The organism is Allobosea psychrotolerans, from assembly GCF_002917105.1.
Classification (GTDB): domain Bacteria; phylum Pseudomonadota; class Alphaproteobacteria; order Rhizobiales; family Beijerinckiaceae; genus Allobosea; species Allobosea psychrotolerans.
In genome coordinates this window covers 335,721-391,817 of record NZ_PQFZ01000003.1, presented here as the reverse complement: position 1 = coordinate 391,817, position 56,097 = coordinate 335,721, and the positions used below count along the sequence as shown (strand labels likewise).

Below are 56,097 nucleotides of genomic sequence, written 5' to 3'. Positions count from 1 at the left end.
CTGCGCATCGCCTCCGCCCTGGAGCGCATCGCTCCCCCCTCCCGCAAGCCGGCTGATCTGACAGTGGCCGACGCTTTCGTCTGGCACCCGGCTGGGGCGGAGCTTGCGCCCGTCGCCAGGGTCAACCGGGTGGCGCTCTCGCTGTTGCGCGGCGTCGACCGCGTCCGCGACACTTTGGCCGAGAACACCGAGCGCTTCGCGCGCGGCCTGCCCGCCAACAACGTCCTGCTCTGGGGCGCGCGCGGCATGGGCAAGTCCTCCCTGGTCAAGTCGGTCCATGCCGACACCAACACGCGGCTCAAGGACAAGGCGCTGCCGCTGAAGCTGATCGAGATCCATCGCGAGGACATCGAGAGCCTGCCCGTGCTGATGGCGCTGCTGCGGGCGGACCGGCACCGCGCCATCGTGTTCTGCGACGATCTCTCCTTCGATGGCGACGACACCTCATACAAATCGCTGAAGGCGGCGCTGGACGGCGGCGTCGAGGGCCGGCCCGAGAACGTCGTATTCTACGCCACCTCGAATCGCCGGCATCTGATGCCCCGCGACATGATGGACAATGAGCGCTCGACCGCGATCAACCCCGGCGAAGCGATCGAGGAAAAGGTCTCGCTGTCGGACCGATTCGGCCTCTGGCTCGGCTTCCACAAATGCAGCCAGGACGAGTATCTGGCGATGATCGACGGCTATGTCGGCCATTTCGGCCTTAAGGTCGCGCCCGAGGACTTGCGTCGCGAGGCGCTGGAATGGGCGACGACGCGCGGCTCCCGCTCGGGCCGCACCGCCTGGCAATACATCCAGGACCTGGCCGGGCGGCTGGGGAAGAGGCTGGAGGGGTGAGGCGCGGCTGACAGCGTCATTCTCCGGCGCAGCTCCGAGGATCTCAGCCAGGATGAGGCGAGAATATGAGATGGCCGGGTCAAGCCCGGCCATGACGTCAGTGCTCAAAGCAATAGCGGGGCGGCCTTTCCTGGGACCGCCCCGCCTTGTTCCGATCGGTGGGGTCTCGCGGGTACCGATCGAATTCCGGGATCTGGAATTCCAGGATCTCGAATTTCCAGGATCGCTTAGTTGTTCAGGTAAGGCGTCGGATCGACCGGCGCGGAGCCCTTGCGCAGCTCGAAATGCAGCTGCGGCGAGGAGACGTTGCCGGACTGGCCGGAATTGGCGACGACCTGGCCTCGCTTGACCGTGTCGCCGCGCTTGACCTTCAGATCGCCGTTATGGGCATAGGCCGAGACATAGCCGTTGGGGTGGCGGATCAGCACCAGATTGCCGTAGCCCTTCAGCTCGCTGCCGGCGTAGGCGACGGTGCCGCCTTCGGCCGCCTTCACCGGCGTGCCTTCCGGCACGGCGATGTTGATGCCCTCATTGCCGCCCTTGCCGCTATAGCCGCTGATGACACGGCCACGCGCCGGCCAGCGGAAATCGGCCTTGTCGGAGGCAGCCTCCTCGGCGGGCTGCTTGGGCAGGCTTGCGGTAACAACGGGCTCAGGCGCTGCCTTCGGCACAGCAGTGACCTTGGGCTCGGCGGCAGGCGCGCTGGCGACCACCACTGGCTTCGCCTTCTCGGGCGCAGGCTTCTTCACCTCGGCAACGACCGGCTTGGCGACAGCCGCGACAGGAGCCGCCGCGACGGTCGTCTTACGCGCCTCGGCCTTCGCCTTGGCCTCGGCTGCGAATTTGGCGCGCGATTCGCGCATCGCCTGCGCGTCAGTTGCGGCTTTGGTCTTGGCCTGGGCAGCCTCGGTCGCCTTGGACTCGGCCGCAGCGCTCGCCTTGGCTTCGGCGACAGCCTTGGCCCTGGCGGTCGCGCTGGCCGGCATGGCGGGAGCCGCGATGCGGGCCGCAGGAGCTGTCGGCGTCGCGGCCGGCGGCGCGAGGTTGCGGGCAGGCTCCGGCCGGGCGTCGCTTTGAACCTGCGCGCTCTGGGCGAATTGCTGCCGCGCGGCCGGGGCCGAAGCTGCATTGGCGTTATAAACGGGAATGGTCAGGCGCGAGCCCGGCGCGATAGTGGGGCTCGAAAGCCCGTTCGCGGAGATCAGCGCGGCACGCGGCACGCCATAACGCGAGGAGATCATGTCGAGCGTCTCGCCCTGGGCGACGACGATCGGCGTGCCACCCTGCGCAGACCACCCCGAGGCGTTGCCGCCGGTGGGGGCCGGAGCCGTATTGCGCAGCGCCACGGCCGATTGCGGCGGCGGCAGCGGCTGCGAGCGGACCGAGGCTATGACCGGGGCGGATGGCGGGTTCAGCGGCGTGCTGGCGACGCGGCCGATCGAACCGGTGGTCGCAGGATCGCGCATGGGCGGGGCCGCCTGGGCGCTCTTGAAGGGGCTGGAGAAGGGCGCGTCAGAGAAGCGCATCGTCTCCGAGGAACAGGCGCTGACGCCCAGGGCAAGCAGGCAGACCGTCGACACGCGAAGGACGACGCTGGGCTGGCCCGATCCGACTAGAATACGCATGGCAACCTGGCTACGCATGGACTGGCACTCGCGAACAACGCAACTCGATGGGGAGCATTAAAGCCCCGTTCAGGTTACGAAAGCGTTTCGCCCTCTCCCGCCATGTTCGATTTTCTGCGCGGCTCCCGAACGTTTTCGCGCGAAGCCGATATCAGCTCGCGTGAAGAAAGCGCGCTAGAACAAAAGCCTAGAGCGCCCGCGCCAGGCCCGGCGCGAGCGGCGGCAGGCGCACCACCGGCCCCATGGCATGGTCGAAGCTGCCATCGGCAGCCTTCGTCACCACGACCCGGCGCGCGACACCCTCGACGCGCAGGGCCCCGACGAGCCGCCCGCCCGGCGAAAGCCGCATCAACAGCGCCTCGGGCACGGCATGGGCGACGCCATTGACCAGGATGCGGTCGAAGCGGCCGAGCGTCCGGTCCGGCTGGAACCCGTCGGCATGGCGCAGATCGACCGACTGGCCATAGCCATTGCCACTGACGCGCTCATGCGCGGCCAGCGCCAGCGTGCGGTAGCGCTCCAGCGAGACGACCTCGCCGCCCATCGCGGCCAGCAGCGCCGAAACATAGCCGGAGCCGGTGCCGACCTCGAGCACGCGGGCCGAGGGCTGCATCTCGAGTGCGGTCAGGAGGGCGGCGACCGTGTGCGGCGCCGTCATGGTCTGTCCGCAGGGCAGCGGCACCGAGACGTCCTGGCGCGCCAGGTCGGCAAAGCGCGACGGCGCGAAACGCTCGCGCGGCACTCTTTCCATGGCGCGCAGCACGGTGAGATCGCGCACGCCCTGCGCCCGCAGCGACAAAAGGAAGGCGACGGTGCGCTCGCCCTCGCTTGCGACCACCTCTTCGATCGGAACGTCTTCTCTCATCGCCGGCAATCCACCTCAGCCCTCATCCTGAGGAGCGGGCGTCAGCCCGCGTCTCGAAGGATGCTCCAGAGCGCGCTGGAACATCCTTCGAGACGCCGCTGCGCGGCTCCTCAGGATGAGGGCTGAGAACATCATGCCAAGAGGCTCAAGCGAACACCTGCGCGAAGCGCGTCAGCGTCGGCTCATGGGTCAGGTCGAGCTCCAGCGGCGTCACCGAGATCTTCTTCTCGAACAGCGCGCGCAGATCGGTGCCGTTGGCGGGCTCGGATTTGCTGCGCTGGAAGGCGATCCAGAAATACGGGTTGCCGCGCCCGTCCTGGCGCGGCTCCAGCTTCATCAATTCCTGGTCGCGCCGGCCCTGCACCGTGACCGCGACACCGGCGACCTCGCTCGGGGGGACATTCGGGAAGTTGAGGTTGAACAGCACATCCTTCGGAATGCCCTCGTCCAGCAGGCGCCGGACGATGCCGGGCGCATGGTGCTTGGCGCAGTCCCAATGAATCTGGTCACGCCCGGCCGGCCCATAGGCCTGGCTGACGGCGATCGAGGGAATGCCGAGCAGCGTGCCCTCCATCGCGGCCGCGATCGTGCCGGAATAGGTCACGTCCTCGGCAACGTTCTGGCCGCGATTGACGCCGGACAGCACGAGATCGGGCCGGTGGTCGATCATGATCGAGCGCGCCGCCATGATGACGCAGTCGGTCGGCGTGCCGGCGACCGCGTAGCGGCGCTTGTCGATCTGGCGCAGGCGCAGCGGATTGCTGAGCGACAGCGAATGCGCCACGCCCGACTGGTCGGTCTCGGGCGCGACGACCCAGACATCGTCGGAGAGCTGGGCGGCGATCGCCTCCAGCACGGCCAGCCCCTCGGCATGGATGCCGTCATCATTGGTGACGAGAATGCGCATGGGTCAGGCTTTCGGCAAACGGGGAAGCAAAAGGCGCGGGAAGCGCGGGGAACCCCTCTCCTGTAAGGAGAGGGGCAGGGGCGAGGTGTCGGCCGCTTGACACTGTGGCTGCGAGCCAACGGCGGCTATCTCGCAGGTTGCTGGTCGAGGGGCCGACCCCTCACCCTGCCCTCTCCCTACGGGAGAGGGTTCCCCGCGCCTTATTTCCCGAACGAGGTGCACTTACGCCTTCTCGATCCGCGTCACGCCGCGCATATAGGGCAGCAGCGCTTCGGGCACCGTGATCGAACCGTCGGCGTTCTGGTAGTTCTCCATCACTGCAATCAGCGCCCGGCCAACCGCCGTGCCCGAGCCATTCAGCGTGTGGACGAAGCGCGGCGCGCCGCCCTCGCCCGCACGGTAGCGCGCATTCATCCGCCGCGCCTGGAAATCGCCGCAGACCGAGCAGGACGAGATCTCGCGATAGGTCTTCTGTCCCGGCAGCCAGACCTCGATGTCGTAAGTCTTCTGCGAGGCAAAGCCCATGTCGCCCGTGCACAGCGTCATCACGCGATAATGCAGATCGAGCTTCTTCAGCACGGCCTCGGCGCAGGCCAGCATGCGCTCATGCTCCTCGCGCGACTTTTCGGGCGTGGTGATCGAAACCAGTTCGACCTTCTCGAACTGGTGCTGGCGCAGCATGCCGCGGGTATCGCGCCCGGCCGAGCCGGCCTCAGACCGGAAACAGGGCGTCAGCGCGGTATAGCGGCGCGGCAGCTCTTCCTCGGAGAGGATCGATTCGCGCACGAGGTTGGTGAGCGGGACTTCAGCTGTGGGGATGAGCCAGTGATCCTCGCCCGCCCTGAACTGATCCTCACGAAACTTCGGCAACTGCGCCGTACCGAACATCGCATCGTCCCGCACCATCAACGGCGGATTGACCTCGGTGTAGCCGTGCTGCTCCGTATGCATGTCGAGCATGAACTGCCCGATCGCCCGGTTGAGCCGCGCAAGCCGCTGATTCAGCACGACGAAACGCGAGCCGGAGAGCTTGGCGGCCGTCTCGAAATCCATCTGGCCGAGCGCCTCGCCGAGCTCGTAATGCTCCTTGACCTGGTTGAAGCCGAAGAGCCGCCTGCCGGCTTTCTCGGGCGCATCGCCATGCACCGACTTCACGACATTGCCGTGTTCATCGGCGCCCTCGGGCACGTCGTCATGGGGCAGGTTCGGGATCGCGGCAAGCTGCTCGTTCAGCGCCTCGACCGCCGCCTTTTCTTCGGCCTCCAGCGCCGGCTGCAATTCCTTCAGCGCTGCGACCTCGACCTTCAGGCTGTCGGCGAGCGCGACATCCTTGGCGCCCATCGCCTTGCCGATCTCCTTGGAGAGGGCGTTGCGGCGTTCCTGCGAGCCTTGCGCCTTGGCGATGGCCGAGCGCCGGGTATCGTCGAGTGCGAGCAGCGACGACGACAAAGGCTCGAGCCCCCGCCGCTTCAAGCCGGTATCGAACGCCTCGGCGTTCTCGCGAATCCATTTGATATCGTACATCGGTCTCAGGCCATGCCGTCGCTGCGGAATGCAGCGAGACATGCTCTAGACCGGGATGGCGAGCGATGGAACTGCCATCGTCGCCCGGCCCCCTTCAACATCCACTCACCGTCATTCCGGACAAGCGGCGAAGCCGCGCAGCTCCGGAATCCATCGAAGGGCTCACCGGGCGCAAATTGGCGGCGCGATGCAGCAAGGCAACCAGTTTGCCCTCCGATGGATTCCGGCGCTCCGCTTCGCTGCAGCCAGAATGACGCGGCGGGTTTGGAAAGAGCCTCAATCCAGATGGATCCTGTCGGAGAGATCGCGCCAGGTCGGATTGGCCGCTTCGATGAGCGCAACCTTGCGCTCGCGATGCCATTTCTTCATTCGCTTCTCTTGTGCGATCGCCTCGTCGGCACGGTCGTACCGTTCTGCATAGACCAGATGGCTCACGCCATATTGGCGAGCGAATTCTGAGCCTCGGCCTTCGCGATGTTCAGCGATCCGCCGGCTGAGGCTGTTGGTCACGCCGACATAGAGCGTGCCGTTCCAGCCGCTGGCCATGATGTAGACCCACACCGCTCCCATCTCCGCGTCGTCATTCCCGGCGCATCAAAGCGGCCGCCCGGAATCCATCGTAGCGCTTTCACTCTATGATGGATTCCGGAGCTGCGCGGCTTCGCCGCTTGTCCGGAATGACGGTGGAGGATCGGCAAGCGAGACAGCAGAGGATCAGTCCGCGGCGGCGTCCTCCGCAGCCTTCCTGGCTGCCCGCTTCTTCTCGACATAGCGCACCGAGAACACCGAGAGCTCGTAGAGCAGCAGCATCGGCACGGCGAGCATCAGCTGCGAGATCACGTCCGGCGGCGTCAGCACCGCGGCGATGACAAAGACGAAGACGATGGCGTAGCGGCGCTTGTCCTTCAGGAACTGCGAATCGATGATCCCCGCCTGCCCGAGCAGCGTCAGCACCACCGGCAATTGGAAGGCGACGCCGAAGGCGAAGATCAGCGTCATGATCAGCGAGAGATATTCGCTGACCTTGGGCAGAAGCGCGATGCCGGCCTGGGTCTCGGTCGCGGCCTGCTGCATGCCGAGCGAGAACTTCATCAGCACCGGCATGGCGAAGAAGAAGACCAGTGCGGCGCCAAGCGTGAAGAATATCGGCGTCGCCACGAGATAGGGCGCGAACGCCGCCTTCTCATTCTTATAGAGGCCCGGCGCGACGAATTTGTAGACCTGCGTCGCGATCACCGGGAAGGCGAAGAAGCCGGCTCCGAATGCCGCCACCTTGATATGGGTGAAGAGCAGCTCGAGCGGGCCTGTGTAGATGAGCTGCGCGTTCGCGGTGCTACCGGCCGCCCATACATATGGCTGCACCAGGATGTTGTAGATCTGCGTCGAGACCGCAAAGCAGATGAAGAACATCAGCAGGAAGGCGATCAGCGACTTGATCAGCCGGGCCCTGAGCTCGATGAGATGGTCGATCAGCGGCGCGCGCGAGGCCTCGATCTCGTCCTCGCCCTCCTTCGCATTGACGACGCTCATGCTGCGCTCCCGTCTTCGGGTTCGCTGACCTTGGCCTTGCGCTTGCGCGGGGCGGCCTTGGCAGGCTCGTCCGCCAGCGCCACTGCCGCGACCTCGGGCTCCGCCTTGGGCGCACGCTTGCGCTTGGGCTTCTCTTCGGTCGCAGCGTCCGCGATCGGCGCGGGCGCGATCTCGACGGGCGGCAAGGGCTCGGGCGCCGGAAGCGCCGCGAGCTTGGCCTCGGCTTCCTTGATCTGCGCGTCATCGAGGCCCGTCGAGACCGGCTCGCCGGGCATCTCTATGGGCTTGTAGTCGGAGTTCATGGCTGACGACACCGAGCCGCCGACATCCTCGACCTGCTTCTTCAGGTCGTGGAGTTCGGCCTCGCGCATCGCGTCATTGAACTGGCCCTGGAACTCGCTGGCCATGCGGCGCACCTTGCCGACCACCTGGCCGACAGTGCGCATGGCTTTGGGCAGATCCTTGGGGCCGATCACGACGAGCGCAACCGCCCCGATCAGCATCAATTCGCTCCAGGCGATGTCGAACATCGATGGCTCGTCCTCTCAACCGCTCGCCTTGAGGCAAGCGGCGCGCCATCAGGCCTTGTGCTCGGCCTTGGCCGCAGCGGGATTGCTCGTGGTCGCCTGGTCGATGACCCGGGGATCGGCCGGAGTTGCACTCGGCGGCGGCGTGGCCGGCTCGTCATCGTCGGCCATGCCCTTCTTGAAGGACTTGATGCCCTTGGCAACGTCGCCCATCAGCTCGGAAACCTTGCCGCGCCCGAACAGCAGCATCACGATGACGCCGACGACGATCCAGTGCCAGATACTGACGCCACCCATGGCGAACTCCTCCGAATTACAGTGCGGCCGGGCGTTGAGCCTCGGCCAACTTCTTGTGGCGGAACCTATGTGTCCCCCGCAGGGAACACAAGAACTTCATCCGTGGGAATATCGATGCCGACATCGTCGCCCTCGCGAACGCTCCCGGTGAGCGACACCCGCGCGAGCAGCGGCCGGTCGAAGCCCGAGACCGCGAGCAGGACGTGGTCGACCTCGCCGAGGAAGCGCCGCGTCACGACACGGCCAGGCAGGCAGAACCCCTCCGGCATCAATCGGATCGCTTGCGGCCGGATGCAGACCACGGCCTGCGCGCCTTCGCCAAGCTCGCCCGCCGGAAACCGTCCCACCGGCGTATCCACCGCGCCACGCAGGACACGGCCTTCTATCTCGGTAAAATCGCAGAAGAATCGGGCGGCAAAGAGGCTGTTGGGCTGACGGTAAAGCTGTTCGCCCGTGCCGATCTGGACGATCCTGCCCGCGCGCATCAGCACGATGCGGTCGGCCATGCGCATCGCATCCTCTGGATCATGCGTCACGATGATCGAGGTCGCGCCGGTTTCCTTGAGCAGTGCCGCCGTCTCGTCGCGCACCACATCGCGCAGGCGCCGGTCGAGATTGGAGAAGGGTTCGTCCATCAAGAGCACGCCGGGGCGCGGCGCTATGGCGCGGGCCAGCGCGACGCGCTGCTGCTCGCCGCCCGACAACATATGTGGATAAGCCTCGCTGAGATCGGCAAGACCGACGCGGGCGATGGCGCGCAGCGCGGTCGCCTCGGCGGATGCCTCGTCATAGCCGCGCAGGCCGAAGCGAACATTCTCGCGCACGCTCAGATGCGGGAACAGCGCATAGTCCTGGAAGACCAGCCCGACGCCGCGCTGCTCCGGCTCGACGAAGCCTTGCGGCGAGGACACATCGCTGCCCTCCAGCAGCACGCGCCCGGAGCTCGGCCGCTCGACGCCGGCTGCAAGCCTGAGCAGCGTCGTCTTGCCGCAGCCCGACTGGCCAAGCAGGGCCACGACCTCGCCGGGCTCGATGGACAGGCTGACCTCGCTCAAAGCCGTCACATCGCCGAAGCGCTGCGTCACCCGGTCGAATCCAAGCGCCATCGGGATCGCGGCGCCGGCCGTCCCTCGCCTGCCCCAGCTCAGCCAGCGCGCCTTGGTCTCATTCGACGCCAAAATCCGTTCCAGTTCATTCAGGAACCACACCCGTCATCCCGGACAGGCGGCGAAGCCGCGCCGATCCGGGGTCCATCGTAGAGCGTCATTCTCGGGCTTGCTCCGAGAATCTCATGACCAGAGTGCTCTGGTTTCCGAGATGGTCGGGTCAAGCCCGACCATGACGTGCTTCGGATCCCGGATCTCCGCGGGGTTCATCCTTGGGCCGATCGAAGATCAGACCCGAGGGCTGCGTCCGGGATGACGGGCGGGTGTGGTGATCGCCTGCAGTTTACTCATCCGCCGTGTGCGGCGGCCCTTCGCCGTCGTCAAGCGGCGTGAAGAGGTCGCCGAGCGGATCCTCGTCGGCGCGCAGATCCGGATCATCATCGGGAATCGGCACGGTGAGGTCCTTGGTCAGCCGCCCCTCGATGAAGCCCGAGCCCTTGAGCTCTTCGAGGCCGGGCAGGTCGTCGATGCGGTCGAGGCCGAAATGGTCGAGGAAACCCGGCGTCGTGCCATAGGTCACCGGCCGCCCGGGCGAGCGCCGGCGGCCACGCAGGCGCACCCAGCCTGCCTCCAGCAGGATGTCGAGCGTGCCCTTGGCGGTGGCGACGCCGCGAATCTCCTCGATCTCGGCCCGCGTCACCGGCTGGTGATAGGCGATGATCGAGAGCACCTCGAGCGCCGCCCGCGACAACTTGCGCGGCGGCTCGGCCTCGGCCGCCAGCAGATAGCCGAGATCGGGCGCGGTGCGGAAGGCGAAGCCGCCCGCGACCAGGCGCAGATTCACCCCGCGCGGCGCGTAGAGATCGATAAGATGCTCCAGCACCTGCGCGACATCGACGCCGGCCGGCACCGAGCGCGCCAGTTCCTCGGCGCTCAACGGCATGGCCGAGGCGAAGAGCAGCGCCTCGACAATGCGCGTCGCCAGGGCCAGCACTTCGGCCTCGCCGCCATCATCCTCCTCGTCGAAATGCTCGGTCATCGCCACCGTCATCGCCCGCTCACAACGGCAAGGTCGGCGGCCGTGCCGAGCGGCGGCGCAGATAGAGCGGCGCGAAGGCCTCGTCCTGGCGCAGATCGAGCGCGCCCTCCTTCACCATTTCCAGCATCGCCGACAGCGCCGAGGCCCTGACCGTCGCCGTCATCTCGCGCGCCGGCAGGCCATGCGAGGTCATGTAGCGCGCGAGATAAGGGTCGATCGCGGTCCAATCGCCCGCCTCGCCGACGAGACGCTGCAAGGCCTCGCGCGCCTCGACCAGCGACCAGACGATGCGGTGGCCGACGGAGATATGGCCCTGGACGCGCCTCTGGCGCTGCTGCGCATAGGCCGCGAGCAGATCGTAGAGCTCGGCTTCCCAGACCGGGCGCGCGCCCGCCACGATCGCCTCGGGCGCACCGCGCGCAAAAACATCCTGCCCCAGCCGTTCGCGCGAGGCGAGCCGGCGCGACGCCTCGCGGATCGCTTCCAGCCGGCGCAGGCGCAAGGCGAGCGCGGTGGCAAGGTCGGCCGCGCTCGGCTCCTCGCCCTTGGGCGGCTCGGGCAGCAGCAGGCGGGATTTGAGATAGGCCAGCCAGGCCGCCATCACGAGATAATCGGCCGCCAGTTCGAGCCTGAGCGCCCGCGCCTGCTCGACGAAGGCGAGATATTGCTCGGCCAGGGCCAGGATCGAGATGCGGTGCAGATCGACCTTCTGGCGCCGCGCCAGATCGAGCAGCAGGTCGAGCGGACCTTCATAGCCGTCGACATCGACGAGGAGCGCGGGCTCGTCCTCGCGGCGCGGGCCGTCATCCTCGAATGGCAGTTGCGCCGCCATAGCCGGCCGCCCCCTCTTTGATGGCGCCTGCCCACTCGCAGCCCTCATCCTGGGGAGCCGCGAAGCGGCGTCTCGAAGGATGCTTCAGCGCGCTCTGGAGCATCCGTCAAAACGCAGACGTCCGTCCGCTCTTCAGGATGAGGGCTACGGTGCCGGACAGGCCCCACCCCCACGAAGGCCGCAGGTTCGGCTGTTCAGGCGCTCAAGGCAAGCGCGCTTGCAAGCTGCGCCCTCGCTTCATTCACATCCAGAGGCTCGGGCTCGTGCCGGATGCGGGCGAGCGCCATGGCAGCGCGGCGGCCGCGCGCGCCTGTCATCTCCGGCACGGCGCCGGCGATCGCCACCATCTCCGCCATGATGCCGTGGCAATGCAGCACGACATCGACACCGGCGCGGATCGCCGCCCTGGCCTTCCCGGCGAAATCGCCCGCGAGCGCCTTCATCGAAATATCGTCGGTCATGATCAGACCGTCGAAGCCGAGTTCGCCGCGCATGATCTCGCGAACGATCGTCTTCGACACCGTCGCCGGATGCTTCGGGTCCAGCGCGGAGAAGACGACATGGGCCGTCATTGCCATCGGCATGTCGGCGAGATGCCGGAAGGGGCGGAAATCGCTCGCCCGCAACTCCGCCAGCGAGGCCTCGACCACCGGCAGGTCGTGATGACTGTCGGCCCTGGCGCGGCCATGGCCGGGCATGTGCTTGATCACCGGCAGCACGCCGCCCGCGATCAGCCCCTCGGCCGCCGCCCGGCCGAGCCGCGCGATCATGTCGGGTTCATGCGCATAGGCGCGGTTGCCGATGACGTCGTGGCTGCCGGCGACGGGAACGTCGAGCACCGGCAGGCAATCGACATCGATGCCGACGGATTTCAGGTCATGCGCCATCAGCCGCGCCGAAAGCCGTACGATTTCGCGCTGTCGCACGGGATCATTGATACCCAGGAACGCCCGTGCCGGCGGATAGGCCGGCCAATGCGGCGGCCCCATGCGCTGGACCCGCCCGCCCTCCTGGTCGATCAGGATCGGCGCGTGCCAGCCGACGGTCTCGCGCATCTGCGCCGTCAGGGCCGCGACCTGCTCAGGCGATTGCGTGTTGCGCTTGAACAGGATGAAGCCCCAGGGCCGCGCCTCCCTGAAGAAGGCGCGCTCGTCCTGGGTCAGGCTCGTGCCGAGGCAGCCGGCGATGAAGGCGCGTGAGGTCATGTGACTGGGGTAGGAACAGGCGCGGGCGCGGTCAAGCGCACCCGTCCTTGCGAGGAGCGCAAGCGACGAAGCAACCCAGAGGGACTTGGTGCAAACACACCCGGATTGCTTCGCTACGCACGCAATGACGGCCTGCAGGCCTTCTCAGCGCATCTGTGCCGACATCTGAGCGTTGAAGGCGTCGAAAGGCAGCTCGGCGATCCGGAACCAGAGCTGCTCCTTCTTCCAATAGGGCAGGAACGAATCATAGAAGGTCTTGAAGGCCGGGTTGCTCGCGGCGAGCTCGCCATAAAGCGCGAAGGCCTCCTTGAACGCCGCCTGCATCACCTCCTGCGGGAAGGGGCGCAATTCGGCTCCGGCGGCCGCCAGCCGCAACAAGGCGTCGGGATTGCCATGATCGTATTTGGCCACGCACAGGGCGTTGGCTTCCGAGCATGCGGCCTCGAGCGCGGCCTTGTAGGCCGGCGGCAGCTCGTTCCACTTGTCGAGGTTGGCGACGAAGCTGACATTGGCGCAGCCCTCCCAGAACCCCGGATAGTAGTAGTATTTCGCCACGCGCTGGAAACCGAGCTTTTCGTCGTCGAGCGGGCCGGAAAACTCGACAGCGTCGAGCGTGCCGCGCTCCAGAGCCGGATAGATGTCGCCGCCGGCGATCTGCTGCGGCACGACGCCGAGCCGCGCCATGATGCGCCCGCCGAGGCCCGCAATGCGGAACTTCAGCCCCTTCAGGTCTTCGAGCGTCTTGATCTCCTTGCGGAACCAGCCGCCCATCTGGGCGCCGGTGTTGCCCGACGGGATCGTGTAGCAGTTATAGCCCTTCATGAAGGCGCGGCACAGTTCGAGCCCACCGCCCTGGTAGAGCCAGGCGTTCTGCTGGCGCGTATTGAAGCCGAAGGGCAGCGAGGTCTCGAAGGCGAAGGCCGGGTCCTTGCCGATATAAAAGCTCGACAGCGTATGGCTGCACTCGACCGTGCCGTTCTGGACGGCGTCGAGCGCCTGCAGACCAGGCACGATCTCGCCGGGTGCGAAGACCTGGATCTGGAACTGGTTGTCGGTGAGCTCGCCGACGCGCTTGGCGACCTGCGTGCTGAGGCCATAGAGCGTGTCCAGGCTCTTGGGATAGCTCGAGGTTAGGCGCCAGCTGACCTTGGGCTGCGTCTGGGCGATGGAGGGTGCGGCGATGGCTGTGCCGCCGACGGCAGCGCCCGTGCCTGCCGCCTTGACGAATGTACGACGATCCATGGGTTTCCTCGGTTTCTTGTGTCTCTGGGAATTCTTGTCTCGCGCCCTGCCCTCGCCCTGACCGGGACTCGCTCCAGCCAGGACATGCGCAAGCTGGGCGGCGACGCTACCCGCACTGGGCCCGCGCTTGAACCCCAACCATGCGGTAGCGTCATGCGCCGCAGGCCGAACGGAAAAGCCGCCGGCAGCGACTGGGCGCTGCCGGCGGCCTTTTTATCGTAGGTCAGGCGCTATGCGACAGCTGACGCCTGCTCAGCTCTGGCTCGCTCAATTCTTGGCGATGAAGCACTGGCCGCCGGCCGTCTGCAGCTGCGTGCACACGGCCGTGGCGTCGTCGCGCGAATAAGGGCCGACGCGCAGGCGGTAGACGGTCTTGCCGCCGGCGAGTTCGGTCTTGCGCACGATCGGCGCCTGGCCGCCCAACTGATTGGGATATTTGCGTTGCAGCGCCGAGAAGGTGGCGCGCGCTTCCGCCTCGCTGCCGGGCGCGCCGAGCTGCACCGCGAAATCGCCAGTGCCGGCGCGGATCGCGGCCGTAGCCGGAGCGGCATTCGTCGTAGCCGGAGCGGCGCTGGCGACGCGCAGAGGCGGCGTGGTCGCGGGCGCAGGCGTCGCGACGCGCTCCTGCACTTTGGCGGCCTCGGGCGTCGTGGCAGGACGCGGGCGCGGCAAGCTGTTGGCCGCCGTCGCGTTCGGATTGCTCGCGGCAGGCGCGGTGAGCTTGGCGGGAGCCGAACCCGTGACCGACGGCGATACAGCGTTGACATTGCCGTTGCCGCTCGCGCCCGGAGGCGGCGCGGGCGTGCCGTCGGGCCGGATCGCGACGGTGCGCACGCGGCGCGGCTCGCCCAGACCCGGAACGGCGGGTCCCGGCATCAGGGCGGGCTCCGCCGGCATCGCACTGCGCTCGGGCACGGCGGGAGCGTTCGCCAGCGGGTTGGTCGTGCCGGAGGTGTCAGTACCGCCGGTGACCACGGAGGAACCGGGGCCAGGCAGAACGACACGCGCCGGCATGGTCCGCGCGGCCTGCTGGACGTCGACCGGCTGCTCCTCGCGGCTGACCACCTGGGTCTGGGTCGAGGGAGCCTGTCCGACCTTTTCGTAGATCTGCTTGTTCTGGTTTGGAATCTCGGTGCCGCCGGGATTGGTCGGCTCGACCTTGGTCGGGCCGCGATCGGCGTTGATCACCAGCGGCGATCCGTCCTTGTTGGCCACGCCCGACGAACGGAAGAACGACGCGCCGGCAACGCCGACGATGCCGACGACGGCGACGGAGGCCAGCAGCCACATGCCCTTGCGCGAACGGCGCGGCTCGAGATCGGGCGCATCGTCCTCCGCCATCATCGGCTGGTCGGCCGGCTCGGACATGGCCGGCTGGCTGTAGCCGCCGGACTGCTCATAGGCATAGGAATAGCCGCCGGCCTCCTGATCGAGGTCGCGCGGCGCATCGGCCACGCCTTGCACCGAAGCGGGTCGCTGATAGCTCTGCGGCTCCGGCAGGTGGAAGCCATGCTCCTCGGGCTCGTCATAATGCGCGTCGGGGGCGGGCGCGGGTGCCGGGCTCGTAGCCGGTCGAGCAACGTCGGTGCGCCGCAGCAGCGCCTCGAACTCGTCGAGCGCGCCGCGCAGCTCTGCCGGCGGCGCGGAGCTCTCCGGCTTCGGCGGAACCGGAGCGGGCGCGAAGGAGGGCTCCTGCCGCGGCGGCTGCCAGGACTGCGCCGGCTGTTGCCAGGACTGTACCGGCTGCGGCACTGCTGCCGGCTGACCACGATGGGCGAAGATATCCTTCAGCGGATCGTCCTGCCCGACGATGCGCGTCAGTTCCGCGAGCGGATCCGAGGCTTGGCCCGGCTTGGGGGCCTGGGCCGCGCCGCGAAGCTGACGCTCGAGATCTTCGAGGTCGAGGGCGAAACGGTTTCTAGCTGGCTCACTCATGGCATGATCCATTCCAGCGCGGGCCGAGGCGACGAATGGAACGCCGAACCTCGCGCGCGGTCAAATTGACCTTGTGCGCGCTGCCGGAAGGTTCCGTCAGCGCATCTCTTCCGGCGCCGCTACACCCGCGACTGCCAGACCGGAAGCAAGAACGCTGCGCACCGCATGCACGAACGCCAATCTCGCTTCCGTCGACTTTCGATCAGTTTGATTAACGAACCGTAATTGCGGCGAGTCTTTGCCCTTGTTCCAAAGCGAGTGGAAGGCGCTCGCCAACTCATGCACGAAAAAGGCCACCCGATGCGGCTCATGCGCCAGGGCTGCACCCTCGATCATCCTGGGATAGGCCGCGATCATCTTGACGATGCCGATCTCGGCCTCGTCGGTGAGCATGGCGAGATCCGCTTGAGCCAGCTTGACGGGCGACAGATCGAGATCGGGAAAGGCCTCCCGCGCCTGCCGGAAGATCGAGGCGCAGCGCGCATGCGCGTACTGGACATAGAAGACGGGGTTGTCCTTCGACTGCTCGACGACCTTGGCGAGATCGAAGTCGAGCGTCGCGTCGTTCTTGCGGAAGATCATCATGAAGCGCACCGCGTCGCGGCCGACCTCGTCGATCACCTCGCGCAGCGTGACGAAATCGCCCGAGCGCTTCGACATGCGCACCTGCTCGCCATTGCGCAGCAGCCGGACGAGCTGGCAGAGCTTGACGTCGAGCGCCCCTGCCCCGCCGGTCACCGCCTTCACAGCCGCCTGCATGCGCTTGACGTAGCCGCCATGGTCGGCGCCCCAGACGTCGATCATCTCGGTGAAGCCACGCGTGAACTTGGAGCGGTGATAGGCGATGTCGTTGGCGAAATAGGTGTAGCTGCCATCCGACTTCAAGATCGGCCGGTCGACATCGTCGCCGAACCGGGTGGCGCGGAACAGCGTCTGCTCGCGATCCTCCCAGTCCTCGTCCTTCTGGCCCTTGGGCGGCGGCAGGCGGCCCTCATAGATCAGGTCGCGGGCGCGCAGGTCCGCGATCGTCTCGGCCACCGCGTCGAGATTGCCGTCGACCTTCTGCAGCGAGCGCTCGGAGAAGAAGACGTCGTGGACGACGCCGAGCGCCGCAAGATCGTCGCGGATCATCGCCATCATGCCGTCGATCGCGACCGCGCGGACGAGCGGCAGCCACTCGGATTCGGGCTTTGCCAGCAAGGCGTCGCCATGCGCCTGGGCCAGCGTCTGCCCGACGGAGACGAGATAGTCGCCGGGATACAAGCCCTCGGGGATCTCGCCGATCGTCTCGCCCAGCGCCTCGCGATAGCGCAGGAAGGCGGAGCGGGCGAGCACGTCGACCTGCGCGCCGGCATCGTTGATGTAATATTCCCGCGCCACGTTGTGACCGGCGAAAGCCAGCACATTGGCGAGCGAATCGCCGAAGACAGCGCCGCGGCCATGGCCGACATGCATCGGCCCGGTCGGATTGGCCGAGACATATTCGACATTGATCTTCGGCTCGGGCTTGAATGCGCCCCGGCCGTAATCGAGCCCGGCCTCGACCGCGCTCTTCAGGATCGCGGTGAAGATCGCCGGCTGCAGCGTCAGGTTGATGAAGCCCGGCCCGGCGATCTCGGTCTTGACGATCGTCTCATCGCTGGCGAGTTCCTCGCAGATCAGTTGCGCCAGCGCACGCGGATTGGTGCCCGCCTCCTTGGCCAGCACCATCGCGGCATTGGTCGCGAGGTCGCCATGGGCGGCATCCTTGGTCGGCTCGACCACGACCCGGCGGAGATCGAGCCCGGCGGGAAGCGCACCACGCTCGGACAAGCGCGCCAGCGCGGCGTTGACGCGGGCGGAATAGGTCTCGAACAGGTTCATCGCGGTCATTCTTGGCGGTGGTTCGTGCTGGCAGGGAAGCGCCCGGCCCTATCGCAGCGAGGGGGTGGCGTCAAACAGGCGGCGGTGTTCGTCGAGCGCGTACCAGTCGGTCATGCCGGCGATATAGTCCGAAATCCGCCGCGCCCGGCGCTGCGGATCGAGCGCATCGCAGCCCTCGCCCCACTCCGCCGGCATCGCGCCGGGCTCGGCCAGGAAGCGCGAGAACAGGTCGCGCACCACATCGGCCGCCCTGCGCCGGATCTCGGCGATGCGCGGATGGCGATACATATTGGGGTAGAGGAAGGCCTTGATCTCGCTGTCGGCCGTCGTGATCGCCCCGGAGAAGGCAATCACGGGCGCGCCCGCCCGGCGGACCGCATCGGCGTCCTGCGGCTGCAGCGCCGCGATCCGGGTCTGCGACTCCGCGATCACATCCTCGACGAAGCGGGTGATGACGCGCCGGACGAGCTCATTGGTGGCGCGCGGCTTGGCGAGACCGGGATGCAGCCGCTCGATCTCGTCGAGCAATTCCGCCAGGAACGGCAGCTTGCGCAAATCGGCAAGCTCGAACAGCCCGGCACGCAAACCGTCGTCGAGATCATGGGCGTTGTAGGCGATGTCGTCGGCGAGCGCGGCAGCCTGCGCCTCCGCCGAGGCATGGCTGTCGAGCCAGAGATCCTGCACTGACTGGTATTCGAGGATCGCGGCGGGAATGCCGGTATCCGCATAGCGCGCGGTCGGCTGGCCATCGGCATCGAGCAGCGGGCCATTATGCTTGACCAGCCCCTCCAGCGTCTCCCAGCTCAGGTTCAGCCCGTCGAAGCCGGCATAGCGATGCTCCAGGCGGGTGACGATTCGCAGCGTCTGGGCATTGTGGTCGAAGCCGCCGAAGTCTTTCATGCATTCATCGAGCGCATCCTCGCCGGTATGACCGAAAGGCGTGTGGCCGAGATCATGCGCCAGCGCCAGCGCCTCGGCGAGATCCTCATCGAGCCCCAGCGCCCGGGCGAGCGCACGCGCGATCTGCGCCACCTCGATCGTATGCGTCAGTCGCGTGCGGTAATGGTCTCCCTCATGCGAAACAAAGACTTGCGTCTTGTGCTTGAGGCGCCGGAAGGCCGTGGAATGGATGATGCGGTCGCGGTCGCGCTGGAACTGGCTGCGCGTCGGCGAGCTCGGCTCATCGACCAGGCGACCGCGACTCAGGCTCGAGCGGCAGGCATAAACCGCCCGCCAGCGGTCGCCGGGTTCGGGTTCGAGGCTCTGTTGATGCGGCATGGCGGACCCGTCATCGCCCCCTGCTTGTAGAGGCGCGTGCCCGCAATTACCTTTGTGGGCAACCCGGGTGCAAGGAGCATCTGCCCAAGGAGCTCGCCATGTCGACCGATATCGAGGTCAATCCGCGCGGCGTCGCCGTCACCGGCAAGGCCGCGAGCCGCATTCTCTCCGTGATGGAAAAGGAGCCGCCCGGCTCGATGCTGCGCGTCAGCGTCGCCGGCGGCGGCTGTTCCGGCTTCCAGTACATCTTCGACGTCGACCGGGAAAAAGCGCCGGGTGACCTCGTGATCGAGCGCGATGGCGCAACCGTGCTGATCGACGAGACCTCGCTCGATCTGCTCGAAGGCTGCACGATCGATTTTGTCGACGACCTGGTGGGTCAGTCGTTCCGCATCACCAACCCGAACGCGACCAGCTCCTGCGGCTGCGGGACGTCGTTTGCGGTCTGAGGGATTCCGGGGCTTCGCCCTCGGGTCCGCTCATGGTCGGCCCCCGCGGATTGACCCCGCGAAGAACCCGGAACCGATAGCCGCCATCGACGCAGAACGAAGCTGCGTCGGAGGCCGCGTTCAGGAATTGCTCGCCTGACGGCGCGCCGCATTGGCCTCGGCCAATTGCAGCAGCCGGTCGAGATCGTTGCGCGCAATGTCGAACGAATCGCCCATTTGCGTCAGCGCCTCGTCGATATCCTCTGGATTGAAGGCGGCCGCCCCTTCCGAGAGAGCAGCCACTTTGGCCGCCGCAGCACGATGCGGGTAGGATCGGCGCGACAGCGCGTGGAACGCCATTCCCAGCATAACCAGGCACAGCGAATTCACCCCGATCGGCACCAGCGGAAACAGCACGCCCCATTTCGCGGCAATGGGGCCGCCGAGCGCAGCGGTCAATGCGACCGCGCCGCCGGGCGGATGAAGCGAGCGCGTCACTGACATGACTGCGATCGCCAGCGCAACGGCGCAGGCCGCCGCGATGGTGATGTCGGGAATAGCCCAGGCGACGCCGAGACCGACGAAGGCCGAGATGACGTTTCCGCCAACGACCGGCCAGGGCTGTGCCAGAGGGCTCGCTGGAACCGCGAAGATCAGCACCGCCGACGCGCCGATCGGCGCGACCACCAATGGCGAGTGAACCGGGAAGGCAAAGCCCGTCGCAGCCGTCAGCGCTACCGCGATGAAGGCGCCCGCACAGGCAATCGAGCGTTCCGAGATCGTCGCGCCGGCAAGAATGGGATCGAACAGCTTCACAGGCCGGCGCCAGCACTCATTGATGAAGCCTGCTTCTACAATGAGCATTATGCACAATTCAACGGCAAATAAGATCAATCCACAGATCAACATGTGAATTATCTGAAAGCCAAGAAGGAGCGCTGCCCGGCCGGCGCCGCCCATTGCGACTCGACAAAAAAGGGCGCCACAGGCGCCCTTTGTCACGGAACTCATGCTCGCAACGTCAGTGCGAACTGATCGCGCCGCCCTGCTCCAGCCGGATCTCGGCCGCCATCAGGCCTTTCGGCCCGGGGCCGTAGCGCACCAGCACGGCCTGGCCCGGGATCAACTCCACCAGGCCATAGCGCCGCAGCGTTTCCATATGGACGAAGATATCCGGCGCGCCCTCGCCAGCCGAGACGAAGCCGAAGCCACGCAGGCGGTTGAACCACTTCACCACCATGCGCTCGAGGCCGCTGGTCGGCGTGACCGAGACGTTGGTGCGCGCCATCGGCAATTCGGCGGGGTGGCGCCCGGCGCTGGTGTCGATCGACAGAACACGCACCGCCTGCCGGCCACGCGTCTTCTCGATCGCCTCGAGCACGATGCGCGCGCCCTCCGCAATGGCGTTGAAGCCGTCGCGCTTCAGGATGGTGACATGGACGAGTACGTCGGCGCCGCCATCCTCCGGGACGACGAAGCCATAGCCCTTGCTGACGTCGAACCATTTGACATAGCCGGCGAGTTCGACGCCGGCCTCATGCGACAGGCCATCGGACCCGTCGAGCCGCATCACGCGATTGAGCGACTGGATCGGCCCTACTGGTGGACGCCCGCTCTCACCGTACTCGTCGGACATGTGCCGCTCACCCCCGCGCGAATGGCTTGATTCGTGGTGTCACGATACCATTGCTGCCAAGGCGCGATACAGCCCGCAGAGCTTCATCCACATCAACGAGAGGGAAATATTCAATTGTAAGGAGCTTGGCCGCCCAAGGCTCAGTCGTCATCATCACGCGCGCCGCCATTTGATTCCGGAGAGGCCGATGCAAGACCTGCAGACCCTGGTTCTCTTTACGGCAGCTTGCGCGGTGCTGACCGCGACGCCCGGCCCCGACATGCTGCTGATCGCGTCGCGCAGCCTGAGCCAGGGCCGCGTCGCCGGCTTCCTGACCTATTCCGGCATCGCGGCGGGCAGCTATCTGCAGGCCTTCGCCGCCGCATTCGGGCTGTCGCAGCTCTTCATCCTGGTTCCGGCCGCCTACGACATCCTGCGCTGGGTCGGCGCGGCCTATCTCGCCTGGCTCGCCTGGACGACGCTGCGTTCGAGAACCCCGCTCTTCGCACCGGACGCCACGGCAAGCCCCGTCTCGATGCGCCGCATCTTCATGCAGGGCCTGCTGACCAACCTGCTCAACCCCAAGATGGCGTTGTTCATGCTCGCCTTGCTGCCGCAGTTCCTGAAGCCGGATGCCGGCTCGGTCGTGCTTCAGGTCATGGTGCTGGCGACGATCCTCAACCTGATGGGGCTGATCACGAATGGCATCGTGATCCTGACCGCGAGCCGGCTCGGCCACGCCCTCGCCAGCCGCCCGCATCTCGCGCGCCTGCCGCAGACGCTGATGGGTGCGGTCTTCGGTGCGCTGGCGATCAGGCTGGCGGTCTCGGCGCGCGAGTGAAGCGCCTGCGCCGCCTAAGGCGTTGCTGGTAGTCCTTCGACCAGGGACTCGATGAGCTTCCGATCGGCCGGCGTGGCCGGATTGTAGACGATCAGGCTCAGATCCGGCCGCGCATCCACCGCGAAGGCCGAGTACTCCAAGGTGATCGGTCCCAGCCGGGGATGACGCAGGCGCTTCACGCCGTCGCCATGCGTCTGGACATTGTTGTCGCGCCACATCGCTGCGAATTCGGGGCTTGCCTGGCTCAACTCGTCGACCAGCTTCGCGACCTCCGCGTCGGCGCCCGCGCGAGCGGCATCGATCCGGAAAGTGGCCACGACGAAGCGGGCAACGGATTCCCATTCCGACTGTGCGGCGCGGACGCGGGGGTCACAGAAGATCAGGCGCAGGACGTTGCGTTGGTCGGGCGGGAGCGCGCCATAATCGGTCAGCACGGCCGCTGCCGCGCGGTTCCAGGCGACGACGTCCCAGGTCGCCGTCCTGACGATCGCGGGGCTGTAGGTCAGCTCGTCGAGCAGGCGCTGCAATCGCGGCGTGATCGCGTCGCTGCCGCGATAACGGATCTCGGGCGGACGACCGAGGCCGACAAGGAACAGATGCTCTCGCTCGACATCCGTCAGCGTCAGCGCCCGTGCGATCCGGTCGAGCACATCCGCAGAGGGGCTGCCGCCGCGCCCCTGCTCCAGCCAGGTGTACCAGGTCGCGCTGATATTGGCGCGCTGCGCTACCTCCTCGCGGCGCAGCCCCGCAGTTCGCCGCCGGCCGCCGGCGAGGCCGAAGGACGCGGGATCGAGCTTCGTCCGCCGACTCCTGAGATAGACACCGAGCGGATTGCCATCGGACATCGCGCCTCATCCTGTCAGCAATTATACTGGGATAATCTCACTACTTTACCCGAATAATCCAGCTGCCCACAATCGCCAAAGTGAATGGTGAATTCTGGAGGCTGAGCGCATGCGTGTATTCGTGACGGGAGCCACCGGCTGGGTCGGCTCGGCGGTGGTCCAGGAGCTGGTCGGGGCCGGCCATAAAGTGACGGGCCTGGCCCGCTCCGACGAAAAGGCAGCCGCGCTAGCAGCCACTGGGGCCGATGTGCTGCGCGGCACGCTCGACGATCTCGACGCCTTGCGCGGCGCAGCCTCGGCAGCGGACGCTGTGGTCCACACCGCGTTCAACCATGATTTTTCCAGATTCGCCGAGAATGCCCAGCAGGACCGGCACGCCATCGAGGCGCTGGGAGGCGCGCTGGAGGGATCGGACCGTCCGCTGCTCGTCACTTCGGGCTTCGCGCGCCTCGCACCGGGCCGGGTCGCGACCGAGCTGGACGTGCCCTCCTCCGATCCATCCTTCCCACGTCGATCCGAGGCGGCGGCGCGAACGCTGGCGCAGCGCGGCGTGCGCGCGGCAACGATCCGGCTCGCGCCGTCGGTCCACGGCCTTGGCGACCACGGCTTCATCCCGATCCTGATTGCGATGGCGCGCGAGAAGGGCGTGTCGGCCTATATCGACGAGGGCCAGAACCGCTGGGCCGGCGTGCATCGACTGGACGCTGGACGCCTCTACCGGCTCGCACTCGAACAGGGCGCGACCGAGCCCGCCTATCACGCGGTCGCCGACGAAGGCACGCCGTTCAAGAAGATCGCCGAGGTGATCGGCCGCCGGCTCGGCTTGCCCATCGAATCGCGTGGCCGCGAGCATTTCGGCTGGTTCGCCGACTTTGCAGGCGCGGATATGGCGGCGTCGAGCGAACGCACGCGGTCGCTGCTCGGTTGGCGGCCGACCGGCCCGGACCTGCTCAGCGATATCGATCAGCCGGGCTACTATGCCGTTCGATGAGGAATTCGCTGCCCCGGCCGGCCGCCCCTAGAGCCGGACAATTTCAGAGGCAATCACAAGGTGATCCATCTGAAACCTGAATCCAGCTCTCATCTAAGAGTGAGAGCAGGATCGACGCGAAAAACCGGCACCCACTCTTTCGCATCCGGCTAGCGCAGCCAGGACGGGGCAACATAGCCGACGCAACGCAGCTCTCCGCGCTTCGGGTTCACCACCTCGAAGGCGGAGACCGGGCAGTTGTTCGCAGGCGCCGGCTCCTTGAGCTCGTTGATGGCGCCATTACCCGGACGAAGCTTGCGGAGCGTCCAGGTCGAGCCCCCAGAATAATATTGCGAGCTGAGCTGCCAACCCTGAGCCATGACCTCTTCGTTGAGCAGCGGGACCGACAGTGCGAAGACACAAGCTCCGCCGGTCAAGGCATTGGCGAGCCGTTTCAAGACCAGACGGGAGGATGCCAGAGCGGCATCTGCGTTCGCTTTCGGGGCGTTCTGTGTCATCGGGGGACATCCAAAATTGCGCTGCCCCCAAAGCTGCAATCATGACGCCGGGGCAGTTCTCCGGATGTTGGGCCTCCAAAACCGAGCCATCATTCCGAGTTGCCCCCTGGTCCTGGCGAAAGGTCGAAGGGCCGCGGCTGGCCTGCTCCGCCATGATTGCCGGCTGCGCCGTTGGCCGGGCCGAAACGATCGCCCGCAGCACAGCCCGGTGCTTCCCTGGGAAAAACGATGCGCCTATGGGCGGCCGCCGGCTCCCTGGCTATCGTCCTCGCCCGGCGGAATCGAATGTCGGCACGGCACTCTCGCACCGCTCGTGCGACCTAATCCTCAAAGCGGCTCGTGGCGTCACGATCACGCTCATATCGTCGCATGAGCGGAAACGGCGGCAGCCAGGCCTCTCGGCGGATGGTCCAGAGCTCGTAGGTCGGCATCAGCTGGTCAGGGGCATCCAGCGACCCCAGGTTCACTTCGATTTCGTCGCCGCTGCGTGCGAAAACGGGCGAGCCGCAGCGGGGACAGAAAAACCGCCCGGCATAGTCGCGCGTTTCGCCAGTGATCGTCACCGCATCCTGAGGGAACACCGCGGAAGCGTGGAAAAGCGCCCCGTGATGCTTGCGGCAGTCGAGACAGTGACAGAGGCCGACCCGGTATGGGCGCCCCGACGCCACAATCCGGACATCGCCGCACCGGCAACCGCCCGTGAACCCGTCCATGGCGCGTCTCCTCCGACATCCAGCGGTCGAAATGCTTACAGCGCCGCCTGTCGAGCGTCCATGAAGGGCAGCAGCCGTTTCGGCCGCCCTCTATCAGGCTTTCGATTTCTCTTCCGCATCACGCTGGTAGACCGCGAGGAAGGCCTTGCCCATCAGCGTGGACTCGCCGTCGATGCATCTCTGGAGAACGGCCGCGCGGGTCGCCTGGATGCGCACGTCCTCTGGAGCGGCCGCGCTGGCGAATTCGGCAAGCTGCGCCGCAAGCCGCGTCTGGCCTTCCCCGGACAGGATAGCGGCCCGCTCGGCAAGCTTGTCCGCGCCGCCCGCGAGCCGCGCCAGCTCCGATGCCAGATCGGCCGTCCGCGCTGGCTTCAGATGCGCCGGATCGCCATCGAACCAGCCGGCATAGAAATGGTAGATGGCCCGAACCAGGAATTCGGGATCGTCATATTTCGGCAGCAGATAAGGCTTCGTCAGGTAGCGCAGCGGAACCTTGACCGCGTGCAGCACCTCATCGAGCGTAGCGCCACGGTTGATCAACCGGAGCGTCTCGCTCGTCAGATATTCGAGCGCCTCCGCGCCGTCCCGCAGCACCTGCGCCGCCCGCTCCTTGCCGAAAATCACCGGCCCATGGCCCGGAATCAGGATCTCCGGCGCGAGCTCTTGCATGCGCCGCAATGCGACCGCCCAATCCGCAGCATAACGTTGGACCTTGCGCGGGTTGCCTGCATTGGGGAACACCCAGATCACGAAGTCGCCGGTCGCCAGGACGCACCGCCTCGGCAGCCAGACGAAGCTGGCGTCGTCGGTCTCGCCACGCCCGTGGAAGAGCGCGATCTCCTCGCCGCCGATCGTGAGCGACAAGCTGTCGTCATAAACCTCGTCTGGCTGCCGCTGGCCGATCGGATAGACATAGCCCGCCTTGTTGAATTGCTGGCCCTGGACCAGGCTGTTGAAGCCGTGCGACGCCTCATAGCGCTCCATGCGGCGCCGCACATTCCGATGGGCGACGATGCGCGGCCTGGGGCGGCCCCTCGCATCGGCTTCCTCATCGATGAGCGTGATGCCGCTGGTATGGTCGATATGGCCATGGGTGTAGATCACGGTGTGGATCGGGCTGTCGTCCCAGCTTCGCACGACAGCCAGGGTCCGGGCCGCGGTATCGGGCTTGGCCGTGTCGATCAGGACGAGCCCGGCATCGGTGCGGATAGCCGTGACGCTGCCGCAGAAATACGTCGTATGGACGGTGATGATGTCATCAGTGACCTGCGTGATCGCCCCCTCGGACACCGCCGCCGTCCACTCCTCCATCGGGGCAGCGCCGCTCCAGAGCCGCTCGAACAACGCGTCGTGAGCCATCCCGAAATCCCTCTGAACGGAGCCGAACGTCTTGCTCGGAGACTGCCTGAGCTTCCCCGCAGCCCTCATCCTGAGGAGCCATTCCCCTGGGAATAGCGTCTCGAAGGATGCTCGCAGAGGCCCTGGAACCTCTTGGAGCATCCTTCGAGACGCCGCTTCGCGGCTCCTCAGGATGAGGGCTCAACTCACAAGCTGTCTTTTAGCACCGCCGCCAGTGGAATGAAGCTCAGGCCGGCTGAATGCTGACAGGCCGCGTCAGCTATGGTGCGCATGACGCAAGCCCCCTACCCCGCCAATCGCCCCAGCGCCGGGCCGATTTCGGCCCGCACCACCAGATCGGCGATGGCGTCGAGCTCCGTCGGCTCGCGGTTGACGATGACGAGCTTGGCGCCATTGCGCTTGGCGATGACGGGGATCGTCGCGGCGGGAAAGACGACGAGCGAAGAGCCGACCACCAGGAAGAGATCGGCCTGCAGCGTCAGCGCGTGGGCTCGCTGCATCTGCAGCTGCGGCATGGCCTGACCAAACGAGATCGTCGCCGATTTGACGTCGCCGCCGCACACAATGCAGCTCGGCGGCTCGCCCGTCGCCTCGAAGGCCGGCCTGATCGCAGCGAGCTCATGGCGCCAGCCGCAAGTCAGGCACACGGCGTAGGTGCCGTTGCCGTGCAGTTCGACGATACGCTCATCGGGAATGCCCGAGGCCTGATGCAGGCCGTCAATGTTCTGGGTGATGATGCCGGGCGAGCGGCCTTCGCTCACCAAGCGGGCCAAAGCGCGATGGCCGCGATTGGGGCCGGCGCCGGCGAAATGGTCGTCCATCGCGAATTTGCGCCGCCAGGCCTCGATGCGCGCCTCGCGGCTGGCGGCGAAGGCGGCATACGGGATCGGCTTGTGGACCATCCAGGGCGAGCCCGGCGTGCGGAAATCCGGCACGCCGGATTCAGTCGAGATGCCGGCTCCGGTAAAGCCGACGACCACGGCTGCCCGGTCGAGCATGGCATGGAGTTCGTCGATGGCGTCGTTGGTCTCGTCCTGCATGCGCAATGATATGGGGTGATAACCCGCCCGCGTCCAAGTTGATTGACGAGGGCGCCGCCGCATCCCAAAGCTGCCTGCCATGTTGAAGACGCCGCAAGCCACCTTGAACCCCGACCTGCTCGACACCGGCACGCCTCCGATCCCGGAGGCCCAAGGCTGGGCGCGCTCCTATGACGGCCGCAACGGGCCGCTGATCGACCTGTCCCAGGCCGTGCCTGGTTCACCGCCGCCGCAGGAGTTGCTGCAGCGCCTCGGTGAGGCCGCCGGCGCGAGCGACAGCGCCCGCTATGGCGCGATCACCGGCGATCTCGCTCTGCGCGAGGCCTATGCGAAGGAGATCGGGAATATCTACGGCGCGCGTTTTTCGCCCGGTGAGATCGCGATCACCTCGGGCTGCAATCAGGCTTATGTCATCACGATGATGGCGCTGGCCCGGGCCGGCGACAATGTGCTCCTGCCGACGCCCTGGTATTTCAACCACGAGATGACGCTGACCATGCTCGGCGTCGAGCCGAGGCCTCTGCCCTGCGATCCCGCCGCCGGCTTCGTGCCGGATGTCGCGGACGCCGAGAAGCTGATCGACGCGCGCACCCGCGCCATCGTGCTGGTGACGCCCAACAACCCGACCGGCGCGGTCTATCCGGCGGCGACCATCGCCGCCTTTGCCGAGCTTTGTGCACGGCGCGGGCTCTGGCTCGTGCTCGACGAGACCTATCGCGATTTCCTGCCTGAAGGCGTTGCGAGGCCACATGAGGTCTTTGCCGCAAGCACTTGGCAAGACTCCGTCATCGGGCTCTACAGCTTCTCCAAGGCCTATGCCGTGCCGGGCTGGCGCCTGGGCGCGATCACGGCGGGCGAGACGGTCGTCGCGCAGATCGGCAAGGTGCTCGACTGCGTCCAGATCAGCCCCGTGCGCGCCGGCCAGGCGGCGATTACCTGGGGCATCAACGGCATCCGCGACTGGCGCGAGGCCAACCGCGTCGAGATCAATGCCCGCGCCGCCTTGTTCCGCGCCGCGATGGCCCCGCTGGACGGCTGGCGCGTGCTCGCGGCGGGCGCCTATTTCGCCTATGTCGCGCATCCCTACGCGGGCGTGCCGGCCGCTGAGGTCGCGCGTGCGCTTGTGCAGGAACGCGGCGTTCTGGCCCTGCCCGGCCCCTATTTCGGCCCGGAGCAGGAGCAGCATCTGCGCATCGCCATCGCCAATGTCGCAGCCGACCGGATCAGCGGGCTCGGCGAGAGGCTGACCGGGTTTTCGGTTTAGCCGCTCTACGTCATTGCGAGCGCAGCGAAGCAATCCAGAGGTCTTGCTCTGCCGCTCTGGATTGCTTCGCTACGCTCGCAATGACGGTCGAGCCTAACGGAACAGCGCCGCGTAGCGCTCGCGATAGGCCCAGACCAAGAGGCTCCCGAGCACCACCAGGATGATCGCCACAGGGATGCCCTGCGGGTTGATCACCAGGTGGAACAGCACGATCACCGTCATCACCGGAGCGAGCAGGGCCAATCCGAAGGCCGGCACGATGTTCAGGAGCAGGCTGAGCGCGCCCGCCAGATTGACCGTCTTCAACAGCGGCCAGAAGAAGCCGGCATTCTGCAGCGCGGTCTCGAAGGCGACGCCGCGCTCGCTCGTCGGCGGATGGATAAGGTGCACCCCGGTGGCAAGCCACCAGAAGCCGTCGACCGCGCTGACGAGGAAAAGCAGCCCGAGCAGCACGCGCGGAACCGTCACCAGAAGAATGTTACGCATGATCGCCCCCCGGCCGCGTTGAAGAAACCCGGTCGCGGCTATCATGCCAGGACGAGCCGCTGTCAATGCGCACGTTTCCCTTCTCCCCTCGGGGAAGAAGGTGGCGCGGCGGAACCGTGTCGGATGAGAGAAGTCTTCTGGCCGCAAGAAAAAGGGCCGCTAGCGCGACCCTTCTCTCATCCGTCGCCTGCGGCGACACCTTCTCCCAGCCATCTCGGGCTTGCCCGAGATGGGCAACCGAACTGTCAAAGTCGGCAACAGCCGACTTTGATGCGGGAGAAGGCCAAGCTCACATCGTCGCCCCGATCTGCCAGGGCACGAATTCGGCGTCGCCATAGCCCATCTCTTCGGACTTCGAATGCTCGCCCGAAGCGATGCGCAGCAGGTAGTCGAAGATCTCCTTGCCCTTCTCTTCCAGCGTCACGCCGTCGAGCACATCGCCGCAATTGATGTCCATGTCGTCGGTCTGCTTCAGATACATCGGCGTGTTGGTGGCGAGCTTCACCGAAGGCGTCGGCTTGCAGCCATAGGCCGAGCCGCGGCCCGTGGTGAAGGCGAGGATATTGGCGCCGCCGGCGACCTGCCCCGTGGCGGAGACCGGGTCGTAGCCGGGCGTGTCCATGTAGACGAAGCCCTTGGACTTCACCTGCTCGGCATAATGATAGACGGCGGCCAGCGTCTTCGTGCCGCCCTTGGCCGCCGCACCAAGCGACTTCTCCAGGATGGTGGTGAGCCCGCCGGCCTTGTTGCCGGGCGACGGGTTGTTGTTCATGTCCATCCGGGCGCGGGCGGTATAGTCCTCCCACCACTTGATGATCCCGACGAGCTTCTCTCCGACCTCGCGGGTGGCGGCGCGGCGGGTCAGCAGATGCTCGGCGCCGTAGATCTCCGGCGTCTCCGACAGGATCGCAGTGCCGCCATGCTCGACCAGGAGATCGACGGCCTTGCCCAAGGCCGGATTGGCGGTGATGCCGGAATAGCCGTCCGAGCCGCCGCATTGCAGCGCCAGCATCAGTTCCGAGGCCGGCACGGTCTCGCGCACGGCGCGGTTGGCGATCGGCAGCATCACCTTGAGCGCCTCGATGCCGGCGGCGACCGCCTTCTTCGTCCCGCCCGTCTCCTGGATCGTCAGCGTGCGGAAGACGTCGCTCTCCTCGACGCCATAGGCGTCCTTCATCCGCTTGATCTGGAAGCCTTCGCAGCCGAGGCCGACGACGAGGACGGCAGCCATGTTCGGATTGCAGGCATAGCCCCAGGTCGTGCGCTTCAGCACCTCGAAGCTCTCGCCATTATAGTCGATGCCGCAGCCGGTGCCGTGGGTCAGCGCGATCACCCCATCGACATTGGGATAATCGGCGAGCAGGCCCGAGCGCTTGACCTCCTCGGCCATGAAGCGCGCAGCTGAAGCCGAGCAGTTCACCGAAGTGAGGATGCCGACATAATTGCGCGTGCCGGCCTTGCCATTGGCGCGGCGGAAGCCCTCGAAGGTCGCCTGCTGCTCGACCGGCAGGACGAATTCGGGCTTGGCCTCGGCGCAGAAGGCATAGTCGCGCTCGAAGGCGTGGAAGCCGGTATTCTGCTCATGCACCCAGTCGCCGGGCGGAATATCGACCGTGGCGAAGCCGATGATCTGGCCGAACTTACGGATCGGCTCGCCGGTCGCGATCTTGCTCAGCGCCAGCTTGTGCCCGCGCGGAATCCGCTTCAGCGCCGTCACGCCGGCGGCGGTGACGCCGACATCGACAGGATCGACCGCGACCGCGACATTGTCGGCGGCGTTGAGCGTGAGCGTGCGTGGGGGAAGCGCTTTGTCGAGCATGTGCGAACCGCTGGCTGGGGCGCGCCGCGACCGGTGCGGCGACATACCCAACACATGCACCTGCACGGCTCAGTTTTCAATCGTTTGAAGAAGACAGGCGCGTTGAAGAAGATCGCCGCCTGGCGGCGCATGTCAGGCCTGGCCGCCCCCTGCCTTGACGAAATCGAGGAAGGCCCGCAGCGGCGCGGGAACCAGGCGCCTGCCGGGATAATACAGGAATGGTCCCGAAAAGCTCTGCCACCAGGATTCGAGAACCGGTTCGAGCGCGCCGCTGTCGAGATGCGGACGCAGCCAGCCCTCGAAAAGGGAGATGATCCCGCTGCCGGCGAGCGCGGCCTCAACGGCGAGATCGACCGCGCCTCCCACGCTGACGATGAGCGGGCCCGCGGGGTCGACGCGCACGACCTCGCCATCCCGCTCGAACTCCCATGGCGTCGTCAAGGCTCCGCTGGCAAAACGGCCGAGCAGGCAGGCATGGCCGAGCAGGTCGCGGGGATGCGCCGGCCGTCCGGCGCGATCGAGATAGGCCGGAGCCGCCGCAGCCGCAAAACGCTGAACGCGGGGACCGATCGGCACCGCGATCATGTCCTGCTCCAGGCGCTCGTCATAGCGGATGCCGGCATCGCAGCCGGCCGCGAGGACATCGACGAAACTTTCCTCGGCGACCACTTCCAGCCGGATCTCCGGATAGGCGGCCAGGAACGGCGGCACGATGGCGGGCAGGATGAGTCGCGACGCGCTGACCGGCACGTTCAGGCGCAGCGTTCCCGCGGGCCTGTCGCGAAAGCTGTTCACGACGTCGAGCGCCGTCTCCACTTCCAGGAGAGCCGGCCCGAGACGATCGAGCAGGCGTTGGCCAGCCTCGGTCACGGCCACGCTGCGTGTGGTGCGGTTGAGCAGCCTGACACCGAGCTGCGCCTCGAGCCGGCGAACCGCTTCGCTCAGCCCCGACGCGCTGCCGCCGCTGGCCCGTGCGCCGTCGCGAAAGCCCTTCGCGCGCGCGACCGCCACGAAGGCGTTGAGGTCGCTCAGATCGGCTTTCATTGTTTTAAATCCCGCACAGCCCGTGCCGATTATGACCGGTTATCGTGCGGACCGGCAATGGCTAGCTGACAGTCGTTCCCAGAGGAGATCATCCATGTCCACGATCGAACCATCCGGCGCATTCGTCCTCGGTGACCGTCCCGTAAAGCGCCTCGGCTATGGCGCCATGCAACTCGCAGGGCCCGGCGTCTTCGGCCCGCCCAGGGATCGCGACGCGGCGCTGGCCGTGCTGCGTGAGGCGGTGGCAGCCGGCGTGAACCACATCGACACCTCCGACTTCTATGGCCCTCACGTCACCAACCGGATCATCCGCGAAGCCCTGCATCCTTATGCCGACGACCTTGTCATCGTTACGAAGGTCGGCGCCCGGCGCGGTGCGGACGCATCCTGGATTCCGGCCTTCTCGGCCGACGAACTGACGCAGGCGGTCCACGATAATCTCGGCAATCTCGGCCTCGATATTTTGGACGTCGTCAACCTCCGCGCCATGTTCGATGTCCACGGCCCGGCGGAAGGATCGCTGGAGGCGCCGCTCGCCACGCTGGCCGAACTCCAGCGCAAGGGCCTCATCCGTCATATCGGGCTGAGCAATGTCACGCCGACGCAGATCGCGGATGCGCGCAGGATGGTCGAGGTCGTCTGCGTCCAGAACCAGTACAATCTGGCGCACCGGGCAGATGATGCCCTGATCGACGATCTCGCCCGCGACGGGCTCGCCTATGTGCCGTTCTTCCCGCTCGGCGGTTTCAACCCACTGCAGTCCTCGATCCTGTCGGATGTCGCCGCGCAGCTCGGCGCCACGCCGATGCAGGTCGCGCTCGCCTGGCTGCTTCACCGATCCCCCAACATCCTCCTGATCCCGGGAACCTCGTCCGTCGCGCATCTGCGGGACAATCTGGCTGCAGCGGATATCGTCTTGCCCGACCACGCGCTCACGGCCCTGGACGGAATAGCGGCGCCGGCAGCTCACGAATGAAGCGTCGACCCGGCTGAGGGAGCCATAGAAAAAGCCCGGCCTCGCGGCCGGGCTTCATATCGCGTCAGCGAGCCTGCGCCGCCAAAGGCGGCGTGGCGTCAGCTCACTTGGCGGCCGGAACGGCCTTGGCGACGATGCCTTCGAACGGCTTGTAGGCGTCCTTGGCGAGAGCGGTGTAGAGCTCGCCCATCTTGGTCAGCTGGGCGACGGCGCCTTCGAAAGCGGTCTTGACGTAGTCGGTCTGGATCTCGATCGCCTTGTCCAAGGTCTTCACGGCGGCGAGCTTCTCGATCGTCGCGGTGCCGGCCTCGAAGGACTTCTTGGCGTAGTCGGAAGCCTCGACGGCAATGGTCTGCACGCCCTTGGAAGTGGCGCCGAAAGCCTTCAGGGCCGCGTCGACGTTCTCTTTCGAAGCCTTCTGGATCGTCTCGAACTGCTGGATCATGTTTCTTCCCTCCGGCACAGGAGTGCCGCCTCTGCTGACGAGCCCTTGCGGACCCAGGTTTCTCGCCCCAAGGCCAGATGAAAAGGTTCACCACCGGGGACAGTCCACATATTGTGCAGTGCAACATGAATGTCAAGGACACACCGCAATGCACCAGGCGCAGACCGCCCGAAACAGATGCGTCGCTTTTTAACGGCTCCGTAACCGCATCCGCCTAACCTCCCTCACTGTGTCCTTATCGCCACGTTTGTTGACGTGGTGCGGGATCGGGACGTGAGTTCTGAGTTGAGGCGGGTTGCATGGCTTTTTGTTGCGTTGGTACCCGACGCGCGCGTCTTCGCGCGGTCGTCGGACTGATCGGTGTCGTCACGATTGCGGTCAGCATGGCCGCGTCTCCGGCCGAAGCCCGCAAGCGTCGCCACCATGGCGCCGGCGGCGGCTATACGCCGCCTTACGCGGCCATGGTCGTGGACGTGAAGAGCGGCCGCACCCTGCACGCCGTCAATGAGGATGCGCCGCGCATCCCCGCCTCCCTGACCAAGGTCATGACGCTCTATATGCTGTTCGAGCAGATGGAGCGCGGCCGCTTCAGCATGGATTCCGAGCTCAAGGTCTCGTCCTATGCCGCAGCCCAGCCGCCGACCAAGCTCGGCCTGCGCCCGGGCTCCACCATCGCGGTCGAGGACGCCATCAAGGGCATGATCACGCTCTCGGCCAACGACGCCTCGGTCGTGGTCGCCGAGAGCATTGCCGGCTCCGAGGACGCCTTCGCCGAGATGATGACGCGCAAGGCGCGTTCGCTCGGCATGAGCTCGACGCGCTTCTACAACCCGCACGGCCTGCCGCATTCCCCGCCGAACCTGACCACGGCGCGCGACCTCACCATCCTCGCTCGTGCAATCCAGGAGCGGTTCCCGCGCTATTTCCCGCTCTTCCAGACGCGCTCCTTCCAATATGGCGAGCGCACGATCCGGGGTCATAATCGCCTGCTCGGCCGCATCGAGGGCGTCGACGGCATCAAGACCGGCTACACCCGCGCCTCGGGCTTCAACCTGATGACCTCGGCCAAATCGGAAGGCCACCAGATCGTCTCGATCGTGCTCGGCGGCCGTTCCGGCGCCTCTCGCGACAAGATCATGGCCGACCTCGTGGTCGCCAACCTGCCTCGCGCCGCCACCAGCGGCCGCGCCTCGACCACGGTCGCCGAAGCACCCGAGCCGGAGGAGGCGCCGCGCCGCGCCGCGCCGGTTGCTGCCGCGCCGTCGCAGCCCGTCGCTGTCGCAGCCGTCGAGCCCATGCCGGTGCCGCGCCCGCGCATCCAGCAGGAAGCGCCGCTTCCCGCCGCCGCCCGCGCCTACACCGCCACCACCACGACGCCGATCGCGCCGCCGCGCCCGCTCAATGTCGGGGCCCAGCCGCTGCAGCTTTCGGGCATGCGCGCTGTGACCGCCACGACGACGCCTTCGGCGATGCGCTGGTCGATCGGCTCCCAGCCGGCCGACGCCAAGGTCCTGCGCCCGCCGGCGAATGTCGACGTCACCTCCTCGATCGCCAAGGTCTCCGAGCCCGACGAAGAGGCCCTCGCCAAGCTCGCCCAGAGCAAGCCGCAGGAGATCAAGCAGCAAGAAACGAAACAGGCCGAGCGCAAGATCGAACTGCGCCAGCCCGTCGCCGTGGCCGTCGCGGACAAGAAGTCCGAACCTGCCACCACCACCCTCGTCGCCAAGGCCGCGGCCGACACCAAGGCGAACGACGCCCGCCCGGTGGCGAGCGTCGCCAGCGGCAAATGGATCATCCAGCTCGGCGCCACCGATGACGAAGCCAAGGCCAAGGACATCCTCGTCCGCGCCCGCTCCAAGGCGGCAGGCCCGCTGGCCGATGCCTCAGGCTTCACCGAGAAGGTCGAGAAGGGCGGCGCCACCTTGTTCCGCGCCCGCTTCGCCGGCTTCGAGGACCCCAAGGACGCCCAGAACGCCTGCGCGAAGCTGAAGCGCGACGGTTTCGCCTGCTTCGCGACCCGCGGCTGACGGACAGGAAAGGATCTGAGACCGATGTCGTTCCAGCCCCACACCCTGCCGCCATTCGGCTCACTTCAGAAGGACGTCCTTGGCCTGGTTGACGCGAGCGGCAAGGCCGCTGCTGCCGCCGGCATCCGGATGAATCCGCTTCATCAGGCTCCGATGGGCCTCGCGGATCGCCTGCTCGCTCGCCCCCGGCTGAAGCCCCAGGATCTCGTAGGCCTCCTGCTGCGACATCGCGCCCGGGCCCGCCGCGCCGCCCTGCCCCGTGTCGCGGTGACGATCAGCGTCTTCACGCCAGCCGGGCGTCCGGCGGTCGAGATATGCCTCTAGCAGGCGGGCGCCGTCAGGATCGCTGGCGAGGCATTCGCGCATCAAGGCGCTGATCTCCGGCAAGCTCAAGCCATCGAGATCGCGCCCCGCGAAGGCCCCGGCGCGGACCTTGCCGGTCATGCCGCCGCTGTCATGGTCGAGTTCCATCTGCAGCAGCCTGGATTCGACCTTGGAGCGCGCGCCCGGCGTCGTGCCTGTTCCAGCCCCTCCGCCCCAGGGAAAGCGCATGCCGCCCGGCCCATAGGCGCTCCAGCCGAGCAGCCAGGCGCCGAGCCCGCCGACGAAGAGCGCCATGTCGAGCCGCCCGCGCAGCATCAGCAAGGCCGCGACGCCGAGCGAAAGCACGCCGCCTCCGGTCTTCGCGGCCTTGGCCAGGAGCTTCGGATTGGCGCCGGCGAACAGTTTCGACACCCACCAGAGCAGGATCAGCACGGCGACGCCGTAAAACAGACTCAAGCTCGGCCTCCATCCATGGCGCTCAAGAGCCCCTTGACCGCGGCGTTGCCGCCGGCGAGCCGCAGCAGCGCCTCGCGCCCGCCGCTGGCATAGGCGGCCGCTCCCCGCAGCAGGTCGAGCAGCGAGCCCGGCGCATTGACGTCGAAGCGCGCATGCGCGCCACCGGTCAGGCGCGCTATCGTCGCAAAAGCTGCGCTGGCGGCGGGGTCATGGCCTTCCTGGAAGAGGAAACCGCGAATCCCGCGCAAGCCGAGTTCGCCCGCGAGGGCGGCGAGCGCATCGACATCCTCCTCCATCGCATCGCCGACGAAGACGAAGGCGCGGATCGGCACGGTCTTCGCCTCATTGCGGACATGCTTGAGCACGCGATGGATCTGCGTCTGGCCGCCCTCGCAGGCGATCCGGCTCATCAGCCCGTTGAGGCGCTGCGGCTCGCCGACCCAGCCCGACGAGCGGCACTCCATCAGCCCGCGGAAATAGACGAGCTGGACCGCAAGCCCACCGCTCTTCGCCGCGACCTCGAACATCCGCGCCTGCAAGGAGCAGGCGAGATCCCAGGTCGGCTGGCGGCTCATCGTGGCGTCGAGCGCGAAGACGAGCCGGCCCGCCTGCCCCGTCGCCAGCGGCGCGAGCTGCTTGGCGGCCCCAAGGAAACGGTCGATCGCACCCGGCGTCGAGGCGCCTGCAGCCTTCGGCGTGGTGGTTTCGGCCTTGCCCAGGGCGCGGTCGGTCTTGTCGCTCATGGCGCTCCCGGTCGGACGGCGCTGCAAATCATACCTGACCTGATATTGGCCATCGCCCGTGCATTTGCTACCCGTCCGCAAAACAGAAGGACAGGCGCAGTGACGCAGATAGCGGTTTTCGAGACGGTCGCCGCCATGCGGGCAAAGGTCGCGGCCTGGCATGAAGCTGGCGAGAAGGTCGCGCTGGTGCCGACCATGGGCGCACTGCATCAGGGCCATATCGCCCTGGTGAAGGAAGCCCAGCGCCATGCGCGGCGCGTCATCACCTCGATCTTCGTCAACCCGACGCAGTTCGCCCCGCATGAGGACTTCAAGAAATATCCGCGCACCTTCGACCAGGACTGCGCGATGCTCGCCGAGGCTCAGGCCGACGCAGTCTTCTTCCCCCAGGTCGAGGAGATGTATCCGCCGGGCTTCGCCACCCGCATCCTGCTGCTCGGCCCCGCCGCGGTCGGCCTCGACGACCGCTTCCGGCCGACACATTTCGAAGGCGTTGCAACGGTTTGCTGCAAACTCTTTACCCAGAGTCAGGCCGATTGCGCCGTCTTCGGCGAGAAGGATTATCAGCAGCTCAAGGTGGTGACGCGGATGGCCGCCGATCTCGACCTCGGCATCGAGATCGTCCCGCTGGCGACCTTCCGCGAGCCCGACGGCCTCGCCATGTCCTCGCGCAACCGCTACCTCTCGGCCGAGCATCGCGCGCTCGCGCCGCTGCTGCACAAGGTCATGCAAGAGCTAGCCGCGCGCCTGCGCAATCGCGACGACCTGTTCAAGGCGGTGACCGAGGCGCAAGGCGAGATCATCTCGGCCGGCTTCGAGCTCGACTATCTGGAGGCCCGCCACGCCGAGTCGCTGGCTCCCGTGACGTCGCTGGCGGACGGGCCGATCCGCCTGCTGGTGGCGGCAAGAATCGGCGGAACGCGGCTGATCGACAATATCGCGGTGTGACCGGCGGTGCCGGCGCGGCTTCACCACTGGGTCGGAACCTGCCCGCTCTGCCGGCAGGGCCGTTTGATTCTCCTGCGCAACGACTCGTCGCTTGCGATCTACGCCCATTGCGAGGAATGCGAACAGGGCTATCAGGACCCGGCCAATATCGACACGGCGCGAAGCTTTCTGACGCTCGACCACGACTATGAGACCTCGGACCCGAGTCTCACCGAGATCGCGCGCTCGCAGTGGCATGGACGCGTGAGGGGCTCCTTCGGGCAATAGGGCGGGTCGCGGCTACAGCAACCCCAGTTCCGCCAGCTCCCGCCGCATCGCCTCCGGCATCACGCCGAGGTCGCCGCTACGGCCGTCGATGTCGCGCGGCTTGTCCTTGTCGGCGAGATAGCGCCAGCCCTGGAACGGCCGGCAAGGCCGCGGCTCGACCGGCACCACCACCGGCTCCATCACCAGATGGCAGCGGCCGATGCCGTCCGCATCGGTGAAGGGCCTGATCTCCGTCAGCCGCTGGCGAGCCGAGATCTGGCCCTTGATCACCCAATAGAGCGAGCCGCCATCGACGATCTCGCTGACGCGCTTGGGCACCATGCGGGTGGTATGGGTCTGTTCGTCGGGTCGGCCCATCCGCCGGCGCAGCAGCGACTGCTCCTCGATCCATTCCTCGAGATCGCTGATCGATTCGGCGCCGACGCAGAGTTTGAGCAGGTGAAGCGACATGGCCGGAACTTAAGCCCTGCAGGGCAACCCGACCAGCGCTTGCGGCATTTCTCCACAGATGCGCGAGGCCTGCTGCGTCATTCTCGGGCGAAGCGAAGCGCAGACCCGAGAATCTCTCGCCGCAAGAGGCAACCTTCCAGAGATGGCCGGCTCAAGGCCGACCATGACGGCGGGAGCTTCGCGCGCTAGTAAAGCGCACCAGAATGGAGACGCAACCATGCGCGGACTTGCAGGCAAGGCCATCCTCGTCACCGGCTCCTCGACCGGAATCGGCTACGCCATGGCACAGCGATTGGTGGCGGACGGCGCAAAAGTACTCGTCCATGGCCGCGACGAGGCCGAGGTCGAGGCCGCCTGCCGGCATCTCGGCGCCTCGGCGCAGGGCGCCACCGGCGACCTCGCCGATCCCGCCACTGCGCAAACGCTGGTCGACGCCACGGTGCAGGCCTTCGGGCGCATCGACGGACTCGTCAACAATGCCGGCATCTATCCGCGCGGCGTGCTCGGCGAGACCACGGCGACCTTCTTCGACCACATCTTCGCAATCAACACCCGCGCGCCGCTGCTTTGCGCCGAGGCCGCGATCAGCGCGTTCCGCCTGCAGAAATCCGGCGGCGCCATCGTCACCGTCGGCTCGATCAACGCCTATTGCGGGCTTTCCAACCTGACCGTCTATTCGATGTCGAAGGGTGCGCTGATGACGATGACGCGCAACCTCGCCAATGCGCTCGGACCCGAGCATATCCGGGTGAACCAGCTGAATGTCGGCTGGACGTTCACCGCCAATGAGGATGTGACGCAGCAGCGCGAGGGTCAGAAGCCCGGCTGGCAGGACAATGTCCCGCTCAAGCTCGCCCCGACCGGCAAGATCATGCAGCCCGAGGAGATCGCGGCCCATACCGCCTTCTGGCTCTCCGATGAAAGCGCCCCGGTCTCGGGCCAGCTCTACGAGGCCGAGCAATATCCGCTGATCGGGCGCGTCTGATCTGTGGATTCTGCTGCGCCTGCCGATTTCGAGCCTTGGCTGGATTTTGAGCCTTGGCCGTCGCGCTGGGCGCTCGACGTTTAGAGCATTTTTCGAGCGAAGCGGACACCGGTTCGCGTGAAGAAAACGCGTTAAAACAAGCCCCTTAGAGCCGAGCCATCCCGAAGCTGCGCGGCCCGCCCCAGTTCGCGCCAACGGCAGGCATTGAGAGATTGCCCCGAACCGGAGATTCGACCCACGCCGCTCCCATCGGGATCGAAATCGCGCTTCGCGCGTTGATCGGTCACACCGCCAATCAGGCGCGAGGAGCAGACCATGACGACGATCAGGCAAACGGCCGTTTCCGTAGCAGCTTTTCTCATGCTGGCTTCACCAGCCATGGCGCAGTCGCGCTCGCTCGGTCCGGCGACCGGCACCGTTCGCATCGAGCAGGTTCAGGCGGGCTTTGTCGCCTCCGGCGAGGTTGGCGGCGGTACGCTGCGTTACCAGGGCCGCTCTTATCCGATCACGGTCAGTGGCCTCGGCCTGGGTTCGATCGGCGCATCGCGCACCGTCGCCTCCGGGACTGTCTACGGGCTCAAGAACCGATCCGATTTCGCCGGCGCCTATGTCCAGCTGAAGGAAGGCTGGGCTGTAGGCAATCAGGGACGCGGCAACGTCTGGCTGAAGAACGACAAGGGAGTGACCCTGCGACTGGCTACGCGCAAGCAAGGGCTGCAGCTCTCTCTTGGCGCCGATGGCGTGCTGATCGGCTTCAAGCAGTAAGATGTGATTACGGGCTGAAAAATGCAGCCTGGAGCTGATTCTCAGCTTCAGTTCCGGGGTCCGAAATAATCACCTCCAGACTAGTCTACGTTTACGGGGCGGTGGGGCCGTGTCGGTTCCACCGCCTCCGACTGAACCCATTGGGCCGCAAGCGGATTCCACGATCACCGGGGACTGGCCGGCTCGACCGTTCGGTGGCAGGGTTGCGCCTCCTGGCAGGCCCCGATGGCAAAGCAATCCATACCGCACCCGGTCCTCTCGACCCCACGCCTGCGCCTGCGCCAGTTTCGCGTCGATGATGCGGAGGCGATGCATCAGTGCTTCGCCGACCCTGAGGCGATGCGCTTCTGGAACCATCCGGCCTATACGAGGCCCATCGAATCCGAGCGGGCCGTGCGCAATTTCATCGACTGCACGCCATCCTATTATCGCTTCTGGGCGGTGACTGAGGCCGGCAATGACCGCTGCCTCGGGCTGGTCAACTATCATGACGGCCATATCCGCAGCAGGCGCGCGAGCATCGGCTATATCATCAACCCGGCGCACCACCGGCAGGGTCTTGCGACGGAAGCCGTATCGGTGATGCTCGACTTCTGCTTTGCCGAACTCGGCCTTCATCGCCTCCAGGCCTTCATCCATCCCGACAACACCGCCTCGATCGGGCTGGTCGAGAAGCTCGGCTTCAGTCGGGAGGGCCTGTTGCGCGACAATCTGCGCGTCGGCGAGATCTGGCGCGACGATCTGCTCTACGCCCTGCTGGCGAAGGACTGGCGACGCCAGGGCTGACTTCACATCCTGCAGGGTGGTCGCCCATGCTCCACCTTCATCGCCTCGACGATGGTCAGCTGCTTTGGTTCCTGTTCGCCGCTCCCTGCCCAGTCGGGAACTTCACGCCCAAGTCGATATTACGCCGACTTGCTGTGACCATAGGCATGGTCATAGGCGATCGCGGCTTGGAAGCTGCCGATCCTCTCGATGATCATGTGGCGATAGAGTTCGGCTGGAATATCGCGATCGTCGACCCGGGTCAGTCCTCGCGAGACAGGAACGAGCAAATCGCCGGGGCGGACGCCACGCAGAGAGTGAATGCTGGCGATATCGCCGCCTTGAGCCCCAAGACCAGGCGCCAAGATGATGGAGTTGGGCAAGAGCTGGCGCAAACGCCGGCCTTCATTCGGGACTGTCGCCCCGACCACGGCGCCGATCGGGCTCAAGGAGCGTAAGTCCGCAGTTGCGAAGCTCCCGATCAGGTCAGCCACGCGATCGGAAATCAGCCGGTTGCCCGCCATCTTGTCCTGGAGCCAGCCTGCTCCCGGATTCGATGTCCGGCAGAGGACGAACAGGCCTTTTCCGAAGCGGTTGGCGCATTCCACGAAGGGCTCCAGCGTATCTGGGCCCATCAGAGGGTTGACGGTCAGGCAGTCGGCTTCGAAATCGCCGCTCCCGCCTTCCGAGGCTGGCGTCAGATAGGCGCGGGCATAGGCGGCAGCCGTAGCCCCGATATCCCCCCGCTTGGCATCGAGAATGACGCCCATGCCCGCCGCTTTTGCCCTTTTCATGCCGGAGGCAAGAGCTGCAAGTCCCGGCAGGCCGCAGGCTTCGAAATAGGCCGACTGAAACTTCACAAAGCCAACGCGGCCCTCGACTGCATCGAGGACGAAATTCACGAAACGGTCGACCCAGCCCCCGGCATCGTCGCGTTCAAAAAACCGAGGCACATCGCCAAGAGAGGGGTCGATGCCGGCGACAAGGTCGCCATATTGGCCGACATTGTCTTCTACGATTTCAATCCATGTTCGAGCGTTCATGTCTCCCCCATAATCTCGCCACTCAAGGTTAGAGTTCTGTGTCGAGGTTTTGCAACGTCGCTTGGCCAGTCTTTCGCAACGATCCGAAGGGCCGCTTCGAAAAGCTCGCCGAATCAGGAGTTTATGGACGCAACAGCGACTGCGGGTCGTTCGCCGCCCTCGGTCGAAGCCCCGGCAATACCTTATTGGCCCGTCATCAGCACGCTCGCCAGCATCGCAACGCCACGCCGCACCAGTTCGGTGTCGAGCGCGGCGTAGCCGAGAATGAACCCTGCCGTCTGGGGCTTGGACAGCTTCGGGTCGTATAAGGGCGAGACAGGATGAATGCCGAGCCCGATTGACCGGGCGGCCTCGACAATCCCGGCCTCGCTATCCGCGCCAACGCCGTTGATCCAGATGACGACATGTAGGCCCGTATCGGCTCCCTCGATGGATACGGCCGGCCCGCATTCGGCTGACAGGGCTTCGAGCAACACGGCGCGTCGCTCCGCGTTCTTCCGGCGAATGCTGCGGACGTGGCGTTCATAGGCACCGCTCGCCAGCAGCTCGGCCAGCGCCTCCTGTTCTAGGAGCGGGCTGTGCCGGTCGGTAAGGCGCTTGGCCTCGCTGAACGCCCGCGCCAGCCCGGCGGGGAGAACGAGATAGCCCAGTCGCAGCGTCGGCGAGAGCGTCTTGGAGAAGGTGCCGACATAGATCACCGATTGCGGGGCGAGCGTCTGCAAGGGTGGGATCGGGGCGATGTCGTGCCGATACTCGCCATCATAGTCATCCTCGATGACATAGGCGCCCGAAGCTGCAGCCCAGGCCAGGAGCGCGCGCCGGCGCCTCGCGGAGAGGACCCCGCCAAGCGGAAACTGGTGCGAGGGCGTGACATAGACGAGACGCCCCGGCTGCAGCTCGTCAACGCAGAGGCCCTCGCCGTCGACCGGGATCGGCACCGCAATTCCGCCAGCGGCGATGAAGGCGTGGCGGGCCAGGATGTATCCGGGATTCTCGATGAGAAAGGCATCGCCAGGATCGAGCAGCATCCGGGCGCAGAGATCGAGCCCCTGCTGCGAACCGTTGACGACGACGATGTCGTCCGGCGAACAACTGATGCCGCGCGCCCGCCAGAGATAACCTTGCAGCGCCAAGCGCAGATCGGCAGTGCCCTGGGGGTCGGCATAGCGCAGCCGCGCCTTGCGCCGAAGGCTGACCTTGGTCAGCGCGCGCCGCCAGGCCAGCACGGGAAAATCGTCACCGGCCAGGTCGCCATAGCGGAAATCCGCGACGTTGACCGCCTGAGATGGTGCCGGCGGCGGCAGGCCGAGCAGGCGTTGCGCAAAACCTGAGAGATGTCGCGCAGCCACCGTCGGCGCGGGCGCCGGTGCCGTCTTGGCCGCGAGGCCCTGCGCCACGATCGGACGTGCCCCGGCCCGCGTGACCAGATAGCCCTCCGCGATCAATTGACCATACGCCGCCGTCACCGTCGTGCGGGATGCGCCCCACTCTGCCGCGAAGGCGCGCGACGAGGGCAGACGATCACCCGGCCGATAGGCCCCGCTATGGATCTGCTCCTTGATCGCCGCGATGATCCTGCGCCCGACGCCTTCCAACTGGCCCACACCGATCCCTCGCAACTGGCTATTCCCAGCAAGCCAGATTGGCGGCATCTGTCCCGGCAACGCAAGGAGTTCGCAGATGTACACGCCTCCAGCCTTCCGCGACGACGACAGGGACAGCATTCACGCGACGATCCGGGCCGCGCGGCTCGCCAATTTCGTCACCGCTACGCCCGACGGCGTGTTGGCCACGCCGCTGCCGCTCTATCTCGACGAGAACGAGGGCGAGCATGGCGTGCTCTATGGCCATCTCGCCAAGGCCAACCCGCAATGGCGGACTCCGGCCATCGGCGACGGGCTGGCGATCTTCATGGGGCCGGACGCCTACATCACGCCGTCCTGGTACGCGACCAAGCAGGAGACCGGGAAGGTCGTCCCGACCTGGAACTACGTTGCGGTCCACGCCCATGGCCCGGTCGAGTTCTTCGATGATCCCGCCAGGCTGCTGGCGGCCGTGACCCGATTGACCAATATCCATGAGGGCGAGCGTGCGGCGCCCTGGGCCGTCTCCGATGCCCCTCCCGATTTCATCCAGGCGCAGCTGCGCGGGATCGTCGGCATCCGCATGCCGATCACGCGGCTGGAGGGCAAGCGCAAGATGAGCCAGAATCGACCGGAGGCCGACAGAGCCAATGTCGCAGCCGGCCTTGCCGCGAGCGATCGCCCGCTGGAGCGCGCAGCAGCCGCCCTGATCCCGTCCTGATGGAATGCTCGAGGTTTCCCTCAGCCCCCATCCAGTTGCCCTCTCTCTCGACGGGACCGATCCATGCCTGACGTCTCCCAGCTTGCCCTCTACCTCGCCGCGGCCTTCCTGCTGGCGATCACGCCCGGTCCCGGCATCTTCTATGTCGCGGCTCGCACGCTCGCAGGCGGTCGCGCCGAAGGCGTCGCTTCCAGCCTCGGCACCGGCCTGGGTGGAATTGTCCATGTCCTCGCCGGCAGCCTGGGCGTCTCCGCACTCGTGCTGGCGAGCGCCGAACTCTTCACCGCGCTCAAGCTGGTGGGAGCCGCCTATCTCGTCTGCCTCGGCATTCGCACCTTCCAGGCCGCCCGGCGCGACGCGGCGAATGCCCTGGCCGGCGGCACTGTCGAACCTCCCATCGGTCCTCGCCGGGCCTTTCGCGAGGGCGTGCTCGTCGAGGCACTGAACCCGAAGACGGCGGCGTTCTTCCTGGCCTTCATTCCGCAGTTCGTGGACATGGCGGGCAGCGTGGCGTTGCAGTTCATGGTGCTGGGCTTCATCTCCGTCCTGCTCAACACCCTGGCCGACATCGTGGTGGCTTTTGCGGCCAGCGGCATCCGGGACGGCGCGGCAGCACGGCCCGAGCTCATCAAGCGCCTGCGGGAAGCCTCGGGCGGCGCGATGATTGCGCTGGGCATCGGCCTTGCCCTGGCCAAGCGGCCTGCTTGATCCCAGACCGGCCGCTCGCACCTACCCCTGCATCCATGCCCTGAATGTGTCGGGCAGGACGTTGGAACCGCATATCACTGCGGCCACGCGCTTGCCGCGATAACGCGCCGGGTCTTCCAGGATTGCGGCGACCCCAAGCGCGGCCGAGGGTTCGGTGACGAGGGCAGCGTGCCGGTAGAACATCCGCATACCCTCGACGATGCTCGCTTCCTCGACCAGCGGGACGTGGTCAGCGGTGGCGAGCAGGTCGTCGAGAACCGCCGCGATCGGAAATCGGCCCGCGACGCCGTCGGCGATCGTATCGGTGCGGTCAGTGGTCGCAATCGATCGCGCCCGCCAGGACTGCGCCAGGGCCGGCGCACCTCTTGGCTGGATGCAGACGACATCCGTCGCCGGCGACAAGGTCTTGAAGACATGCCCCACGCCGGTGGCCAGGGCGCCCCCGCCGAGCGCGAGCAGAACCGTATCGATGCGATCGAGCCCCTCGACGAGTTCAAGCCCGATCGTGCCGGCGCCTTCGCAAGTGTCGAGATTTTCGCTGTCCTCCACGAGGAACGCATCACCGCGGGCTGCAATCTCCCGGGCACGCTCGCGTGCGTTCTCGATATCGCCATCGACCAATTCGACCGTACCGCCGAGCCGGTGGATTCGCTCGATCTTCGCGGCATTGGCGCCTTTGCCCGCAATCACGCTGACCGCGATACCGCGGGCCCGGCCGCTATAGGCGAGCGCTTGTCCGAGGTTGCCGGCGCTGGCGCAGACTGCGGCCATGGGACCCGAGCTGCTCGCAAGACGCGACATCGCGACCTCGGTCCCGCGCCCCTTGAAGCAGCCGATCGGGTTCGCGGTCTCGAGCTTGATGACGAGTTCGCAGCCCAGCACATCACCGAGCGTGGCAGAGAGGAACTGCGGCGTGTCGCGGAAAACCCGCGAAATCTCCTGCCGCGCTTGCCGGATGCGTTGAAGATCGAGCCTGGTGTTCGGCTGCGTGGCGCTGAAATCTGGCGCGGGACTTCCGCTGACGGGCTGCATGGTACAATCCCTCGGCCGGATGCTACGAACCGCAGATGCGCGCTTTCGTGCGCTTTAGCGCACGACCCGCCTGTGCGCAATAACGCACGCTCTGGAGATTGCCCAGCAATGAAGGCCATCAGCCCCGTCGACACGCCGAACCTGCTCAGGTCGATCAGGCGCGATCTTGGCTGGAGCCTCGATCAGACGGCAGCGCGGACCGGGGTCAGCAAGGCGATGCTGGGCCAGATCGAGCGCGGCGAATCCACGCCGACAGTCGCAACGCTTTGGAAGATCGCCACGGGTCTAGGAGTGCCCATGACCGCATTGCTGGAGGCGAATCGCGGGGACGGCGATGTCCTGCTGTTTCGCGACGCCAGCGAACTTCGCGTGCGCCCGGCGCAGGAAGGAATGCAGCGAGCCCTCCTGTTCCCATATGAGGCGCGATTTGGTTTCGAACTCTACGAACTCACCTTCGCGCCCGGCTTCGAGAGCATCTCCGAGCCGCACGAGATTGGCGTCGTGGAGCATGTCACCGTCCTGCACGGCGAAATCGAATTGCTGGTGGAGGAAGAGTGGAGGCCGCTCAAGCAGGGGCAATCGCTGAGGTTCCCCGCCGATCGCCGTCACGGTTATCGAAACCGGACAGGCAATGACGTCGTCGTCATGGACCTGATCCACTACCGGTTCGCACCGAGCTCCCAGCGCTGAAGCCGGCTCACTCCCCCAGCACCACGACCTTCGCGCCCTCGGCCACCTGCGCGCCCGCCTCGCCCGCGACCTCGGTGACGGTGCCGTCGCGCGGGGCCACCAGCACATGCTCCATCTTCATCGCCTCGACGATGGCGAGCCGTTGGCCCTTCACCACCGCCTCGCCGGCCGAGACGAAGAGTGCGATCAATTTGCCATGCATCGGCGCCTTGATGACGCCCCCAGTGCCTGCCGCCGCGTCGAGATCGACGCTGAAGGGGTCGAACAGCGCAACCGCCGTCTGGCGGCCACGATGCAGCGCCAGATAGGTTCCGCGCTCGGCCTGGGCCAGCGTGATCTCGTGCTCTCCCTCCCCGATCTCATGGGCGGGCAGGCTGACGCGCGCACCCTCCTCATGCCATTCGATCTGCGCCTCGACCCGCTCGCCATCGACCAGCAGGGCCAGGCCCAGCGCCGGCCGCGGCATCAATGAGAACCCGTCCGCGACGAGCCAGGGCGAGCGCGCCTCACGATCGGAACGCCCCGCGGCGGCCAGCAGCCCTTCCGCCTGCCGCTCCTCCTCCAATTGCAGCGCGGCGGCGGCCACGGCCGCGGCATCGAGCGGCTGCGGCTCGGCTCCGAGGCCTGAGATGTTGCGCTCGATGAAGCCGGTGTCGAACGGACCGTTGCGGAAGCCCTCGGCCTCCGTCAGCGCCTTCAGGAAGGCGAGATTGGTGCGCGGGCCGGCGACGATGGTCTCACTCAGCGCCGCCCCGAGCCTGTCCAGCGCCTCATCGCGCGTCGCGCCATGGGCGATCACCTTGGCAATCATCGGATCGTAGAACGGCGTCACCGTATCGCCGGCCTCGACGCCGGTATCGATGCGGATGCCCTCGCCTTCAGGGAAGCGCAGCGCCCAGAGCTTGCCGGTCGAGGGCAGGAACCCCTTTTCGGGGTCCTCGGCATAAAGCCTGGCCTCGACGGCATGGCCGGTGGCGGTGACATCGGCTTGGCCGAAGCCGAGCGGCTCGCCGGCCGCGACCTTGAGCTGCAGCTCGACCAGATCAAGCCCGGTGATCGCCTCGGTCACGGGATGCTCGACCTGGAGGCGCGTATTCATCTCCATGAAGTAGAACCTGTCGGCGCGCAGGCCCTCGCGGCCATCGGCAATGAACTCGACAGTGCCGGCCCCGACATAGCCGACGGCTTTGGCGGCCTCCGTCGCGGCCTTGCCCATGGCGGCGCGAACCTCGTCGGTCATGCCGGGCGCCGGCGCCTCCTCGATCACCTTCTGGTGGCGGCGCTGCAGCGAGCAGTCGCGCTCGTAGAGATGGACGACATTGCCGTGGCTGTCGCCGAAGACCTGGATTTCGACATGGCGCGGCGAGAGCACGTATTTCTCGACGAGCACGCGCGCGTCCCCAAAAGCGTTCTTGCCCTCGCGCTGGGCGCTGGCGAGCGCTTCGTCGAAATCCTCGGGCCGGTCGACCTTCTTCATGCCCTTGCCGCCGCCGCCCGCGACCGCCTTGATCAAGACGGGGTAGCCGATGCGCCGGGCTTCCGCCCGGAGGAAATCGGCGCCCTGCTCGGCGCCGTGATAGCCCGGCACCACCGGCACATTGGCCTTCTCGACCAATGCCTTGGCGGCGTCCTTCAGTCCCATGGCCCGGATGGCCGAGGCCGGCGGGCCGACGAAGACGATGCCGGCCTTGGCGCAGGCCTCGGCGAAATCGGCGTTCTCGGAGAGGAAGCCATAGCCTGGGTGGATGCAGGCCGCATTCGCCTGTTTCGCCACGGCCAGGATTGTCTCGGCGTCGAGATAGCTTTCGCGCGCCGGCGCGGGACCGATATGCCAGGCCTCGTCGGCCATCTCGACGAACAGCGCCTCGGCATCGGCATCGGAATAGACCGCGATGGTGCGCAGGCCCAGCCGCCGGGCGGTGCGGATGACGCGGCAGGCGATTTCGCCGCGATTGGCGATCAGGATGGAGGGCAGTCTGGCGGCGATCGACATGAGCGACATCCTCGAACGGGTGCCGCCTTTATAGCCGGGAGATCGCCCCTGTCGCCGCCTTGTTCTGCAAATCCGGCTTCGCGGCTTCGAGCCGGCGCACCGAGCGCCAGATCGCCCATGTCGCCTGGAAGCACAGGCCGGCGACGAAGAGATCGAACAGATATTCCGGCCAGCGGACGGGTGCCAATCGCGCAAGCAGCCCCATCAGGGCAAAGCCCGTGGTCGAGATCACGTCGTTGCGGGAGGACAGCCAGGTCGCCTTGATCACCGGGTTGTCCTCGCCCCGAAAGCGCCAGAGCAGGCCGACGATCAGCACGGCGACGACGACCGCGCTCGCGGCGGAGAATTCCAGGGCCCAGAGATCGATCGGGCGCGGGCGCGCGATCTTGTCCCAGAGGTCGTAGAGCGTGTGAAACCCTGCTACCGCCATCACCGCGCCGATAGCGAGTGCGGCGAGCTTCTCGGCACGCTCATCGCGGCCGAAGACCAGCGCGGCGACGCCATAGAGCGCGACGTCATAGGCCCAGTCGACGCCGTCCTTGAACAATTGCGCATTGCCGGCGGCCAGCGCCCAGGCGACGACGCCTGACGCGAACAGCAGGATGGCGAGCGCAATGCCCCAGATGGTGCGGGTATAGGCGCGGGCGATAGTAGCGGCTTCAGTTGGCTCCGGCATATCCACCCCTCGCCGTCATCCCGGACAAGCCGCGAAGCGGCGCCGATCCGGGATCCATCATAGAGCCCAACGCCCTACGATGGATTCCGGGTCTCCGCTTCGCTACGCCCGGAATGACGGCGTGGTTCGAACAGTAAATCCAGAACGCCTCACCCGCGCCCGACGAACGGCATCTTCGATGCCATCACTGTCATGAACTGCACATTCGCCTCGATCGGCAGGCTCGCCATGTGCAGCACCGAGGTCGCGACATGGTTCACGTCCATGACCTGCTCGATCTTGATCGAGCCGTCCGCCTGCGGCACGCCCTGCGTCATGCGCTGCGCCATCTCGGTCAGCGCATTGCCGATGTCGACCTGGCCGACGGCGATGTCGTATTTGCGCCCGTCGAGCGAGGAGGTCTTGGTCAGGCCGGTGATGGCGTGCTTGGTCGCGGTATAGGCGATCGAGTTCGGCCGCGGCGCATAGGCCGAGATCGAGCCGTTATTGATGATGCGTCCGCCCTTTGGCTCCTGCGCCTTCATCAGCTTGAAGGCCTCCTGCGTGCACAGGAACGGCCCGGTCAGATTGGTGTCGACGACCTTCTGCCAGTCCTCAAGCGAGAGGTCTTCCAGCAGGACGCCGCCGGGCGCATTGACGCCGGCATTGTTGAACAGCACGTCGAGGCGCCCGAACGCGGCCTTCGCCTTGGCGAAGAGATTCTGCACCGAAGCCTTGTCGGTCACGTCGGTGGGCACGGCGAGCGCCTGCGCGGCGGGTGCGCCCGAGAGCTTGATCGTCTCCTCCAGCGCGTCGGCCCGGCGCCCGGCCAGGACCGTGCGATAGCCGTCCTTCAGGAACGCCAGCGCGACCGCGCGCCCGACGCCCGAACCCGCTCCGGTGATGATGGCGACCTTGTTATGCCCAGACATGCGTATCCTCGCGTTTTTTCTCAGTTCAACCGTTTGAAGGCGGCCGCGACCATAGAGCAGGATGCGAAAAAGTGGGAACCGGTTTTTCGCATTGATCCTGCTCTAACTCTTTGATGAGAGACGGATTCAGATTCCAGATGGAATCACAAAGTGATCCCATCTGGAATCATCCGGCTCTAAGCGCATGCAGAATACGGAAGAGGCGGCGATGCAGGGCAACCGCGCATTCCACTATTGGCGGCAGCCGCCCGCTCATCGGCGGCGGTGCCTGGAGCGTGGTGCATGAGGCGATTGGACGTCGTCGCCCTCGCGCTCTCACCGTCATGCTCGGGCACGTCCCGAGCATCCACGGCTTGAGCCCCGCCCTCATCCGACTAAGGCGGGAGCGGCCGATGCCGGCCGGTCTGTGCGCAGGCCTCCTGCACGGTCAGTTCGCGGGGCCGAACGCCTCACGATCGGCAGCGCAGATCCTGCGTTCCCGGGCAGAAGCGAAGCGCGTTCGAGAGCGAGAACAGCACGGTCGCACCGCGGTCCCAGCGCAGCGGCGAGCTATAGGTCAGCGGCTTGGCAACGGCGACCCCGAGTTGCAGGTCGTCGCTGACGAACAGCCTGACACCTAAGCCGATCGAGGCCAGGCCCTGCACCAGATCCTTCGGCTGGCTGTAGCTGCGCGTGACGCCGCCCTCGGTGAAGCCATAGAGCTGGTAACCCTTGGCGAAGCTGAGGTTCAGCGGTTGGTCGAAGCGCAGTTCGGCCGAGCCCGCGACGGCGTTGTCGCCCGCCAGCCAACCACCCTCGAAGCCGCGCCCGAAGGACAGGCCACCGAGATAATATTGCTGGGAGGACAGGAGCGGTCCGGACGCGACCTGTCCTACGGCCGAGAGCTTCAGCGACCAGTTCTCGAAAAGGTTCTGGTAATGCGTGAACGAGGCGTTGAGCAGCGAGAAGCGGCTCGACGCACCGGAGCGGGAGAGCCAGTCCGCACTGTCGGCTTTCGCGTCGGCGAAGCCGAGGCCATGCCGGTAGGTCGCGGAGAGATAGCTCCAGCTACCCTCGGCCGCATGCAGCTTGTAATCGGCCGAGAGGCTGGCGAGGCGGATGCGGTCGCTGTAAAGGCGGCCATAGCTGTTCTGTTCGCTGACATCGCTCAGGCCAAACGAGCCGCTCAACCAGAGCGTATGAATCTGGCTCAGCACCGGCGCGAAGGCGATGCGGGCCTCATAGGTCTCGGCCTGGGAGACCGTGCGCAGCCAGCGCCGCTCGTCGCCCGGCCAGACCTCGCTGCGGGAGGCCGAGATGCCGGCGCGCAGACTCTCGACGCCCAGCGGCAGATCATAGCTCGCCCGGCCATAGCGCAGCTCGCGCGAAGCCCCTGGCGCAAAGGAGCCGGACATAGCGAGGCTGTCGCCGGGCACGACGAGCGAATTCAGCGCGGCGCTGGCAGAGGACTGCCAGGGTCCCACGGCGGCAGAGCCCATATTGTCGATGCCGACCGCTGTATAGACGCGCCAGGACTGGACTGAAACGGTCAGGCGAAAGCGGCCGCTTGCCGGCGCGATCTCGTCGAGCGCCGTGTCGGTGACGCGCAACCCGGGCCGGTCATTGGCCAGCAGGAGCTGCCGTTCGAGCGTGGCCAGCCGCGCCGGACGCTCGGCTGCAACAGGCGAAAGCAGCGACTTCACCCCGAAAGCCTCGGCCTGCTCGCCGTTGACGACGATCTCCTCGACCGCCCCTTCGATGACCTGGATACGCAATCGTCCGCGCTTGAGATCCTGCGGCGGCACGATCGCGCGGCTGAGATGGAAACCCGCCTTGCGATAGATCTCGCTGATCGCGGCAGCGATAGTGACGATATCGGGCTGGGATATCTCGCGCCCGAGATAGCCGGCATAGGCCGCGGCCAGCTCTCCAGCGGACAGCGCGGACATTCCGTCGAGGTCGACGGCCTGAAGCCGAAACAGCCGCCTGGTGTCGGCACTCGCCTGCTGGCTCACGACAGCGGCGGAGGGCAGCGGCGGCAGCGGTTTCAGGCGCTGCTCGGCCTCGCGCTGCTGGGCTTGTGTCCGCGCCACCGCCTCGATCGGCTGAATCGGCCTTGCAGGCGACTGCGCACCAGCCGATCCGGGCGTGATCGCATGAACCAGACAGATGACCCCAGCGGCAAAGACGATTCCTGACGAGCGGATTTTCGCTTCTTGTCGTTCGGCTTGACGCCGCATGCCCTGCCGCCTGTGAGAATTCGAGCCAGCCCCCCGGCCTCTCCCGACCGTAAAAAAACATGGTTAATGAAACGCTCTAGATTTGAGGATTTACAATCCAGGGCGCTAAGTCTCTCTTCACGCCTCGCTTTTATGTTCCTGGGTCAGCGGTTTGCGCCTGCGCAAAGTCCGCCTGCGACTCAAGGATTGAGACCCATGCTTCGGAAAGCGGCACGATTTGCCACCGGCCTCGCCTTGGCTGTGATCGTTGCGATCGGCGCAGTACCCGCGGCACAGGCTCAGGACAATCTCTGGCGGATCGCCAAAGTCTCGGGCGAGGCCTGGGTGTCCGGCAGCGGCGTCCAGCAGGCTTCTGCAGCGCAGCAGGCTGAACTCCGGCCGGGCGATTCGATCCGGACCGGGCGCAATGGACGCGTGCTGCTCGTCCGCGGCGCAGAAAGCATCCTGATCTCGGCCAATTCGGCGATCAGCCTTCCGGAAGCCGGTCGCCCCGGCATGTCGACGGTGATCCAGCAGGCGGGGTCGATCCTGCTCGACGTTGAAAAGCGCAATGTCCAGCATTTCGAGGTCGAGACCCCCTATCTCGCAGCGGTGGTGAAGGGCACGCGCTTCAGCGTTTCGCTCCAGCGCGGGCAGGCCAAGGTCGATGTCGTGCGCGGCCAGGTCCAGGTCTCGGACTTCCGTTCCGGGCAGTTCGCGCTCGTCATGCCGGGCCAGAGCGCACGGGCTTCCTCCGGCCAGGTTCCCGGACTGCAGCTCTCGGGCCAGGGCACGCTCGGTCGTGTCGAGCAGGGCACTCCGCAGGCGGCGCGTGTCGCTCCCCTTGCGGTTCCAGGCGGAGGCCTCAGGCCCGCGCCCGGCGCCACGCCGCTGCTGCGCGGCACCGCGCCCGTGCTCAACGAGGTTTCCGACCGCCGCCGGCCCGCTCCGTCAGGCATCGCGCGCGAGCCAAACGGCGCGCTGCGCATTTCCGCACCGCTGGGCGAGGTCAAGCTCGATATCCACAAGGTCACGCACGGCATGGCACGCAGCGAGGCGCAGGCGAACGGCCAGGCCCCTCGCCGCGCAACGGTGTGGAATACCGGCGAGCTCAACCCGGGCAATGGCGGCAACAAGAACAATACGGGCAATAGCGGCAGCGCGGTCGCCGCGACGGAAGCAGCCGGCGCCGGTGTGGCGAGCACGGCTTCCGGATCGGCGGGCACGAGTTCTGCGAGTGCAAACACTGCAAACGGCCAGGGCGTCGCGCAATCGGCGGGAAACCGAAGCAACAGCAACGTGGCAGGCAGCGCGAGCAGCGGCAATTCCTCCGGCAGCAATGCCGGCGGAAACGGCAACGGCAAATCAACCAGCAGCAACGCCGGCGGCAATGGCACCGGCAAATCCACCAGCAGCAACACCGGCGGAAACGCAAACGGCAATGCCTTCGGGCTCGCCAAGAACGGCAACGGCAATGGCAATGGCAAGAAGGACTGACCGCCGGATTGCAGACGCAGCGGTGCCTCGCACGTGAAGCGCCTGCGCACCCACCTGCTCGTCGGATTGCTGCTCTCGCTCCTGGTCCTGTCGGGGCTGCACCCGTGGTTGCGCGAAACCCTGCTCGATGCTCGCTTCAAGCTGCTGACACGGCAGGCCACAGGCGACATCGTCCTGGTCGAGATCGATCCGCGCTCGATCGAGGCGCTGGGGCGCTGGCCCTGGCTGCGAAGCGTCCATGCGGAGCTGGTGCAGCGGCTCGAACGCGCCGGCGCGACCGATATCGTGTTCGACGTCGATTTCAGCGCGCCGTCCACGGCCGATCAGGACGCAGCCTTTGCCGCAGCCCTGCAGGCAGCCGGTGGTTCGGTGGTTCTGCCGGCGTTCCGCCAGCTTGTCGCCGATCGCGGCGACGGTCACACGCTGCACATCAACCGCCCGATCCCGCTCTTCGCGCAGCAGGCCTGGCTCGCCCTCGTCAACGTCTTGCCCGAGCCGGATGGCGTCATTCGCCGCTACAGCCATGGCGCCGTGATCGAAGGCGACTTCATTCCCTCCGTCGGCGACATGCTCGCCGGCCGGCACGACCAGAACGCCCCGCCCTTCCGCATCGATTTCGGCATCCAGCCCGCCTCCGTGCCGAGCCTCTCCGCCATCGACGTCCTGCGTGGGACGCCTGCGGCGCTCGCCGCGCTGCGCGGCAAGAAAGCCATCATCGCGGGCACCGCCGCCGAACTGGGCGACCGCTTCACCGTGCCCAACGGCCGCATCATCCCAGGCTCGCTGGTGCAGGCGCTCGCCGCCGAGTCGATCATCCAGGGGCGGACACTCGCCACAACCTCGCCTGCGGTCTCGCTGGGCGGCGTCGCCGCGCTGGTCATCGCGATGGCCGCGATCTGGCGCCGGGTCCGAGCGGGTCGGCGGATTCTCGTGCTGGCTCTGCTCGCACTGGCGATCGAAGGCGCGGCGATCTGTGTCCAGGCCTTCCACCCGATCGCCTTCGACAGCTCGCTGCTGCTGTCCGCCGTCGCGGCCTACGCACTCGCCACCGCCATCGATGAGATCGATCTGCGCGGCCTCCTCAGGCTCGCCGCCGAACGGCGCTTCGAGCGCATCGCCATGTCCTTGAGCGACGGGCTGGTCTGCGTCGATCAAACCGGTCGGATCACGCTCTGGAACCCCGGTGCGAGCGCAATCTTCGGCCATTCCGAACAGGCGGCCATCGGCCAGCGCTTCGAATTCCTGCTGGCTCAGGGCGATGGCGGCGTGAGCGAAGCGCCGTTCATGCTGACTGCAGTGCCTCTGGCCCGGCTGCTGCAGCGCGGCGGGACGGTCGTCGAGCTCGTGGGCCTGCGCCGCTCGGGCGAGCACTTCGATCTGGAATGCAGCCTGTCCTGCTGGGATACCGCGACCGGCGTGCAATATGGCGTGGTGCTGCGCGACATCTCGCTGCGCAAGCGCCAGCAGGAGCATATCCGCTATCTCGCCGAATGCGACACCGTGACCGGCCTGCCCAACCGCAACGGTCTGATGGCACATCTCGAAGAGGCCATCTCGCGAAGGGAAGCGGGCAACGCCACGCTGCTGCTCGTCGGGGTGAACCGCTTCCAGCAGGTCAATAATCTCTACGGTCATTCCTTCGGTGACGCATTGGTCGTCGCCCTTGTCGAGCGCCTGCGGGCGGTCGCCGCGCAGGCGAGCCTGATCGCTCGTCTCAGCAGCGATGAATTCGCGATCCTGTTCGCAGGCGAGGCAGGCGAGGCCGCGGCACTGGGCGAGCGCATCGTCGCCGATTTCCAGTATCGGGCCGTGACCGTCGGAGAACGCCCGCATCGCATCACGGTCGCGGTCGGACTGGCTTCGACCAGCACCGCGCATCATGCCGAGATGCTGATCGGCAACGCGCATTTCGCGCTGGCCAGCGCCAAGGCGCAAACGAGCGCGGCTCCGGTTCCGTTCGATCCACTCATGCGCGGCGCCATCGAGCGGCGCGAGGCGCTGGAGGCCGAGCTGCGCGCGGCGCTGGCTGATAACGAGTTCGAGCTGTTCTATCAGCCGCAGATCGACCTGCGCACAGGAACTGTCCTCGGCGCCGAGGCGCTGATCCGCTGGCGCCATCGCGAACGTGGCTATGTCTCGCCGGCCGAATTCATGCCGGTGGTGAACACCACCTCGCTGTCGGAGGATGTCGCTGCCTGGGTTCTCGAAACCGCCTGCCGGCGGGCCGCCGACTGGCAGCGCCGCGGCTACGCCATCCGCATCGGCGTGAACCTGGCCCAGTCCCAGTTCGCGGCCGGTGATCTGGCCGCGGAGGTCGAAAGACGGCTCACCGAGAAT

The 56,097-nt window shown here is 66.6% G+C and carries 54 protein-coding genes (2 of these 54 running past the window's edge); 17 read left to right on the top strand and 37 right to left on the bottom strand.

What is annotated here, in order from left to right; translation table 11 throughout:
• Positions 1-840, top strand: partial view of an ATP-binding protein gene (locus CYD53_RS07575; protein WP_103717460.1) — the 3' portion only. Its footprint begins 39 nt before the window's first position; only the last 840 of its 879 coding nucleotides appear in the window; the start codon falls outside the window, past its left edge; its stop codon occupies positions 838-840.
• Positions 841-1,067: 227 nt separating this feature from the next.
• On the opposite strand, the gene CYD53_RS07570 is transcribed toward CYD53_RS07575, so the two are convergent.
• The 16 genes from CYD53_RS07570 to CYD53_RS07495 form a co-directional block, all read right to left on the bottom strand.
• Positions 1,068-2,465 (bottom strand): peptidoglycan DD-metalloendopeptidase family protein, encoded by a 1,398-nt coding sequence (locus CYD53_RS07570; RefSeq protein WP_103717459.1) that lies wholly within the window; start codon positions 2,463-2,465, stop codon positions 1,068-1,070.
• Positions 2,466-2,652: 187 nt separating this feature from the next.
• On the bottom strand, positions 2,653-3,330 hold the full coding sequence (locus CYD53_RS07565; protein ID WP_103717458.1) for a protein-L-isoaspartate O-methyltransferase family protein: 678 nt from the start codon (positions 3,328-3,330) through the stop codon (positions 2,653-2,655).
• Between the two features lie 145 nt (positions 3,331-3,475).
• Positions 3,476-4,237, bottom strand: a complete 762-nt coding sequence (surE, locus tag CYD53_RS07560) for a 5'/3'-nucleotidase SurE (RefSeq protein ID WP_103717457.1) — start codon at positions 4,235-4,237, stop codon at positions 3,476-3,478.
• 222 nt (positions 4,238-4,459) lie between these two features.
• On the bottom strand, positions 4,460-5,761 hold the full coding sequence (gene serS / locus CYD53_RS07555; RefSeq protein WP_103717456.1) for a serine--tRNA ligase: 1,302 nt from the start codon (positions 5,759-5,761) through the stop codon (positions 4,460-4,462).
• Positions 5,762-6,037: 276 nt separating this feature from the next.
• On the bottom strand, positions 6,038-6,307 hold the full coding sequence (locus CYD53_RS07550) for a GIY-YIG nuclease family protein (protein WP_245928128.1): 270 nt from the start codon (positions 6,305-6,307) through the stop codon (positions 6,038-6,040).
• Positions 6,308-6,475: 168 nt separating this feature from the next.
• Positions 6,476-7,291, bottom strand: coding sequence for a twin-arginine translocase subunit TatC (tatC, locus tag CYD53_RS07545; protein ID WP_103717454.1), 816 nt, complete (start codon positions 7,289-7,291; stop codon positions 6,476-6,478).
• Entirely contained in the window at positions 7,288-7,821 is a 534-nt protein-coding gene (gene tatB / locus CYD53_RS30495; RefSeq protein WP_210202299.1) for a Sec-independent protein translocase protein TatB, read from the bottom strand. The genes tatC and tatB overlap by 4 nt, the downstream gene beginning before the upstream one ends.
• A gap of 48 nt (positions 7,822-7,869) precedes the next feature.
• Positions 7,870-8,115 carry a twin-arginine translocase TatA/TatE family subunit gene (locus CYD53_RS07535; protein ID WP_069691983.1) on the bottom strand — a complete coding sequence of 82 codons (246 nt, stop codon included), beginning with the start codon at positions 8,113-8,115 and terminating at the stop codon, positions 7,870-7,872.
• Between the two features lie 65 nt (positions 8,116-8,180).
• Entirely contained in the window at positions 8,181-9,293 is a 1,113-nt protein-coding gene (locus tag CYD53_RS07530; RefSeq protein WP_245928127.1) for an ABC transporter ATP-binding protein, read from the bottom strand.
• 271 nt (positions 9,294-9,564) lie between these two features.
• On the bottom strand, positions 9,565-10,272 hold the full coding sequence (scpB, locus tag CYD53_RS07525; RefSeq protein WP_103717453.1) for an SMC-Scp complex subunit ScpB: 708 nt from the start codon (positions 10,270-10,272) through the stop codon (positions 9,565-9,567).
• A 7-nt stretch (positions 10,273-10,279) separates the two neighbouring features.
• Entirely contained in the window at positions 10,280-11,092 is an 813-nt protein-coding gene (locus CYD53_RS07520) for a segregation and condensation protein A (protein WP_103717452.1), read from the bottom strand.
• Positions 11,093-11,286: 194 nt separating this feature from the next.
• Complete coding sequence (nagZ, locus tag CYD53_RS07515; protein WP_103717451.1) at positions 11,287-12,297, bottom strand: beta-N-acetylhexosaminidase; 1,011 nt, start codon at positions 12,295-12,297, stop codon at positions 11,287-11,289.
• 144 nt (positions 12,298-12,441) lie between these two features.
• Positions 12,442-13,539 carry a TRAP transporter substrate-binding protein gene (locus CYD53_RS07510; RefSeq protein WP_103717450.1) on the bottom strand — a complete coding sequence of 366 codons (1,098 nt, stop codon included), beginning with the start codon at positions 13,537-13,539 and terminating at the stop codon, positions 12,442-12,444.
• Positions 13,540-13,806: 267 nt separating this feature from the next.
• The gene (locus CYD53_RS07505; RefSeq protein ID WP_103717449.1) at positions 13,807-15,474 is read right to left on the bottom strand and encodes an SPOR domain-containing protein; all 1,668 of its coding nucleotides are present in this window, start codon (positions 15,472-15,474) and stop codon (positions 13,807-13,809) included.
• 96 nt (positions 15,475-15,570) lie between these two features.
• Positions 15,571-17,337: an arginine--tRNA ligase gene (gene argS / locus CYD53_RS07500; RefSeq protein WP_103717563.1), complete on the bottom strand. Its 1,767-nt coding sequence runs from the start codon at positions 17,335-17,337 to the stop codon at positions 15,571-15,573.
• A 48-nt stretch (positions 17,338-17,385) separates the two neighbouring features.
• Complete coding sequence (locus tag CYD53_RS07495) at positions 17,386-18,615, bottom strand: deoxyguanosinetriphosphate triphosphohydrolase (RefSeq protein WP_103717448.1); 1,230 nt, start codon at positions 18,613-18,615, stop codon at positions 17,386-17,388.
• Between the two features lie 98 nt (positions 18,616-18,713).
• On the opposite strand from CYD53_RS07495, the gene CYD53_RS07490 reads away from it, so the two are divergent.
• Entirely contained in the window at positions 18,714-19,064 is a 351-nt protein-coding gene (locus CYD53_RS07490) for a HesB/IscA family protein (RefSeq protein ID WP_092177659.1), read from the top strand.
• Positions 19,065-19,184: 120 nt separating this feature from the next.
• Here the strand turns inward: CYD53_RS07490 and CYD53_RS07485 are convergent, their stop codons facing one another.
• Positions 19,185-20,003: an HPP family protein gene (locus CYD53_RS07485; RefSeq protein WP_245928126.1), complete on the bottom strand. Its 819-nt coding sequence runs from the start codon at positions 20,001-20,003 to the stop codon at positions 19,185-19,187.
• Positions 20,004-20,064: 61 nt separating this feature from the next.
• Positions 20,065-20,679, bottom strand: a complete 615-nt coding sequence (locus CYD53_RS07480) for a cold-shock protein (RefSeq protein ID WP_092177661.1) — start codon at positions 20,677-20,679, stop codon at positions 20,065-20,067.
• Between the two features lie 187 nt (positions 20,680-20,866).
• On the opposite strand from CYD53_RS07480, the gene CYD53_RS07475 reads away from it, so the two are divergent.
• Positions 20,867-21,499: a LysE family translocator gene (locus tag CYD53_RS07475; protein ID WP_103717446.1), complete on the top strand. Its 633-nt coding sequence runs from the start codon at positions 20,867-20,869 to the stop codon at positions 21,497-21,499.
• 14 nt (positions 21,500-21,513) lie between these two features.
• On the opposite strand, the gene CYD53_RS07470 is transcribed toward CYD53_RS07475, so the two are convergent.
• On the bottom strand, positions 21,514-22,344 hold the full coding sequence (locus CYD53_RS07470; RefSeq protein WP_103717445.1) for a helix-turn-helix transcriptional regulator: 831 nt from the start codon (positions 22,342-22,344) through the stop codon (positions 21,514-21,516).
• A 109-nt stretch (positions 22,345-22,453) separates the two neighbouring features.
• On the opposite strand from CYD53_RS07470, the gene CYD53_RS07465 reads away from it, so the two are divergent.
• Positions 22,454-23,335: an SDR family oxidoreductase gene (locus tag CYD53_RS07465; protein ID WP_103717444.1), complete on the top strand. Its 882-nt coding sequence runs from the start codon at positions 22,454-22,456 to the stop codon at positions 23,333-23,335.
• 149 nt (positions 23,336-23,484) lie between these two features.
• Here the strand turns inward: CYD53_RS07465 and CYD53_RS07460 are convergent, their stop codons facing one another.
• From CYD53_RS07460 to CYD53_RS07445, 4 genes are all read right to left on the bottom strand, one after another.
• Positions 23,485-23,832, bottom strand: a complete 348-nt coding sequence (locus CYD53_RS07460; RefSeq protein WP_103717443.1) for a hypothetical protein — start codon at positions 23,830-23,832, stop codon at positions 23,485-23,487.
• A gap of 320 nt (positions 23,833-24,152) precedes the next feature.
• The gene (locus CYD53_RS07455; protein ID WP_103717442.1) at positions 24,153-24,545 is read right to left on the bottom strand and encodes a GFA family protein; all 393 of its coding nucleotides are present in this window, start codon (positions 24,543-24,545) and stop codon (positions 24,153-24,155) included.
• A gap of 93 nt (positions 24,546-24,638) precedes the next feature.
• Positions 24,639-25,904, bottom strand: a complete 1,266-nt coding sequence (locus tag CYD53_RS07450) for an alkyl sulfatase dimerization domain-containing protein (RefSeq protein WP_181011747.1) — start codon at positions 25,902-25,904, stop codon at positions 24,639-24,641.
• A 284-nt stretch (positions 25,905-26,188) separates the two neighbouring features.
• A complete protein-coding gene (locus tag CYD53_RS07445) occupies positions 26,189-26,944 on the bottom strand; it encodes an SIR2 family NAD-dependent protein deacylase (protein WP_245928125.1) in 756 nt (251 codons plus the stop codon).
• 79 nt (positions 26,945-27,023) lie between these two features.
• Between CYD53_RS07445 and CYD53_RS07440 the strand changes: the two genes are divergently transcribed.
• Positions 27,024-28,208: an aminotransferase gene (locus CYD53_RS07440; RefSeq protein WP_103717440.1), complete on the top strand. Its 1,185-nt coding sequence runs from the start codon at positions 27,024-27,026 to the stop codon at positions 28,206-28,208.
• A gap of 93 nt (positions 28,209-28,301) precedes the next feature.
• Here CYD53_RS07440 and CYD53_RS07435 read toward each other — a convergent pair whose 3' ends face one another.
• From CYD53_RS07435 to CYD53_RS07425, 3 genes are all read right to left on the bottom strand, one after another.
• Entirely contained in the window at positions 28,302-28,694 is a 393-nt protein-coding gene (locus tag CYD53_RS07435) for a DoxX family protein (protein WP_146055842.1), read from the bottom strand.
• Positions 28,695-28,983: 289 nt separating this feature from the next.
• Positions 28,984-30,513, bottom strand: coding sequence for a UxaA family hydrolase (locus CYD53_RS07430; protein ID WP_103717561.1), 1,530 nt, complete (start codon positions 30,511-30,513; stop codon positions 28,984-28,986).
• A 132-nt stretch (positions 30,514-30,645) separates the two neighbouring features.
• Positions 30,646-31,557, bottom strand: a complete 912-nt coding sequence (locus CYD53_RS07425; protein WP_103717438.1) for a LysR family transcriptional regulator — start codon at positions 31,555-31,557, stop codon at positions 30,646-30,648.
• 94 nt (positions 31,558-31,651) lie between these two features.
• Here CYD53_RS07425 and CYD53_RS07420 point away from each other — a divergent pair, with 94 nt between their 5' ends.
• Entirely contained in the window at positions 31,652-32,533 is an 882-nt protein-coding gene (locus tag CYD53_RS07420) for an aldo/keto reductase family oxidoreductase (RefSeq protein ID WP_103717437.1), read from the top strand.
• 103 nt (positions 32,534-32,636) lie between these two features.
• On the opposite strand, the gene CYD53_RS07415 is transcribed toward CYD53_RS07420, so the two are convergent.
• A complete protein-coding gene (locus CYD53_RS07415; protein WP_069692005.1) occupies positions 32,637-32,978 on the bottom strand; it encodes a phasin family protein in 342 nt (113 codons plus the stop codon).
• Between the two features lie 383 nt (positions 32,979-33,361).
• Between CYD53_RS07415 and CYD53_RS30660 the strand changes: the two genes are divergently transcribed.
• Complete coding sequence (locus tag CYD53_RS30660) at positions 33,362-35,005, top strand: serine hydrolase (RefSeq protein ID WP_245928124.1); 1,644 nt, start codon at positions 33,362-33,364, stop codon at positions 35,003-35,005.
• Between the two features lie 60 nt (positions 35,006-35,065).
• On the opposite strand, the gene CYD53_RS07405 is transcribed toward CYD53_RS30660, so the two are convergent.
• Together CYD53_RS07405 and CYD53_RS07400 are read right to left on the bottom strand one after the other, a co-directional pair.
• Positions 35,066-35,785, bottom strand: a complete 720-nt coding sequence (locus CYD53_RS07405; protein ID WP_103717436.1) for a DnaJ domain-containing protein — start codon at positions 35,783-35,785, stop codon at positions 35,066-35,068.
• Positions 35,782-36,528: a hypothetical protein gene (locus tag CYD53_RS07400; RefSeq protein WP_103717435.1), complete on the bottom strand. Its 747-nt coding sequence runs from the start codon at positions 36,526-36,528 to the stop codon at positions 35,782-35,784. The genes CYD53_RS07405 and CYD53_RS07400 overlap by 4 nt, the downstream gene beginning before the upstream one ends.
• Before the next feature lie 99 nt (positions 36,529-36,627).
• On the opposite strand from CYD53_RS07400, the gene panC reads away from it, so the two are divergent.
• Both panC and CYD53_RS07390 read left to right on the top strand, forming a co-directional pair.
• Positions 36,628-37,476, top strand: coding sequence for a pantoate--beta-alanine ligase (gene panC, locus CYD53_RS07395; RefSeq protein ID WP_103717434.1), 849 nt, complete (start codon positions 36,628-36,630; stop codon positions 37,474-37,476).
• A 6-nt stretch (positions 37,477-37,482) separates the two neighbouring features.
• Positions 37,483-37,743 carry a hypothetical protein gene (locus CYD53_RS07390; protein ID WP_146055841.1) on the top strand — a complete coding sequence of 87 codons (261 nt, stop codon included), beginning with the start codon at positions 37,483-37,485 and terminating at the stop codon, positions 37,741-37,743.
• A 12-nt stretch (positions 37,744-37,755) separates the two neighbouring features.
• On the opposite strand, the gene CYD53_RS07385 is transcribed toward CYD53_RS07390, so the two are convergent.
• Positions 37,756-38,193 carry a DUF1489 family protein gene (locus CYD53_RS07385; RefSeq protein ID WP_069692010.1) on the bottom strand — a complete coding sequence of 146 codons (438 nt, stop codon included), beginning with the start codon at positions 38,191-38,193 and terminating at the stop codon, positions 37,756-37,758.
• Positions 38,194-38,410: 217 nt separating this feature from the next.
• On the opposite strand from CYD53_RS07385, the gene CYD53_RS07380 reads away from it, so the two are divergent.
• The 3 genes from CYD53_RS07380 to CYD53_RS07370 all read left to right on the top strand — a co-directional run bounded on the left by CYD53_RS07380 (position 38,411) and on the right by CYD53_RS07370 (position 40,729).
• Positions 38,411-39,178 carry an SDR family NAD(P)-dependent oxidoreductase gene (locus CYD53_RS07380; protein ID WP_103717432.1) on the top strand — a complete coding sequence of 256 codons (768 nt, stop codon included), beginning with the start codon at positions 38,411-38,413 and terminating at the stop codon, positions 39,176-39,178.
• Positions 39,179-39,493: 315 nt separating this feature from the next.
• Positions 39,494-39,943: a hypothetical protein gene (locus CYD53_RS07375; RefSeq protein ID WP_103717431.1), complete on the top strand. Its 450-nt coding sequence runs from the start codon at positions 39,494-39,496 to the stop codon at positions 39,941-39,943.
• Positions 39,944-40,168: 225 nt separating this feature from the next.
• A complete protein-coding gene (locus CYD53_RS07370; protein WP_103717430.1) occupies positions 40,169-40,729 on the top strand; it encodes a GNAT family N-acetyltransferase in 561 nt (186 codons plus the stop codon).
• Between the two features lie 119 nt (positions 40,730-40,848).
• Here the strand turns inward: CYD53_RS07370 and pyrF are convergent, their stop codons facing one another.
• Together pyrF and pdxR are read right to left on the bottom strand one after the other, a co-directional pair.
• Positions 40,849-41,751, bottom strand: a complete 903-nt coding sequence (pyrF, locus tag CYD53_RS07365) for an orotidine-5'-phosphate decarboxylase (RefSeq protein WP_103717429.1) — start codon at positions 41,749-41,751, stop codon at positions 40,849-40,851.
• A gap of 182 nt (positions 41,752-41,933) precedes the next feature.
• Positions 41,934-43,370 (bottom strand): MocR-like pyridoxine biosynthesis transcription factor PdxR, encoded by a 1,437-nt coding sequence (gene pdxR / locus CYD53_RS07360; RefSeq protein WP_245928123.1) that lies wholly within the window; start codon positions 43,368-43,370, stop codon positions 41,934-41,936.
• Between the two features lie 61 nt (positions 43,371-43,431).
• Between pdxR and CYD53_RS07355 the strand changes: the two genes are divergently transcribed.
• Positions 43,432-44,055 (top strand): FMN-binding negative transcriptional regulator, encoded by a 624-nt coding sequence (locus tag CYD53_RS07355; protein ID WP_103717427.1) that lies wholly within the window; start codon positions 43,432-43,434, stop codon positions 44,053-44,055.
• 63 nt (positions 44,056-44,118) lie between these two features.
• Complete coding sequence (locus tag CYD53_RS07350; protein WP_103717426.1) at positions 44,119-44,763, top strand: LysE family translocator; 645 nt, start codon at positions 44,119-44,121, stop codon at positions 44,761-44,763.
• 21 nt (positions 44,764-44,784) lie between these two features.
• Here the strand turns inward: CYD53_RS07350 and CYD53_RS07345 are convergent, their stop codons facing one another.
• Entirely contained in the window at positions 44,785-45,795 is a 1,011-nt protein-coding gene (locus CYD53_RS07345) for a threonine ammonia-lyase (protein ID WP_103717425.1), read from the bottom strand.
• Between the two features lie 108 nt (positions 45,796-45,903).
• On the opposite strand from CYD53_RS07345, the gene CYD53_RS07340 reads away from it, so the two are divergent.
• Positions 45,904-46,485 (top strand): helix-turn-helix domain-containing protein, encoded by a 582-nt coding sequence (locus tag CYD53_RS07340; RefSeq protein WP_103717424.1) that lies wholly within the window; start codon positions 45,904-45,906, stop codon positions 46,483-46,485.
• Positions 46,486-46,492: 7 nt separating this feature from the next.
• Here the strand turns inward: CYD53_RS07340 and CYD53_RS07335 are convergent, their stop codons facing one another.
• The 4 genes from CYD53_RS07335 to CYD53_RS07320 all read right to left on the bottom strand — a co-directional run bounded on the left by CYD53_RS07335 (position 46,493) and on the right by CYD53_RS07320 (position 52,137).
• A complete protein-coding gene (locus CYD53_RS07335; protein WP_103717423.1) occupies positions 46,493-48,478 on the bottom strand; it encodes an acetyl/propionyl/methylcrotonyl-CoA carboxylase subunit alpha in 1,986 nt (661 codons plus the stop codon).
• Between the two features lie 28 nt (positions 48,479-48,506).
• Positions 48,507-49,154: a cation efflux transmembrane domain-containing protein gene (locus CYD53_RS07330; RefSeq protein WP_103717422.1), complete on the bottom strand. Its 648-nt coding sequence runs from the start codon at positions 49,152-49,154 to the stop codon at positions 48,507-48,509.
• A gap of 149 nt (positions 49,155-49,303) precedes the next feature.
• Positions 49,304-50,065 (bottom strand): SDR family oxidoreductase, encoded by a 762-nt coding sequence (locus CYD53_RS07325; protein ID WP_103717421.1) that lies wholly within the window; start codon positions 50,063-50,065, stop codon positions 49,304-49,306.
• A gap of 449 nt (positions 50,066-50,514) precedes the next feature.
• Positions 50,515-52,137, bottom strand: a complete 1,623-nt coding sequence (locus tag CYD53_RS07320) for a ShlB/FhaC/HecB family hemolysin secretion/activation protein (protein WP_181011746.1) — start codon at positions 52,135-52,137, stop codon at positions 50,515-50,517.
• Between the two features lie 123 nt (positions 52,138-52,260).
• Between CYD53_RS07320 and CYD53_RS07315 the strand changes: the two genes are divergently transcribed.
• Entirely contained in the window at positions 52,261-53,760 is a 1,500-nt protein-coding gene (locus CYD53_RS07315; RefSeq protein WP_210202298.1) for a FecR domain-containing protein, read from the top strand.
• A 33-nt stretch (positions 53,761-53,793) separates the two neighbouring features.
• Positions 53,794-56,097, top strand: the 5' portion of a protein-coding gene (locus CYD53_RS07310) for an EAL domain-containing protein (protein WP_103717418.1). The gene runs 432 nt beyond the window's last position; only the first 2,304 of its 2,736 coding nucleotides appear in the window; its start codon is at positions 53,794-53,796; its stop codon lies beyond the right edge, outside the window.

Bases quoted from the DNA above. Each gene is read 5' to 3' on its own strand.
- CYD53_RS07570 (WP_103717459.1), bottom strand. From the start codon at position 2,465: ATGCGTATTCTAGTCGGATCGGGCCAGCCCAGCGTCGTCCTTCGCGTG.
- CYD53_RS07565 (WP_103717458.1), bottom strand. From the start codon at position 3,330: ATGAGAGAAGACGTTCCGATCGAAGAGGTGGTCGCAAGCGAGGGCGAG.
- surE (WP_103717457.1), bottom strand. From the start codon at position 4,237: ATGCGCATTCTCGTCACCAATGATGACGGCATCCATGCCGAGGGGCTG.
- serS (WP_103717456.1), bottom strand. From the start codon at position 5,761: ATGTACGATATCAAATGGATTCGCGAGAACGCCGAGGCGTTCGATACC.
- CYD53_RS07550 (WP_245928128.1), bottom strand. From the start codon at position 6,307: ATGGCCAGCGGCTGGAACGGCACGCTCTATGTCGGCGTGACCAACAGC.
- tatC (WP_103717454.1), bottom strand. From the start codon at position 7,291: ATGAGCGTCGTCAATGCGAAGGAGGGCGAGGACGAGATCGAGGCCTCG.
- tatB (WP_210202299.1), bottom strand. From the start codon at position 7,821: ATGTTCGACATCGCCTGGAGCGAATTGATGCTGATCGGGGCGGTTGCG.
- CYD53_RS07535 (WP_069691983.1), bottom strand. From the start codon at position 8,115: ATGGGTGGCGTCAGTATCTGGCACTGGATCGTCGTCGGCGTCATCGTG.
- scpB (WP_103717453.1), bottom strand. From the start codon at position 10,272: ATGACGGTGGCGATGACCGAGCATTTCGACGAGGAGGATGATGGCGGC.
- CYD53_RS07520 (WP_103717452.1), bottom strand. From the start codon at position 11,092: ATGGCGGCGCAACTGCCATTCGAGGATGACGGCCCGCGCCGCGAGGAC.
- nagZ (WP_103717451.1), bottom strand. From the start codon at position 12,297: ATGACCTCACGCGCCTTCATCGCCGGCTGCCTCGGCACGAGCCTGACC.
- CYD53_RS07510 (WP_103717450.1), bottom strand. From the start codon at position 13,539: ATGGATCGTCGTACATTCGTCAAGGCGGCAGGCACGGGCGCTGCCGTC.
- CYD53_RS07505 (WP_103717449.1), bottom strand. From the start codon at position 15,474: ATGAGTGAGCCAGCTAGAAACCGTTTCGCCCTCGACCTCGAAGATCTC.
- argS (WP_103717563.1), bottom strand. From the start codon at position 17,337: ATGAACCTGTTCGAGACCTATTCCGCCCGCGTCAACGCCGCGCTGGCG.
- CYD53_RS07495 (WP_103717448.1), bottom strand. From the start codon at position 18,615: ATGCCGCATCAACAGAGCCTCGAACCCGAACCCGGCGACCGCTGGCGG.
- CYD53_RS07490 (WP_092177659.1), top strand. From the start codon at position 18,714: ATGTCGACCGATATCGAGGTCAATCCGCGCGGCGTCGCCGTCACCGGC.
- CYD53_RS07485 (WP_245928126.1), bottom strand. From the start codon at position 20,003: ATGGGCGGCGCCGGCCGGGCAGCGCTCCTTCTTGGCTTTCAGATAATT.
- CYD53_RS07480 (WP_092177661.1), bottom strand. From the start codon at position 20,679: ATGTCCGACGAGTACGGTGAGAGCGGGCGTCCACCAGTAGGGCCGATC.
- CYD53_RS07475 (WP_103717446.1), top strand. From the start codon at position 20,867: ATGCAAGACCTGCAGACCCTGGTTCTCTTTACGGCAGCTTGCGCGGTG.
- CYD53_RS07470 (WP_103717445.1), bottom strand. From the start codon at position 22,344: ATGTCCGATGGCAATCCGCTCGGTGTCTATCTCAGGAGTCGGCGGACG.
- CYD53_RS07465 (WP_103717444.1), top strand. From the start codon at position 22,454: ATGCGTGTATTCGTGACGGGAGCCACCGGCTGGGTCGGCTCGGCGGTG.
- CYD53_RS07460 (WP_103717443.1), bottom strand. From the start codon at position 23,832: ATGACACAGAACGCCCCGAAAGCGAACGCAGATGCCGCTCTGGCATCC.
- CYD53_RS07455 (WP_103717442.1), bottom strand. From the start codon at position 24,545: ATGGACGGGTTCACGGGCGGTTGCCGGTGCGGCGATGTCCGGATTGTG.
- CYD53_RS07450 (WP_181011747.1), bottom strand. From the start codon at position 25,904: ATGGCTCACGACGCGTTGTTCGAGCGGCTCTGGAGCGGCGCTGCCCCG.
- CYD53_RS07445 (WP_245928125.1), bottom strand. From the start codon at position 26,944: ATGCAGGACGAGACCAACGACGCCATCGACGAACTCCATGCCATGCTC.
- CYD53_RS07440 (WP_103717440.1), top strand. From the start codon at position 27,024: ATGTTGAAGACGCCGCAAGCCACCTTGAACCCCGACCTGCTCGACACC.
- CYD53_RS07435 (WP_146055842.1), bottom strand. From the start codon at position 28,694: ATGCGTAACATTCTTCTGGTGACGGTTCCGCGCGTGCTGCTCGGGCTG.
- CYD53_RS07430 (WP_103717561.1), bottom strand. From the start codon at position 30,513: ATGCTCGACAAAGCGCTTCCCCCACGCACGCTCACGCTCAACGCCGCC.
- CYD53_RS07425 (WP_103717438.1), bottom strand. From the start codon at position 31,557: ATGAAAGCCGATCTGAGCGACCTCAACGCCTTCGTGGCGGTCGCGCGC.
- CYD53_RS07420 (WP_103717437.1), top strand. From the start codon at position 31,652: ATGTCCACGATCGAACCATCCGGCGCATTCGTCCTCGGTGACCGTCCC.
- CYD53_RS07415 (WP_069692005.1), bottom strand. From the start codon at position 32,978: ATGATCCAGCAGTTCGAGACGATCCAGAAGGCTTCGAAAGAGAACGTC.
- CYD53_RS30660 (WP_245928124.1), top strand. From the start codon at position 33,362: ATGGCCGCGTCTCCGGCCGAAGCCCGCAAGCGTCGCCACCATGGCGCC.
- CYD53_RS07400 (WP_103717435.1), bottom strand. From the start codon at position 36,528: ATGAGCGACAAGACCGACCGCGCCCTGGGCAAGGCCGAAACCACCACG.
- CYD53_RS07385 (WP_069692010.1), bottom strand. From the start codon at position 38,193: ATGTCGCTTCACCTGCTCAAACTCTGCGTCGGCGCCGAATCGATCAGC.
- CYD53_RS07380 (WP_103717432.1), top strand. From the start codon at position 38,411: ATGCGCGGACTTGCAGGCAAGGCCATCCTCGTCACCGGCTCCTCGACC.
- CYD53_RS07375 (WP_103717431.1), top strand. From the start codon at position 39,494: ATGACGACGATCAGGCAAACGGCCGTTTCCGTAGCAGCTTTTCTCATG.
- CYD53_RS07370 (WP_103717430.1), top strand. From the start codon at position 40,169: ATGGCAAAGCAATCCATACCGCACCCGGTCCTCTCGACCCCACGCCTG.
- pyrF (WP_103717429.1), bottom strand. From the start codon at position 41,751: ATGAACGCTCGAACATGGATTGAAATCGTAGAAGACAATGTCGGCCAA.
- CYD53_RS07355 (WP_103717427.1), top strand. From the start codon at position 43,432: ATGTACACGCCTCCAGCCTTCCGCGACGACGACAGGGACAGCATTCAC.
- CYD53_RS07350 (WP_103717426.1), top strand. From the start codon at position 44,119: ATGCCTGACGTCTCCCAGCTTGCCCTCTACCTCGCCGCGGCCTTCCTG.
- CYD53_RS07345 (WP_103717425.1), bottom strand. From the start codon at position 45,795: ATGCAGCCCGTCAGCGGAAGTCCCGCGCCAGATTTCAGCGCCACGCAG.
- CYD53_RS07340 (WP_103717424.1), top strand. From the start codon at position 45,904: ATGAAGGCCATCAGCCCCGTCGACACGCCGAACCTGCTCAGGTCGATC.
- CYD53_RS07335 (WP_103717423.1), bottom strand. From the start codon at position 48,478: ATGTCGATCGCCGCCAGACTGCCCTCCATCCTGATCGCCAATCGCGGC.
- CYD53_RS07330 (WP_103717422.1), bottom strand. From the start codon at position 49,154: ATGCCGGAGCCAACTGAAGCCGCTACTATCGCCCGCGCCTATACCCGC.
- CYD53_RS07325 (WP_103717421.1), bottom strand. From the start codon at position 50,065: ATGTCTGGGCATAACAAGGTCGCCATCATCACCGGAGCGGGTTCGGGC.